Source organism: Oceanobacillus sp. AG, from assembly GCF_009746545.1.
Taxonomy (GTDB): domain Bacteria; phylum Bacillota; class Bacilli; order Bacillales; family Amphibacillaceae; genus Oceanobacillus; species Oceanobacillus indicireducens.
On record NZ_WOWT01000002.1, the window covers coordinates 1 to 57671 of the forward strand.

Genomic DNA, 57671 nt, shown 5'->3' on the forward strand with positions numbered 1-57671 from the left:
ACTCTCTTGTGGTACGGGGGTGTCCTCTCTTTGGCCCCACTTGTTGCGGGACAAATGCTCTGACCCCCCTGTCCCGGAACTATTAACAGAATTTTTTTAAAAAAGTCTATCTTAAATACAGAAAATATGGTAAAATCGCTCTATGCATTATTACTTTAACGCGTTAATACACATAGGGGGAAAAGTAGATGAGAAAGCTAGTTTTGTTATTGTTTACAATTGGAATCTTGCTTCTTGCAGCTTGTGGTTCCGATGATACGAAGTCATCAGAAGGCAATGAGAATGAAAATACGGATGGGGAAGTATACAAAATTGGCGCAACGCAAATTGCTGAGCACCCATCACTTGATGCTGCATATGAAGGGTTCCAGCAAGCACTCGAGGATGCTGGGCTGAATGTAGAATATGACTTCAAAACTGCGCAAAACGATCAGAATAACGTAAAGCCGATTTCCGACGGTTTTGTTGCGGATGAAGTGGATCTTATCTTTGCAAACTCTACACCAAGTGCACTTGGCGCATTACAAGCAACGAGTGAGATTCCGATCCTTTTTACATCGGTGACAGATGCTGTTGAGGCAAAGCTTGTTGAGTCGATGGAAGAGCCTGGAGGTAATGTAACGGGGGTAGTAGACTTACACCCGGAAGGAATCCAATCAACAGTGCAGTTTATTGCCGATTATTTTCCAGGTGCAGGGATTGGGATGATTTATAATGCCGGGGAGCAAAACTCTGTAACTCAAGTGAACACAGTGAAAGAAGTGGCGGAAGGAACCGATCTTACGGTTGTTGAACGTACTGTGGCTAATACATCGGAAGTGCAACAAGCCGCAGTTACGTTAGTGGAAGATGTAGATGTGTTTTATATTATTACAGATAACACGGTAGTTTCAGCATTCGATAGTGTTGTGAGTGTTGCTAATGAACATAGCATCCCGCTCATTGTCGGAGAACCAGACTCCCTTGCTAAAGGCGGCTTCGCAACATACGGAATAGATTATCATACGATAGGTTACCGCACAGGTGAAATGGCTGTTGATATTTTAACTAATGACAAATCACCAAGTGAAATCCCGGTAGAATATCCTGCAGAAATGCAACTGTTCATAAATAAGGAAGCAGCTGAAGCACAAAACGTCGAATGGCATTCCGACTGGGATGAAGATGCACAATTTATCACGAATTAACGTTCTGTAATATCCCCACCTCTAAACATGAGGGAAGCTCAAGATGGGAAGGTGTGGGATATACAGTCCGTAAATCCCTGATTCTGTTCAACTAACAATCAGTGGGGTGGAAAGGAAACCCCTACTGAATGAAGTTTCACTTTACCACGGATTAACGTTCTGTAATATCCCCACCTCTAAACATGAGGGAAGCTCAAGATGGGAAGGTGTGGGATATACAGTCCGTAAATCCCTGATTCTGTTCAACTAACATTCAGTGGGGTGGAAAGGAAACCCCTACTGAATGAAGTTTCACTTTACCACGGATTAACGTTCTGTAATATCCCCACCTCTAAACATGAGAGAAGCTCAAGATGGGAAGGCGTGGGATATACAGTCCGTAAATCCCTGATTCTGTTCAACTAACAATCAGTGGGGAGGGAAGGAATTCTTCATTGAATGAAGTTTCACTTTATGGAGTAAAAACAGGGGATAAGTCGCTAACATTGGCGGCTTATCTTCTTACTATATCGAAAGAAGTCAGCAGGGGGAGTACAAATTATGTTTATTTCAATGTTTGGCGCAGTAGAATCAGGGATTATTTATGCAATAATGGCACTTGGTGTCTATTTGACATTCCGAGTTCTTGATTTCCCTGATCTAACCGTTGATGGAAGCTTTGTCACAGGTGCTGCTGTGGCTGCACTAGCCATCATTAATGGAGTTCCACCAATTATCGCTACGATTCTTGCTGGTATTGCAGGTTTTGTTGCGGGCACACTAACAGGATTACTGCATACAAAAGGAAAAGTGAATGCTCTTTTAGCAGGAATTCTCATGATGACAGCTTTATATTCGATCAACCTTCGTATTCTCGGTCAACCGACCTTATCCCTCCATATGGAATCAACTATTTTCGACCAATTGGGACGTGTATGGGGGACTTCGATTGATAACAGCCTAAATGGTATGTTAGGTATCTTCGGGATTGACCGGCCGCCAAGTACATGGGCAATTTTAATTGTTATGCTCCTTGTGACGGTTGTTATTAAACTAGTTACCGACTATTTTCTGAAGACAGAGGTCGGACTCGCAATCCGGGCGATTGGAGATAATAAGCGGATGATTCGTAGTTTGTCTGCGAACACGGATAACTTGACGATTCTCGGAGTTGCCTTATCCAATGGGCTAGTCGCACTTTCTGGAGGGTTAATTGCCCAGCTTGGTGGATTCGCTGATGTTGGAATGGGAATCGGAATGATTGTTATCGGTCTTGCCTCTGTCATTATTGGAGAAGCGCTTTTCGGCACGAAGACAATTGCCAGAGCAACCCTCGCAGTTATCGGAGGAGCGGTCATTTACCGAATAATTGTGACACTTGCATTACGATTTGATTTTCTCGAAACAGGCGACATGAAGCTCATTACGGCGATTATCGTTATTATTGCGCTTATTTCACCGAAGATTCTCCAGGCCCAGCGCGAGAAGAAGCGCCGAATTGAAAAGCGACGGGCTTTAGAGCAAGATATCAAGGAGGTTGGTTAAGAAATGCTTGATGTGAAAAAAATTTCCGTCGTCTTTAATGAAGGGACAGTTGATGAAAAGAAGGCATTAAACAATATTAACATAAGCTTGGAAAAAGGGGATTTCGTCACTGTTATCGGCAGTAATGGAGCGGGGAAGTCCACACTCATGAACGTTATTGCCGGCCAACTTTTACCTGATGTTGGAGATGTGCTCATTAACGGAAAACAGGTCGTCCACCTTTCAGAGTACAGACGCTCCCGTTTTATCGGCCGGGTTTTCCAGGATCCGATGGCAGGGACGGCACCATCCATGACGATTGAGGAAAATTTAGCGATGGCCTATTCAAGAAATAAGAAACGAAAATTAACCTTTGGTGTTACGAAACATCGCAAGAAAATGTTCAAAGAATACTTGCAGACATTGAATCTTGGTTTGGAAGATCGTCTGACAGCAAAAGTTGGGTTGCTGTCAGGTGGAGAACGGCAGGCGCTATCTCTGCTCATGACAACTTTTACCGACCCAGATATTCTCTTGCTGGATGAGCATACGGCAGCCCTTGACCCATCCCGGGCGGAGTTAATTACGGATCTTACGAAAAAAGTCGTGGCGGATGCGGGGCTTACAACATTGATGGTGACCCATAACATGCAACAAGCCCTTGACCTCGGAAACCGGCTAGTCATGATGGATAAAGGACAAATTATTTTTGAAGCAAATGGGATTGAAAAGCAGAGATTGACTGTAGAAGATCTCTTGCACGAATTCCAGCGGATTCGCAAGGTACAATTCGAGGATGACCGTGTCGTTTTAGGGTAAACAAGTTGTCAAGTAATCTTCATTTATCCCTATTCCAGTATGATTGTTACCATGCTAAAATGAGGTATAAGATTTTATTTATACCGTGGGAGTGGAACAAATGATGAAAAAGATGGCAATGATTATCCTTCTACTAGCGGGTCTTATCTTGGCTGCTTGCAACGCGGAAGAAGAGGGATCGGGAACCGAAGAAGCATCACGTGATATTGAACAATTAGTCCATGAATACAGTACTGGTACGTTTAAGGATGTCTCTGCATCAATCACCTCTAAGGAGTTGATTGTGACAAATGAGAATAATGAAGAAGAAATCTATGACCTTCCTGAAGATAAATTCTTCCTATCGATCGCACCATTTGAAGAAGTAACCCATCCTTGCTTCGATCATAGCTTAACCGGGTGCCAGGGCGAGATGGTAAAAGAAGCATTTGCAGTGGAAATTACGGATAGCGAGGGCAACATCGTCGTCAATGAAACAATGGAAACGATGGACAATGGATTTATTGATCTTTGGTTGCCGCGTAACGATGAATTTGAAGTGAAAATATCGTATGAAGGTAAAACAGCAGAAGAAGTTCTATCCACTTATGAAGGTGATGGAACGTGTGTTACAACGATGCAATTGCTTTGAATCCCTCACGACTGAAATCACGAGTGTCCTTGTTTATAAAAAAGACCTGCCAATCAAGAAGAATGGCAGGTCTTTTAATAACTTTTTAGATAACGCCCTGAGCTATCATTGCATCGGCAACTTTCTTAAATCCGGCAATGTTTGCACCTTGGATTAAGTTCGTGGCATTATCAAATTGTTCGGTTGCATCTACACAATTTTCATAAATGTTCATCATAATATCTTGGAGGCGTTCATCAACTTCTTCAAATGTCCATTTGAGACGCATACTGTTTTGTGCCATTTCCAACTGGGAAACAGCCACTCCACCAGCATTTGTTGCTTTGGCCGGTCCGAACGTTACACCGTTTTCGAGCAATACATTTGTTGCTTTTTGCGTGCATGGCATGTTTGCCCCTTCCGCAACTGCGATGACACCGTTTTTGACAAGTTCAAGCGCATCTTCTTCATCTAGTTCGTTCTGAGTTGCACAAGGTAAGGCAACGTCACAAGGGACACTCCAAATACCTTTACAGTTCTCATGGAATGTTGTATCTGGATCGAATTTCAGGTAATCGCTAACTCTGCCTTTATCAACTTGCTTAATCCTTTTAAGTACTTCAACGACAATACCATTTTTATTATAAATGTAGCCGGAAGTATCACTGCAAGCGACAATTTTCGCTCCAAGCTGGCTCGCTTTTTCCATCGCATAAATCGATACATTACCGGAACCGGAAACGACGACGGAACTTCCGCTAATGTTACGGCCGATGTCTCTCAGCATTTCTTTCAAGAAATAAATCGTTCCATAACCGGTTGCTTCGGTTCTTCCGAGACTGCCACCATAAACGGGAGCTTTTCCAGTAATTACTCCAGCCTCATAAGCACCGCGTATTCGTTTATATTGGCCGAACATATAACCAATTTCCTTTGCTCCGACTCCAAGGTCGCCGGCAGGAACGTCAATGTCAGGTCCGATATATCTGGCGAGCTCGGTCATATAGCTTTGACAAAAGCGCATGATTTCATTATCCGACTTTCCTTTTGGATCGAAGTCAGCCCCGCCTTTAGCCCCGCCGATTGGTTGGCCGGTTAGTGAGTTTTTAAATGTTTGTTCAAATCCTAAAAATTTTACGATACTCAAGTTAACGCTTGGGTCAAAGCGGATACCACCTTTGAAAGGCCCGATAGCACTATTGAATTGTACTCGATACCCACGGTTTACTTGGGTTTTTCCGTTGTCATCCACCCATGTGACGCGAAAAGAAATAACGCGTTCGGGTTCAACGATTTGTTCGAGGATACCCAATTCCATGTAATGAGGTTCTTTTTCTAATAGAGGGAGAATCGATTGGAGGAAGACAGCAACAGCTTGGTGGAACTCAGGTTGATTCGGATCTCGTTTCACAACCGAACGATAAATTTCATCGAGATATGTGGATACTTTTTTATTCTCAGTATCTAGTTGGTTACTGATTGTGTTCATATATTTGCCAATCCTCCTTATGTCTGTACGTATAACTATATTTCAATTTTACCTTTTTATATCTATCTAAACAATATAAATAATAGATATAATCAATGCCGATATGAGATAATAAGCATAGGAGGGCTGAAATACATGGAACTAAGACAGATTAAATACTTTATTGAAGTAGCGAAAAGAGAACATGTAACCGATGCCGCAAATAACCTGCATGTTGCCCAGTCTGCGGTTAGCCGGCAGATTGCGAAGCTTGAAGAAGAACTTGGGGTTAGTTTATTTATCCGTGAAGGGAGAAATGTCCGGCTCACTCCAATTGGAGAAATTTTCTTAAAGCATATGGAGCAGGCGATCCATGTGATTGAAGATGCGGAACAGGTCATTCATGAATACACCGACCCCGAGAAGGGAACGATCCATATTGGCTTCGTCAGTACGTTGGCATTGTATATTTTGCCGACATTGATCTCTGCCTTTCGCAGGAATTACCCGGAAGTTAAATTTAAATTAATTCAAGGTAATTATTATGAATTAAAAAACTATGTATTGAAAGGGAAGACGAATATGGCATTACTTGCGCCGGTGCCAGTGGATGAAGCTCGCTTACAGGGGAAGGTGCTGTCAACGGAAAAAGTCGTCGCCTTATTACCCCTGAATCATCCAAAAGCAAATCAACGTGCATTACAGCTCACGGATCTGCGTGAGGAATCTTTTATCATGTTCCCGGAAGGCTTTATCTTAAGACGTATTCTCGTCCAGGCTTGTGAACGAGTTGGTTTTACACCTAAGGTTACGTCTGAAGGGGATGATATTGATGCACTCAAGGGGCTCGTCTCGGCAGGTTTAGGCATTTCTCTTGTTCCGGAAAGCACCCTCGTCGACAATCAACCACGGGCAACGGTCCGAATTCCATTAATTGATCCAGTCGTTACCCGCACGGTTGGGATGATCATTCCCGCCGACCGAGAATTACTACCGACGGAGAAAATCTTTTATGAATTTGTCGTTGATTTCTTCAGCCGTTTAGAACAGTTTAAGCAATAATGGTTACATTATTTAATTCAGTGATTCCATATTAAGCAATTCCCCGGTTTCAGCATCAATCGCGAGTTCGGAATCGACTTTTTCCGCAGAGTTTATACTGCTCGCTTTCTTAATCATAAACATAGACGGGGGTAAGTTCAATCGCTCTATATAGCTTCGATTCGTTTCGCAACGCCTGGGACTGCGATTACTCGTCCCACCGAAGAGCGTTTGTATTAGCACATCCTCTGCTTCGTAGCAACGTACAAACTGTGCCTCCCACGACGGGGCGTACTTAATCGAATTTCCCCTAGTTCTGAGTTGACTTTCACGACAAGGGTATAAGTGCGACTAAGCCTTATAAAGATCGCTCGGCAATTCTTCTTTATGGATTGGAGGAGGGTGAAGTTTGATAGTTGTTGGGCGCAGAGCGGACGTGGTTAGCCCTGGATACTTAAGTTAAGAAATCCCTTCAGCCGAAAATGGTGAAGGGATTTGTTTTTAATGAAAATAGTTTAGTAATCCTTGTGCAATCGATTCTGCAACTGTCTGCTGGTAATCGGCAGTTTGAATAACGGATAAATCATACGGATTTGTGATGAATCCTAGCTCAAGTAAAATGGCTGGTGCATCCGTATTGCGCAACACTTTATAACCTGTTTGTCCCAGTCCTCGATTCGTTAAGGGGACAGTAGAACTAAGATTTGAATGAACATGCTTCCCTAACTGATACCCCGCATCACTATAATAGAACGTATTAATTCCTTGTACGGAGACGATAGGGAACGAATTGTAGTGGATACTGATGAAAGCATCCGTGTCATAGGCATTGCTCAAATTTGCTCGCTCATCCAATGATAAATAATAATCCGATGTCCGTGTTTCGATTACGGTTGCCCCGTAATTCCGCAGCACTTGCGCAATTGTATTAGTCGTTTGGTGGACGAGGTCTTTCTCGTGTATCCCGCTAAGACCAATTGCACCAGGGTCTTTTCCGCCATGCCCGGCGTCCAACACAATGTTAAAACCGGAAAGGGAGCTGTTTGCTGAAGATTGAACTTGTTCCGTACTGGCACTTGCAACCTGTGTAGTTCCTATTTCTGTTGCAGTCTCACTTGTGCTTGCCATGTTTGATTGCGAACTTGTTAGCCAAGCAGCAATCCATCCTGTATCTCCGTTAGACAGCTTAATATTTACCCAATCCCCGGAAACGGAGATTGTATGAAAAGTTTCCCCTTGTACTGCCCCGGCAATGACTGCATGATCCAGACTTGGACCAGAGCGAATGTTCACACTCGGTGCTGTAACGGTAATCTGGCCGGCGGTTGTTGACTCAGACGCTTTTGTTGTAGCGGCTTGATCAGAACTTGCTGTGGTGACTGCAGAGTCTGTAGGAATTAAATGATGTTTCGCGACCCAGGCGGTGCTTCCGCCATAATACGTCTGCACCCAGCCATATTGCTCCCCAAAGGCGGTGAGCTTATCCCCTTTATTTAGCAACCCGATAATCCTTGCATCACCTGCATGATCTTCGCGAACGTGGAGTATGTTAGCCCCGACTTCATAGGTTTGTCCACTTGCTGCTTCCATTTTTTCCACATGAATAAAGAAAGTAAGTAATACTATTACGATAAAGCTAATCTTGAGGTTCTTCATAAATGCCTCCTTCTACTTTTGGAAAAAATTAGATTAATAGTTTTATAATAATATGAATGAATATAGTAAACAAGGGAATAAGAGAAATAAATCAAGAATGATAATAAAGGACTATTCAGAAAAGATAGGAAAAAGGTCTGGAAAAGCTAATTAACTAAATGAACGTAACTGCCGATTACTTCATTCAGCGTCAGTGTCTAGGTTTTTACATAAAAAAGGAGCGCATCCATTTAGCGGATGCGCTCTGTGCATGCTTATTAATCCCATACTTCGCTTGCGATAATTAAACTAACACATACTCCTATACCCAAGGCTATAACATACATTAACATAATTATTACCCCCTACAAGTGAATACTATTATACTAGTATTATAGTATATTTCTAGATTAAATGGAAAAAGTACTTCATGCTTTTAACCATTTCCAAATTTCTCCGGGAGTTGCATTCTTCCCATACATAAGAATTCCGACTTTGAAGATCTTACCAGCAAGTCGAATAAATACAAGGACACTGACGATGATAATTACAAGTGAAATACTAATCTCAAGCCACGGCCAAACATCGAGCATCGTGAGTCGGAGCAGTAGTACACCTGGTGCCGTGAATGGAATATAGGTACCGATTTGTGCCATTAAACCAGAAGGATCCCCAACGACCGGACCGATGAAAATAAATGGCAAGAACGGAAGCATCATGACGATCCCTTGGAAATTTCCTGAAGTTGTTACATCTTCAATCGTAGCCCCAATTCCGACAAAGATTGCTGCGAACATTAAGTAGTTTAAGACGGCAAGGAGTACGAATAGAAGAGTCTCTGGGACGAACAGATACTCAAATAGCGGAACATCGGTTAGAAACAGGATCATTGGCACTAAAAATACAAGCAATACAGCGGCCTGCACAAGTCCAAGGACGAAATAACCGATAATTTTCCCTTGCATCAATTCCTCAGGAGTGACGGAAGAGAGAATGATTTCAGCAATTTTATCTTTTTTCTCCTGGGATGCACTTTGGAACATTGCCATCCCGGTGAAAAGGATCGAAATGAAAATAATTCCTCCAAAGGCTGCTGGGACGATTCCCGCTAGGAAGTCTTCACCGGATGCCTCGTCTTCAAGAGCTTTGTCGTTCGTCATTTCTTCTGCATCCATTTCGACAAACTGAATCCCGCGAGAGACAGCAAGCGATTGCTCTTCCGTTAACCCGAGCGCTTTCATCTGATGGGCGAGGATTGGCCCTTGGAAAATTGCTAGTTGACTTGAAAAGAATGGATCGACATCTTCCGCGATATATACTGGAACGACACCATCATTTAAAGCAGCTTCATTTAATAAAATATAGGCGGTATCCTCCGCACCATCTAACTCAGCAGCAACGTCGCCAATTTCCACATTCGCTTCCTCTATAGACCATTCCAGTCCACTTTCAGAAGCATATTGTGTAAGTTCATCTATGATACCAATCTCATCATTAATAAAAACAGTCATCTCATCTTCATGAGAGTCATCGTCAGAACTGCCTCCAATCCAGCTGCCAATCAAGCCGAAACCGACGATTAATAGGGGAGTAAGGAATAACCCGATTAGAAAGGTTTTATTTTTCATATTTCGCTTGATTTCCCATTTCGCAACTTTCATTGCATTACGCATGGATTTCACCTTCTTCCGACATTAAGCGTTTATCTGTAGCGATATCAATAAAGATTTCATGGAGAGATACTCGGTCAATCGCCAGCTCCTGAATCGTAACATCGTCTGGCAGTTGTTTCAGCCAACGGTTTGGATTAACATCCTTCGTTAAGTAAAGAATGGCTACATCGCCGTCCTGTTCGATATTTTCAACTTCAGGAATCGTCTCGAGTGTACCTCTTTCATTGCTTCCACGAATGGTACATTTGAAATTCGCATATTCTTGTTTTACATCATAGAGTGACCCATAAATGATCTTTTCTCCACGCTGAATCATAAATAAACGGTCGCACATTTCTTCGACCAGGTTCATTTGATGAGAAGAAAGTAAAATAGCAGTGCCATTATCCCGGAGACTTCGAATTTCATCTTTGAAAATTTCCTGACTCACTGGATCAAGGCCGGAGAAAGGTTCATCGAGGATTAATAACTCCGGTTCATGGATGACTGCGCCGATAAATTGTACCTTCTGTCCCATTCCTTTTGATAATTCTTCCATTTTGACATTTTCTTTTCCTTCCAAGTCAAACTTTTTCAAGTAATCAAGAATACGTTTCTTTGCCTTGTCCAAGGGGTAACTTTTTAAATCAGCAAGGTAAAGCAAGATGTCCATCACTTTCACATTTTTGTACAAGCCCCGTTCTTCGGGAAGGTAGCCAATTTTATTTTGTGGTATTCCTTTTCCTTGGTGGTTATGGAATGTTACAGTTCCTTCATCGGGATACATGATTCCCATAATATTACGGATGGTTGTTGATTTCCCTGCTCCGTTCGGCCCAAGGATGGCCATTATTTCACCCTTATTTACTTCGAAGGATATGTTTTTTAAAACTTGTTTGTCTTTAAAGGATTTATTAAGTCCTTTTACTTCCAACATCGTTTCCATACAGGTATAGACTCCTTTCCAATATAAAATATGTATGCTTCGCCGTAGTAGGTTATACGGATGGAATAGATAAAAGTTTCATAGTGGCACACTTTTTAAAAAATTCTTCTTAGCAAAGTAACTTACTTGCTTTCATTCAGCGTAAGTATCTGGCTCGTTCACTAATTATGGCGTTCTAACCGCCGTTCAGTTGCCCAGTGGACGGATGCTTTCCGCGGGCACAGCCGAAGCCTCCTCGGGCTACCGCCCTGCGGGGTCTCCGGACTCGTGCTATTCCCGCAGGAGTCACCGTCCACTGGGCAACTGAACTGGTAGAGAGTGTTATTGTTGATGGAAAATATCCCACCATAATAAGCGTTCTATTTAAGAAATAATAAATAGTGCTCCAAATTTGGCCTTTCCTCGGAGCAGCCCAGACACCTCGAGACTCCTGCGGGAGGCCGGCTAAGTACGGTCACGTCCTGTGACCAATGCCGGCATTAGAACCTCCTGTTCGTCGATAGGCCTAGGTGAGACCCCGCAGCGCGCAAAGCGTGCGAGGAGGCTCACCAGCCGCCCGCGGAAAGCGAGAGGTGTCTGGACTGCGAACCTCCAGAAGAAAGTTGCACTTACACTGAAAGAAAGCAATCTACCATGCGGGCGCTTGATAAGGATGATTTGCTTTCTCATTTACAGATGCGCAAGTTAAGATATTTCCATTCTCGAAGTAATCCGGTATAATTTAGTATTAAGCATTTAGGAGAGGATGTCTGATCAAATGGGAGAGGCAAGAGCATACTCGAGACCAAAAGAGGATAAAATTTGGACAAAGGATTTTATATTTATTTGGTTAGCTAACTTTTTTATTTTTCTTGGTTTCCAAATGACGCTGCCAACACTCCCGCTCTATGTAAAGGAGCTTGGTGGCAGTGACCAGATGGTTGGTATCATTGTTGGGATCTTTACTTTTTCGGCATTATTATTAAGACCATTCGCTGGCCATGCATTGGAAACAAAAGGGCGTGGCTTCGTATATATTATTGGGTTAGCTATTTTTGTAATAACAATGGGGATTTATGGGTTCCTTGCAAGTATTTTTCTACTCGGATTAGTACGGGTGATTCAGGGTGCAGGCTGGGGATTTTCTACGACTGCAGGAGGAACAATTGCAACAGACTTGATTCCACCTAAGAGAAGAGGAGAGGGGATGGGGTATTTCGGATTATCTGGAAATATTGCCCTTGCCATGGGGCCGTCCCTCGGTTTATCCCTTGTTGGCATCATTTCGTTTCGGGATATCTTTTTCATCTGCGCAACACTTGGACTTACTGCATTACTTTTATCCCTTGGCATACGTTATAAAAAGGTAGAAGCACCGGAGACACAATCAAAACCTGCTCGTTTTGATGTGCTTGAGAAGACTGCGTTACAGCCTTCGATCCTTATGTTTTTCATTACGGCGACATTTGGCGGGATCGCTACCTTCTTACCACTTCATGCACTAGAGCGGAATGTAGAAGGGATTACAATGTATTTTCTTGTTTACGCGATTTTCCTTATGTTTTCCCGGCTCTTTGCAGGACAGATTTATGATAAGAAAGGGCATCTCTATGTCTTCATTCCAGGTGCTCTTTTCATCTTTTCTGCCATGCTTTTACTCGCTTGGTTACCAAGTAAGACGATTTTGTTGACTGCAGCAGCGTTGTATGGATTTGGTTTTGGAACAGTACAACCGGCGCTTCAGGCCTGGGCGGTAGATAGGGCGGAAGCGAACCGGAAAGGGATGGCGAACGCAACATTCTTTTCCTTCTTTGACTTAGGGATTGGAGTTGCTGCGATTTTCTTCGGGATGCTCGCATCGAATATTAATTACGCATCGATTTATATTGCATCATCGATCTCCATTCTTTGCTCCATCATCATTTATATTTATTTTTATCTAAAAGGAAAACGGCAGCGGAGCGTAATATGATTTCTTTTCACTTTTATCCTTGCTTCCTTTAAAATGGAACTAAGGCAATAACATAAAGGCAGGTAGTAGGATCTTGAAACCATTAAAGGATGTTAATATCAGCAGATTATTCCCATCGGTCATCTACCGTCGGGGAGTCGATTATTATAACAAGGGCAGAGTCAGTGAACCGCTCTATGACAGGAATCATGGTGTGTGGACAACAACCGTCACCGGTACGGAAGATTATTTTGTGGAAATCGATGTAAAAGGCATCAATAAAGGAATGATTGAAACGTATTGTGATTGCCCAGCGTTCGACACATATGGCTCCTGTAAGCATATTGTAGCAACTTTGCTAATGATACAAGCGAAGGACGGGTCCGGGGAACAGGCAGTTTCCTATGATTATAAAATTACAGACCGGTTCATTGAGCAGATTAGCGAGCTGCAGCAATTAGACCAGAAAAATCCGAGCCTTGTCATGGACCAGACGCCGGTACAGGTAGAGTATCATTTGCATGTTAGTTATAGTGGCAATTTACTCATTGAATTGAAATTCGGAGAGAATCGCACTTATGTGGTAAAAGAACTGGTTGAACTAATCGATGCAGTCCTTTCTGGTAAAGAATACTTTTTTACGAAGAACTTCACATTCAGGCCAGAGGAAAATTATCTTCTGCAGTTGGATGAGGAAGTATTCCGGATGTTACATGCGATCTGGAAGAATGAAAATATTTACCACTCCACGTTCTATTCGATGACAAATTCAGCCGACAACCGGTATATGACAATTCCGCCTCTTGCCGCGCGTGATTTGCTCATGAAGCTTGCAAACCGGAAGACAACGGTTACAGTTGCGGACCGGACGTATGAGGATGTAACGATTGCTGAAGAGGGATTCCCTTTTCAATTTATGCTTGAAAAAAGTAACGAAGCGGACATTTTGCTGCGGCTTAAAGAAGGCAGCGGTATGTCTGTTTTGAAGGAATATAATATGCTGTTGAATAATGGGGTCTTTTATTTCATTACTCCAGAACAAACCGAGATTGTTGCCAACTTGTTTAAATTTAACATTAATCATCATGCCCTTGCGATTTCAAAGCAGCAGGCAGACCGTTTCTTTTCCGAAGTCATTCCGTCTTTAAAAACGGTAGGTGATGTCACGGTTGCAGAGAATATTATTGAAGAAGTCATTCAGGTGCCACTTCAAGCGAAACTTTACCTTGAATTGCAGGATGAGGTAGTGAAAGGAAAGTTGGAATATCAATACGGAAAGCATCTCGTTAACCCATTTAATGGACGCGGGCAAAATGATGTGATCATTATCCGTGAAGTGGAGAAAGAACGGGAAATTATGGAGCTGATTGAGCATGCGAATTTCCGGTATAACGGGAAGGAACTCTATCTGGAAACAATAGAAGAAGAGGAGCTTTATGAATTTCTTTATAAAATCCTCCCACTGTTGGCGGACAAAGTGGAATTGTTTCTGACGTCTGATTTGAAGTATATGATTGTAGAGCATGAACCGACAGCTACAACAAACGTGAATCTCGATTCGGCTTCCAATCTGCTTGAAATCAGCTTTGATATTGACGGAGTGGATGAATCGGAAGTGGATTCAATTTTACAGGCAGTTATTGAAAAGAAACGGTTTTACCGTTTAAGTAGCGGGGCAATCCTCTCGCTTGAAAATGATGCTTTTTCCTCTATAAATGAGTTTTTCGATCAGCTGGATATAAAAAAACAGGATGTGACCAGCGGAAACGTGCAAATGCCGCTCTACCGGAGTACGCAAATTGATGAACTGATCGATACGAAAAAAAGCCATGACCCGGAATTCCGCTCACTCATTCATCATTTGCGTTCACCAGAAGAACATGTCGATAAATTGCCGGAAAATCTGGACGCCGATTTAAGGAATTATCAGCTGACAGGCTATCAATGGTTCAAGTCACTCAGTCGTTATCACTTAGGTGGGATTTTGGCAGATGATATGGGGCTTGGGAAAACATTGCAGACAATCGCTTATCTTGCATCTGAACCGAGTGACAAGCTGCATCTAGTCGTCGCTCCATCATCGGTTGTTTATAATTGGAAGAATGAATTCGATAAATTCACACCACATTTAAAGGTTGAAATATTAACCGGGTCACCGGCAGAGAGACTTGAAAAAATCGAGAATAAGCAGGATGTCGATGTTTGGATCACTTCTTATTCAACAGTACGTCAGGATATCGAACAATATAGCCAACTCGACTTTCAAACATTGATCCTGGATGAAGCCCAATATATTAAAAACTATGCAACGAAGACGTCCCAGGCAATCCGTCAGATCAATGCTTCTCGCCGCTTTGCTTTAAGTGGGACACCGATTGAGAACTCGATTGAAGAATTATGGGCCATTTTTCAAGTCGTTTTGCCAGGCTTAATGCCGAATATACGAAGTTTCAAGCAGCTTTCGAATGAGAGAATTGCAAGTATCACAAGACCGTTTATTTTACGCCGTTTAAAGCAGGATGTATTGAAGGAATTACCGGATAAAATTGAATCTGTTAGTCTTTCTGAGTTGACCAAGGAACAAAAGGAATTGTACGTCGGTTATTTGCAGCAAGTACAGCAAGACGCTTCTGAGTCACTTCAAGATAGTGGCTTTAATAAGAACCGGATGAAGATTCTCGCAGGACTGACAAGATTGCGGCAGCTATGCTGTCACCCCTCTTTATTTATTGAGAATTATCAAGGGGAGTCGGGCAAGCTAATGCAATTAATGGAAACGGTGAAGACAGCTCTTGAAAACGACAAACGAATGCTGATATTCTCCCAATTCACGAGTATGCATGAATTGATTATTAAGGAACTGAATAAAGAAGGAATCGATTTCTTTTACCTGAGCGGAGATACGGCTTCCGAGGAACGTCAGCATATGAGCGAACGCTTTAACGGCGGGGAGAAGAGTGTCTTCCTTATTTCGCTAAAGGCAGGGGGAACCGGGTTGAACCTGACCGGTGCCGATACGGTTATCTTATATGACCTCTGGTGGAATCCGGCCGTAGAAGATCAGGCAACCGGCAGAGCCCACCGCTTTGGACAGAAAAATATCGTTCAAGTCATCCGTCTCATTGCAGAAGGAACGATTGAAGAAAAGATCTACGAATTGCAACAGAAAAAACGTGAACTCATCAACCAAGTCATTCAGCCAGGCGAACAAATGCTAAGCAGCCTGAGCGAAGATGATATTCGGGAATTATTGAGTTTGTAAATGAAAAGAAGTCCTCCATATGACCCTTTATTAGGGGCAATATGGAGGTTTTTTGTTTGCATTAATGATTCAGCGTAAATAACTTGCGTGGTCTCCCTTTTTTATAGGGTCGTTCTTCACCAGCTACCCTTATGACATCCCCTGTTAGTAACTTATTTACCGTCCGTTCAGCACTCCGTTTCGTTACTTGATAAAACAATGCCACATCATTTGTTGAGAATGGTTCATTATTTCGGTTGGTAATAAAATCAATAAAATTATACGAAAGCTCATTATTCAAGCGAGCATCGTGGATCAATGCTTGATATAGACTTGATGTGTCAATCTCCTTTTCGACGCCAATCGGTCCAATCATTTCTTGTCTTTCATTTGTGATATAACAAATACTATGATCACTTCGTAGACAGCTTTCATGCGCTATTTCGGCATTTTTCGCGGCTTCGAGTGCACTGAGTCCCAGTCCGAATCCAAGATAAACAGGAAGCTTACTGCTTTTCATTTCTTGTAATAAAGGAAATGAACGGTAATGTTCTTTCAAATGCTTATGTAGCTTCTCACTACCGTATATAATAAATCGTCTTTCCTTCGTCTCTGTGAAGGTTGAATCTGTCCGATTGGTAAACCGTGCTACGATCTTCCTGATTTGCTTTAAAATATCTAAACGATGTCCGACGATTTCTGTGTTTTCATCAATTCCTTGGATTGAAATATAGCCAGTCACCATCTGTGTGTTTTCCGATTCACTTAATTTGGCAAGTGAAATGGCTTTCTCTAGCGCTTGTTTCAGCCGGAGATCAGGTAAGTGAATGGTGCTTGCTGGGATATTTTTTTGTTGAAGAGCTGCAGTGATTTCTGCTGTACTTGCAAGAACATGATCGATATTCCCTTTTTGCCAAAGCGTAGTGTAATAGGTGAGCAGGCTGTCTATATCTGGTCTCTCCCACGAGTCATGCAGGTATGAGTGAATCTGTCCGTCTTCCAAGTCTAGCTCACTTTTTACATCTCTTAGGTAGGCTTCATCAAACAAATCGAAAGCAATTCGTTTAACCGGACCTTCCGCTTGTAATCGGTAGAGGGCCGCGCTTATCCTATACGGGTCTAATTCAATCGCTACGGTTGGCAGGCGTTTCCTTTCAATTTGATTTCGGGCATATAGATAAGAGAGATATTCTGTAAATAAGTAAACATCACAATTATAAACGGTATCAAGGAGAGAGGTTGTCTCATTCACATTGGAATAAACGAAAGGCAACAATTCAATCTCGGCATCTTCTGGTAAAATTGCATAAACTCGGTCAATTGTTTCCTGTATTCCGAACACAGCTATCTTTACTTTCATCTCATTAACCTCCAATCATGAGAAACATCAAAATATTTACACACTATCATATTGAATTTTCGTAATATTGTCAAGAAGTGAATTGAAAACGGATACATTTTTGTTGAACTTTTTACTTAAAACAGGTAGAGTATTAGAAAGGAATAGTACGAACCTAATTCGTGATTTGTATGGTAATTATCGTTAAATTCCTATAGAAAATTGCTAACTTGCCGATAGTTTACAAGAATTATATTGACAAAATAGAGACTTTTGTTAGAATTTTACGTATAACGAAAGGGGGATATAAGGTGAAAAAGAGTAAATTATCTATTTTCTCCGTTCTTTTGATAGCGCTTGCTTTATTCTTGGCAGCTTGTGGCGGAGGAGATGACGAAGGAGATGCAACTGGGGATACTGGCGGCGACAACGCCAGTAATGAAGGCACTGAGGATGTAGAAACGGGAGAAGATACGCCCGATTTTCTAAGTATGCTTACGGGTGGAACGGGCGGTACTTATTACCCGCTTGGCGGAGAAATGGCGCAAATTATCACGAGTGAGACAGGGATTCAAACAGATTCTCCGTCTTCCAATGCTTCTGCGGATAATGTTATTGCCCTTAAAGAAGGCGAGGCAGAGCTTGCTTTTGTACAAACAGACGTCGTAGCTTTCGCGGTAGAAGGAATTAATGCGTTTGAAGGTGAACCGGTTGACAATGTATTGGCAATAGGATCCCTTTATCCGGAAACGGTACAAATTGTAACAACAGCAGATTCAGGTATCGAATCAGTGGAAGACCTTGCGGGTAAAAAGGTATCTGTAGGTGCACCAGGATCAGGTACTTATATCAACGCTGAACAGATATTCGAAGCTTACGATATGACAATGGATGATGTCGATGCCCAGCATTTGGATTTCGACGAATCAACTGGCGGTATTCAAGACGGTAATATCGATGCAGCATTCATCACTGCAGGTACACCTACTGGGGCAGTTGAAGGCTTAGGTGCTACAACAGAAGTTTCCGTCGTACCGATTGAGCAAGACAAGATTGATGCCATTATTGAAAAATATCCATACTATGCAGAGGACACGATTCCCGCGGGGACATACAGTAGTGTAGATGAAGAGATCAAGACTGTAGCAGTTCTTGCAATGCTTGCGGTGACAGACTCCTTATCAGAAGATGTTGTCTATGACATTACGAAAGCAATCTATGATAATGCGGACACGATTACACACTCTAAAGGGGAATTTATTACACCAGAAACAGGTGTTGAAGGAATCGGAATCGATTTCCACCCAGGTGCGGAGCGTTACTTCAAAGAAGCAGGAGTGCTTGATGAATAATTAACTGAATTTCGTGGCCGGCAATCAAGACGGTAGATTAGTTTTGAACGCCGGCCGTTTTATCACGTATTAACGGTCTGTAATACCCCCACCTCTAAGCATGAGGGTAACCCTACATGTGAAGGTGGGGGTATACAGTCCGTAAAACCCTGATTCTGTTCAACTAACATTCAGTGGGGGGGGAGAAGAAACCCCCACTGAATGAAGTTTCACTTTATTGACGAAAAAACTGGTGGTTACATAGAATGAAATTTAAAAAAATGATTATTGCCTTTATAATCCTACTACTTATCGTCCTCATTTTATTTATCCCTTCGCGCACGGCGCTTGTTTTTTATCAAGAGAATACGAAGGAGATTGCGGCTTTTCTGCCGATGAATAAAGGGGATCAATTCGATATAATATTTACTCATTCGATCCACCTGACAGATGTTGAGGAGAAATATATCATAACAGCTGATTTAAATATTGAACAATATGAAATGATTTTTGAATCTTTTGGAATTGGTATGCCTTCCAATGCAGAAGAAGGTCAGACATTCGAAGCGAAGGATGGGAAGTATCATATTGGTAATATGAATATCCGTTTTGAATCAATGAATATACGCAATGGTAAAACCGTGTCCGAACATCGGCTCCGCTGGCAATATGCGGGTGACGATGAAGAGCAGATGGTTTGGTTCAATGATTACTTTGAACCTGGTGCTCGGTATACGGTGAAAATAGATAAACTTCCGTTATGGAAATACTTGAAAGGAGTGAAGATTGATGAGTGACAAAAAAGATAAAAAGTTGGATATGGAAGAAATACAACTCTCAGAAGAAGAACAGCAGAAGTTGATGGAGAAATATGATGCGGAATCAAACCAGAGAAAATTAGGTGGAATTCTCGGTTGGGTAGTTTTCCTTACACTCATTGCTTTTTCTCTATTCCACCTTTACACTGGAGCATTTGGGGCTAAGACAGCATATATCCAGCGAACGATTCACTTAGGCTTTGCTTTATCACTCATATTCTTATTATTCCCGGCAAAGAGGGGATTAAAAAAGTCAAGTGTTCCATGGTATGACTGGATATTCGTAATCTTGTCTATTGTCGTCTGTGCCTACTGGCCATTATTCTATGAAACTTTGGTAATGAAGGTCGGTAGTATTGATAACACGCAAATGATTATTGGTGGAATAGCGGTTCTGCTCGTTTTAGAGGCAGCGAGGCGAGCGGTTGGTTTGCCAATCGTTATTATTGCAGCTCTGTTTCTTGCTTATGCGTATTTTGGTCAGTCTATGCCTGGGATGCTCGCACACCGCGGTTTGACATTAAACCAGTTGATAAATACGATGTTCTTTACGACAGAAGGAATTTTAGGTACACCGATTCAGGTGTCATCTACTTATATTTTCTTATTCCTATTATTTGGGGCATTTTTAGTTCAGACAGGTGTCGGACTTTACTTTAATGACTTGGCACTAGCGATTGCAGGACGTCGTGTAGGAGGACCTGCGAAGGTAGCGATATTCTCAAGTGCCTTAAACGGTACGATTTCTGGAAGTTCAGTTGCGAATACAGTAACAACCGGATCATATACGATTCCGATGATGAAGCGGCTCGGATATAAACCGAACTTCGCTGGAGCGGTTGAAGCGGCCGCATCAACCGGTGGACAAATTATGCCGCCGATTATGGGGGCCGCAGCGTTCCTTATGATTGAATTTGCGGGCGTTCCGTATTGGGATATTGCTAAAGCGGCGGTTATCCCCGCATTACTTTATTTCACTGGTATTTGGGTGATGACTCACCTGGAAGCGAAACGGCTCGGTCTTGTAGGACTTCAAAAAGAAGACTTGCCGAATAAAATGGATGTTTTGAAGAAACTTTATTTGCTCTTACCGATTCTCGCAATCGTTTACTTCTTATTTGCTGGTTTTAGTATTGAGCGGACAGCTATTTATGGTATTCTCTCTGCAATTCTTGTGAGTATGTTCAGTAAAGAAACGAATATGTTCCTTGATGAGAATGGTAAATTTACACTAGGTAAGCTCTTGACTGCATTAACAGACGGTGCGCGGACAGCTCTCGGTGTTGCGGCTGCAACAGCTTGTGCGGGAATTATCGTTGGAGTAGTAACACGAACAGGGTTAGGCTTGAAGTTAGGTAACGGTTTAGTCGGTCTTGCTTCAAGTATTGCTACAAATGAAATAATGTTGATTTTGCTGACGTTGGCCTTTACGATGATCACTTCGATTATTATTGGGATGGGGTCACCGACAACGGCGAACTACATTATTACATCAACGATTGCTCTACCGGCAATTATGTCATTAAGTGACCAGTATGAGCTGGCGATTCCAGTTCTTGCCGCCCATATGTTTGTGTTCTTCTTTGGAATCGTGGCGGATATTACCCCGCCAGTAGCGCTGGCAGCTTTTGCGGCTACTGGGATATCGGGCGGGGAACCGATACGTACGGGAGTGAATGCGACGAAGCTTGCAATTGCAGCCTTTATCATCCCGTATATGTTTATCTTTGAACCACAGCTCTTGATGATCGATGTCACCTTTCTAGGCTTGACATGGATTATTATTACGGCTCTTACCGGTATGATTGCAATTGGAGCAGGCCTAATCGGGTATTGGTACCGGAAGCTGGCCTGGTTTGAGCGGATCATTGCCTTTGTTGCGGGTATCTTGCTCATGTACCCAGAAGGAAACTCTGACCTGATTGGAGCAATTATTTTCGCAGTTATGCTTGTGATTCAGTTCATGGGTAAAAATAAAACTAACAGCAATGAGGAAAAGCAAGCGGCAAATGCGTGAATGAAAGTTTATAAGAGAAGGGAGGCCCTGATATCCAGGAGCCTCTCTTTTGCTTATTATTATCAATTCGGTATCATGAAGGATAGACTAAATATTGATATAAAGGCTGGTTGGATATGAAAAGGCAATATGACTTTACGGAAGGAAATATTTTAAAGCAATTATTCTATTTCTCCTGGCCGATTCTGCTTACGAACTTACTGCAGACATCCTATCAATTTATCGATAGTTTATGGGTTGGTAACTTACTCGGCGCAACTTCGCTTGGAGCAATTGGAATATCTAGTACGATTCTATTCACTGTTCTCGCGTTTATTATCGGACTAAATAATGCGGCGCTCACAATTCTTTCCCAGCAAAAGGGGAAGCAGAATGATGATGGCTTGAAGCGCTATTTGAACGCATTTGTTGTGCTTTTGACCTCACTCGCTGTCCTCCTCGGTATCATTGGTTTCTTCTTCGCTGAACAATTATTGAATCTATTAGGCACGCCGGAAACGATGTTACATGATGCAAAGGCGTATCTCCAAATTAATTTCATGGGGATTTTATTTTTATTTGGGTACAACTTCATCAGTACGGTCATGCGTGCACTTGGTGATAGTAAGACGCCACTTCGGTTTGTAACAGTCGCCGTACTTGCAAACGTTGCCCTTGATCCGTTATTCATTTCAGTGTTTGGCTGGGGAATTCAAGGGGCTGGCTATGCAACGGTTGTGTCTCAGGGACTTGCATTTCTATATGGATTCTTTCATATGAGACGTGAGCGCTTGGCACCGTTTACCGTTCCAACCGTTCCTGCTTTAAAAGATATTCGGTTGATCTTTCACCTTGGTATTCCATCTGGTCTGCAGATGGCGGTTATTTCAGCTGGTTCCGCTGCAATCATGAGTGTCGTTACGTCATTTGGTGGACCGGTTGTTGCCGGGTTTACAAGTGCGCAACGTCTCGATAGTATTATCATGCTTCCTGCACAAGCATTAAGTACAGCTATAACGAGCATGGCAGGACAAAACATAGGGGTCAGAAACTGGAAGCGGGTAGACAAAATTGCAAAATATGGTGTGTTATTTAACTTTGCGATTATGGTTACGATTGGCATATTCATTATTTTATTTGGTGAATATGGAATCAAATTGTTTACACGCGATGAGGCCTCGGTTGATTTCGGTGCCAGGTATCTATCGATTATTGCACTCTGTTATCCATTTTTAGGAATTAATTTTATTTTAAATGGAGTTGTACGGGCAGCGGGAGCGATGTATCAAGTGCTCATCTTAAATTTATTATCCTTTTGGGTGTTGCGTTATCCGCTTACTTGGCTCTTCTCTAAGTGGTTCGGTGAAACAGGGATTGCGATGGGGATGGGTGTAAGCTTTATGATCAGCAGTATCTTTGCATTTTTATATTATCGTTATGGAAGATTCCGAGAAAAAGACTTATTCGAATCGAAAGATAATTAGTATAATGATAGAATAGAATTAGTTGCAGAATAAGGAGGAATTTACATTGGTAAAAGCAATTTATACAGAAAATGCACCAGCAGCAATCGGGCCATATTCACAAGCGATCCAAGCAGGAGAATTCCTATATATTTCCGGACAGATTCCAGTCGATCCGGAGACAGGGGAGATCGCAGAAGGTATTGAGAAACAGACAGAACAAGTAATGGAAAATCTAAAGGCAATCTTGAGAGAAGCGGAGACCGATTTTTCCCAAGCGGTTAAATTTACGATTTATTTAAGCTCTATGGAACACTTTGGCTCGGTGAATGAAGTTTATGGTTCATACTTAATCGAGCCTTATCCGGCACGAGCTACAATTGAAGTGAGTCGGTTACCGAAAGATGTTCTAGTGGAAATTGATTGCATTGTGCATATCGGGTAATCAAGGAGGCTTTCTATTCTTGACCCAACTTATACCTCATTCGCTGTTCGTCCGGAATATGGAGTGTTCAAGGAACTGAATAAACAAGATTCCTTGGAAATTTTGCAGGGAAGCTTATAAAGTGAAACTCTGGGGTATCTTTACCTCCCCCACTGAATGTTAGTTGAACAGAATCAGGGATTTACGGACTTTTTATCCCCAGCCTTCGCATATTGGGTTCCCTCATGTTTAGAGTAAGGGATATTACAGACCGTTAATACGTGATAAGCGCCGGCTTTTTTCGACAAAAGGGACCAAATTATTTCCTGGGAAATGACGAACAAAGTCGAAAGCTCCTTGCAGGTTAAAAACGCGATTCGTTTCGCAACACCTGGAACTGCAACCCATCTAAGGGCGTTTGCACTAGCATATCCTGTGCGGCGTAGCAACGAAAAAAGAAGAACTTGCTCATTCATATTGAGCAAGTTCTTCTTTTATGGCAACTCTTATTTTATCAAGACATTCTTCCGGTGTTTTCCCGAAGACTCGCTTGTTATTGACTAATGCATACGGGCGGACGGCACATAATCCGCAGAAGTTCAAGCATTCATTCATGATGACTGCAACTTCCGGAAATTCGGATTCTAAAATACCTTCAACATCAACTAACGTAATGGTATTTCCATCGCAAATTTCTACGACAACAATTCCCATTTCCATCACACTTTCTCTGTAGGCTAAGATTGTACGCCTATGTTGTCCTATTATTGTTGCTAGTATAATCGGAAGCTTGACTAAATGCAATAATTCTGCATGGAAAGGCCGGAACTAAGCGTTAAGCTTTTGTTCCGGCCTATTTGTTCATTCGTCTATTTATTGTTTAAGCATGGAAAACAGTTTCGAATCTTTTTCTTCGTATTCGGATGTGTACCATGTGTAAAGCATGATGACACCACTTAGAATAAGTAGTCCGCTTGTAATATAGAAGACGGCAGAGAAACCGAATGATGCTGCAATCAGACCACCAAGTGCAGGTCCGATGACGTTACCTAAAAACCGAAGACTTGTATTGTAACCAAGCACTTCCCCTTGCATCGATAATGGAGCGGCTTGACGGATATAAGCGATTCTAAGTGGCACAATTCCACCGAGAGCGACACCAAGCAGGAATCTTAGAATAACAAGTTGCCATACACTTGAGACTAAGGCGCCTGGTAAATAGACAAGCCCTGCAGCGAATAAGAGAACCGTTAGTACTTTTACATAACCAACCTTATCACCGAGCTTACCTAATCTGCGCGAAAACAGAAGATTCCCGAGTCCGGCTGCCGAGAATGCCATCCCGGCGAAAAAGGCGATGTTCACAGGTCCATGAATTTCCTCTACGAATAAAGAGAGGATTGGCTGGATACTGAAATGCGCCACTTGTATGAGTAACGATAACAACATAACAACAAGCAGAACCGGTCTACTGATAATATGCTTCAGCACTTCTTTACTAGTATATGTTTTATAATCTCGTTCATCTTTTGAAACTTTAATTTGCACTTCTTTAACGAAGAATACGAGAATAGCAGAGATGAAGATTGTAACGGATACCCATTTGAATGTATTCGTAAATCCAAACGCATCTGCTAAAGCCCCGCCGAGCATTGGTCCCATTAATGCACCGGTGACACTACCTGTCTGTAGGGTTCCAAGTACTTTACCAGCTGTTTCTTTTGGTGTTTGAACAGCTATAAGTGCCTGGGACATTGGAATGAAGCCTGTCACAATTCCCATAATTAATCGCAATAAAAAAAGCTGCCAAACTGTTGTGGCAAACCCCATCAATAGTACAGATAGTCCAATCCCGACGGCGGACATGATCAAAATCTTTTTTCTTCCGTAACGGTCGCCAATTTTACCCCAGATTGGTGAAAAGATAAATGCAGTAATGAACGTAACTGCAAATGTCAGTCCTGACCACGTTTGCACATACGCATCAGAGAAATTACCCATTGAAGCGATGTACAATGAAATAAATGGAACTACCATTGTCATACTTCCGCTAACAAAAAAGTTAGCAAACCACATGATTGCCAAATTCCGATTTGTTATTCGATGATAACTAATTTGTAATGCCCTTCCTTCCAACGAAATGTTTCGTTACTCTAAATATAACGTATCCCGAAGTAAAAATAAAGGGATTAGCTCATACAGTGAAACTTCATTTAGAGGATCTCTCCTTTGAATGTTACATGAACTAATCGGGCCATTGCTGGTTGTTAAATCTCCTTATTTAGCTATCCATATTCCTGGAATTTTTTGATGGAGTAATCTTATATCCAGTTCTACTTAAAGATCCAAAATAGGAGGGCGGCTATTTTATAGTGTTCATTTTTCCAGAGAAAAGGTATAATAAGTGCAAGTTCCCTTTCAGTAAATAGGGAGCAAGGGAAGAAGACAGTTAACTTCTCTACTAAAGGAGTGCTTACAATGCGAAAACTAACAAAATCGATATTATCCCTTCTATTAATAGCAGTATTATTGGTCAGTCTTGCTACACCTGCAGGGGCCGTATCTGAGAGCATCCTCATTTATGGGGAGAAACTTTCAGAGTCCCAGCGTCAGGAAGTTCGGGCTGCATTAAAGCTTGGTGAGAATGCTGCAGTGGAAGAACATGATGTGACCGGACAAGATTATGCGAATTACATTAACGGGAACCCAAATGCGAATATGTATTCTTCTGCACTGATTACGATGGAGAATGGCGGAGAAGGGCTCGTCGTTAATATCTTGACACCAGGAAACATTACAAAGGTAACAAGTGAAATGTACGAGAACGCACTGCTTACTGCCGGTGCTGAAAATGTGACGGTCGATGTCGTCTCGCCAGTTGCGGTAACCGGACACTCGGCACTAACTGGTATTTATAAAGCGTATGATGTGGAAGGGGTAGAGCTCGATAAGGAGCGGATGGAGCTTGCGAATGATGAGCTCGTTGTAGCGACAGATCTTGCCGAAAATGAAGACGTCTCAGAAGAAGATGTCGCTCATCTTTTAACGGAAATTAAGCAAATGATCGCTGAACAGAACCCGGTAACGCGGGAAGAAGTAGAAGAAATTGTGTCGGAACAATTAAGTAGACTGGAAATTAATTTAAGTGATGAAGACAGACAAATGTTGATCAACCTAGTGGACCGGATGCGCGAATTGGATATTGATTTCGGTAGTGTGCGTGATCAATTAAAGGATATCGCAAAAAGTGTTGCTGAACGGGCTGAAGAGCTAGGCCTTGATGAAGGATTCTGGAAAAAAGTTGCCAACTTCTTCTCCGAGATGTTCGGAGCATTGAGCAATTTCTTTAAAGGATTATTTAACTAAAAGACAAAGGCGCAAGTGCTCTTACAGAGTGGACGTGGCTAGTACTCTCATAGTTAGTTATCTGCAGCATTTCCATTTTGTGGTTCCACGTGTAAGTACAAAGGCAGGGGTGTTTTATACTCCCTGTCTTTTCTTTGTAACATTGTAATATACGTTTATGCTTACACCTGCTAATATTTCAATAACATTACACCTAGACGATTATGTAGAAAAACTGTAACTCCTGTCACGGACTCTTAATTCTCTTGTAACTGTATTCCTCTTTTTCCTGTGGTACTATAGTGACTGTCAGAAATTAAGGAGGAATTGATTTGAAGAAAATAGTAGCGGCTTTAATGACGGGATTAGTCTTGTCAAGTGCAGCTGTAACTACTGCTTCAGCAGAACAGCACGAAGTTCAATCAGGAGAAAACCTATGGGATATCGCAAATGAGTACAATACAACGGTTGACAAACTTGTCCAAGTCAATGATTTAAAAACGACAGTGATTCAACCAAAGCAAACTTTATATATAAATAACACTTACGTCGTACAACAAGGAGATACCTTACTCAGTATCGCAAAAGAACATCAAGTTTCCCTCGAGGAACTAAAAGAGTGGAATGACTTGGATTCAGAACTGATTGTCATTGGTCAGAAATTAGAAATCCAAGGTGTAGCTGCCGATCAAACGGTGAGTGAGGCTCCTGAAGCAAAAGCAGAACAACCGGCTGCGGAGAAAGAAGAAGCAAAAGCAACACAACCGGCACCAGAACAACAAACAAGCAACAATACAGAAGATTCATCTAATAAAACAAAAGAACAAAAGCCCGAGGGGAAAACAATTTCCGTAACATCAACTGCATATACAGCAAGTTGTGATGGCTGTTCAGGAGTTACTTACACTGGCATTGACTTGAATAAGGATCCGAACGCTAAAGTAATCGCAGTAGACCCGAATGTGATTCCCTTAGGTACGAAAGTTCATGTAGAAGGTTATGGTTATGCAATTGCAGCTGATACCGGCGGAGCAATTAAAGGAAATAAAATCGACGTTCACGTCCCATCGAAAGACGAAGCAAATAACTGGGGTGTGCGTACTGTTAACGTAACAATTGTAGAGTAATAGATTTGGAATACTAACACATAGATAAAAAGGAAAGCATCTATTTAAATGGATTGCTTTCCTTTTGTGCTTAACTTATATATTTCCTTTGGTGAATGCGATTAGAGTGACAGGAAGTTTATCACGCATTAACGGTCTGTAATACCCCCAATGAATGAAGTTCCACTTTTTGGAGGAAAAAATCGGGGTAGCTTTTAACTTTTGCTCGTGTCTATGTTAAACTTATAGAGAGAAAAGTAAGCGCATACATCATTGTGTTAGGGAGGGTTTATTCATATGTCTAGTAAAGCGTTGGAGCAGTTTCTGCGTGATAATATTGCAGATTTAAAGAACAGGGGTTTATATAATGAAATTGATACGGTGGAAGGAGCAAATGGACCGGAGATACAAATCGGCGGCCGAAAGCTGATCAATCTTTCCTCAAACAACTATCTGGGACTTGCAACGAACGATACGCTTAAAGTGGTGTCGAAAGAGGCAATTGACACCCATGGAGTAGGAGCAGGGGCAGTCCGAACGATCAATGGCACACTTGATTTACATCAGAAGTTAGAAGAAAAAATAGCAGCATTTAAAGGAACAGAAGCGGCAATTTCCTATCAATCTGGTTTTAATTGTAATATGGCTGCCATTTCGGCTGTCATGAACAAGGATGACGCTATTTTATCCGACGCATTAAACCATGCCTCGATCATTGATGGCTGCCGGCTTTCCCGAGCGAAAATCATTCGCTATAATCATTCGGATATGAATGACTTACGAAAGCAAGCAAAGGAAGCGGTTGAGTCTGGTAAATTTAATAAAATTATGGTCATAACGGACGGCGTTTTTTCAATGGATGGGGACATTGCAAAACTTCCTGAAATCGTGGAGATTGCGGAAGAACTAGACCTCATCACATATGTCGATGATGCTCACGGGTCTGGTGTACTCGGAAACGGTGCCGGAACAGTAAAACATTTCGGTCTCCAGGATAAAGTTGACCTGCAGATGGGGACGTTATCAAAAGCGATTGGCGTTGTCGGAGGTTATGTAGCAGGGAAACAAAACCTGATTGATTGGTTGAAGGTCGCTTCTCGTCCGTTTTTATTCTCGACAGCAGTTACCCCGGCAGATGCAGCAGCGAGTACAAAGGCAATCGAACTATTAATGGAAAGCAATGAATTAGTTGAGAAGCTTTGGGAAAATGGCGCTTATTTGAAAGCGGAATTGAAAAAGTTAGGCTTTGATATTGGGAATAGTGAAACACCAATCACCCCAGTCATTATCGGTGAGGAGAAAGTGACACAGGAATTCAGCAAACGTTTGTTTGAATCTGGCGTCTATGCAAAATCGATTGTTTTCCCGACGGTTCCACGGGGTACTGGACGTGTCCGCAATATGCCAACAGCAGCACATACGAAGGAAATGCTTGATGAGGCGATTGAAGTTTATAAAAGAATTGGTAAAGAGATGGGCATGATTGAATAAGAAGAATATAGATATAGAAAAAGAGTGAAAGGAATTTTGCCATGAAAAAAATTCTCGTAACAGGCGCATGCGGCCAAATCGGTTCGGAATTGGTGATTAAACTACGAGAGCTTTATGGAGAAAATAATGTGGTTGCGACAGATATTAAGAAACCGCAAGATGGGTCAGAAGATTCCTTATTTGAAATAGTAGATGTCATGGATGAGAAGCATCTCTATGAAACTGCGAAAAAGCATCAAGTGGATACGGTGCTGCACTTAGCTGCAATATTATCGTTTAAAGCAGAGGAAACGCCAAGGCTTGCTTGGAGATTAAACATGGGCGGTTTGGTAAACGCCTTAGAAGTTGCTCGTGAGCTTAATCTTAAGTTTTTCACACCAAGTTCCATCGGTGCCTTTGGTCCGAAAACACCAAAGGAAAACACCCCACAGGAAACATTGCAACGGCCTACCACGATGTATGGGATTAATAAAGTGGCGGGAGAGCTACTCGCGGACTATTATTTCGAGCGTTATGGTGTTGATACGAGAAGTGTTCGTTACCCTGGACTCATTTCTTCCAAAACATTGCCAGGAGGAGGCACGACCGATTATGCTGTCGAGATATTCTATGAAGCACTGAAAAATAAAAAATATAAGTGCTATATTGCTGAGGGGACGTATATGGATATGATGTATCTTCCTGATGCGCTTCAGGCGGTGATTGATTTAATGGAAGCAGACCCGGATAAACTCATTCACCGAAACGCATTTAATATTACAGCATTCTCCGCCGCCCCAGAAGATTTCGCAAAGGTGATAGAGCAGCATATCCCGGATTTCCAGATGACTTATGAAGTCGACCCGGTCCGGCAAAGGATTGCGGATAGCTGGCCGAACCGCCTTGACGCAACAGCGGCTAGAGAAGAGTGGGGGTTTAAATATAATTATGATTTGGAAAAAATGGCGAAGGAAATGCTTGAGCTGTTAAGTAATAAATTAGGGTTAAACTATGTATCTTGAGATTAAGCGAATCAGAAAAAAGACATGAAGAAATATGTGTGTATTTCGTTCATGTCTTTTTCTTGTTGAGGTGCTTTTGTAATTGAACAGCTGCAGATGCTGTTTCTTTGGTTGATTGGTAGTGCTCTAGCGCCCAGCATCCGAGCACAAATCGCTATTTCAGTATGATGCAATACGAAAAACGTCCCTCCATAAAAAGAGGAACGTTCATCTTATGCATACATTTTATCGATTTCTTTCTGCAATGCTTGCTCACGCACATAATCATCGTAGCTCATCTGTTTATCGACGATTCCGCTTGGTGTAATTTCAATCAGGCGGTTCGCGATACTACTCACAAATTGATGGTCATGAGATGTAAACAGCATGGAGCCTTTAAATTTGATCAATCCATTGTTTAGGGATGTAATCGATTCTAAATCCAGGTGGTTTGTCGGCTCATCCAAGAGAAGCACGTTCGCATTGGAAAGCATCATTTTCGAAAGCATGCAGCGAACTTTTTCTCCACCGGAAAGGACCTTCGCCTTCTTCAACGCCTGTTCTCCGGAGAACAGCATTCTCCCTAGGAAGCCGCGAAGGAATGTTTCTGTTTGGTCCTCTGGTGAGTATTGCCGGAGCCAGTCAACAAGATTCAATTCTACTCCCTCGAAGTACTCTGAGTTGTCTTTTGGGAAATAGGACTGGGAAGTCGTCACGCCCCATTTAAATGTCCCAGCATCTGGTTCCATTTCACCCATTAAAATTTTAAACAATGTCGTTTTCGCAATATCATCACGGCCGACGAGTGCAATCTTATCATCCTTATTCATGATGAAGCTTACATTATCAAGCACGACCGTATCGCCAATTTTCTTCGTTAACCCTTCTACGCGCAGTACATCATTCCCGATTTCCCGCTCCGGTGTGAAAGCAACATATGGATATTTTCTCGAAGAAGGCTGGATATCATCAAGCGTAATATTATCAAGCATCTTTTTCCGGGAAGTCGCCTGCCTTGACTTCGAGGCGTTCGCACTAAAGCGAGCGATAAAGGCTTGGAGCTCTTTAATCTTTTCTTCCTTTTTCTTATTGGCGTCGGCTGCCATTTGTGCCGCTAATTGACTCGATTCATACCAGAAGTCATAGTTTCCGACCGTAATCTGAATCTTACCGAAGTCTACGTCAGCAATATGAGTACAAACCTTGTTCAAGAAATGACGATCGTGGGAGACGACAATGACGGTATTCTCAAAGTTGATCAGGAATTCTTCTAACCACTGAATCGCTTGGATATCAAGACCGTTCGTCGGTTCGTCGAGTAAGAGAATATCAGGATTCCCGAATAAGCTTTGGGCAAGCAGGACTTTAACCTTCTCATCATCAGCAAGCTCGGACATCAACTTATCATGAAGCTTTTCACCAATACCTAATCCTTTCAAAAGAATTGCAGCATCAGACTCTGCTTCCCAGCCGTTCATTTCCGCGAATTCGCCCTCAAGTTCAGCAGCCCGGATTCCATCAGCCTCAGAAAAATTTTCTTTCATATAAATTGAATCCTTTTCCTGCTTTACTTCGTATAATTTACTATGACCCATTAAAACGACTTCAAGCACTGGATATTCTTCGTAAGCGAAGTGATCCTGTTTTAATACAGCAAGCCGCTGGCCAGGGGTAAGGGACACTCCTCCAGTCTGAGGCTCAATCTCGCCGGATAAAATTTTAAGAAAAGTGGACTTACCTGCACCATTTGCACCAATTACTCCATAACAGTTACCTGGAGTAAATTTCAAATTAACATCTTCAAACAGCTTTTTATCGCCGAAACGTAAGCTGACATTTGTAACTGTAATCATATAAATCCTCCATTATAAAAAAATCCAGGCTGTTTAAAACGAACAACCTGCCCGATTCGTATTAATCGTAACTATCCACAGTAAGCTTACGTTATTTGAGGGGATTCGTCAATGAAAAATCGCTTGTCTTACGCATTTTAACAGGGATTGAACAAGTACCCGAAAAAAATAATAAAATGGTTAAAAAAAGAACTTGGCGAAAAATGATTTTTGTGTAATAGTAGATTGTAGCTCGCCTCTTTATATGGACTGAAGAAAGGGGGAATGATAATGAAAGAAAGAGAGATTTATTTTCTATTTACAGATACGGGAACCAGTTTAGCAAAAGTGATCAACTTCTTTACAAGGCGGGATTTGAATCATGTCTCCATATCCTTTACGAAGGATTTTACAACAGTATATAGTTTTGGTAGGAAACGGCCTAAAAATCCATTTATTGGTGGGTTTGTCCAAGAGGATATAACGAGTGACTTCATGGCAAACGCGAACTGTGCCGTTTATTCACAAACGGTCAGTGAAGAAGAATACCGAACGATGGTGAGGAAAATACAAGAGATAGAGATGAGGCAGCATGAATATCGTTATAATTTCATCGGATTGTTCGGTGTTCTGTTCCGAGTTAAAATAAAACGGCGTTCTGCCTTATTCTGTTCCCAATTTGTGGCGACTGTAGTCCAAGATTCAGCGAAATTCAATTTTGAAAAGCCGACCTACTTTATAACACCGTATGATATCCGGAAATCATTGGAAAACAAACTAATCTACTACGGGAAACTAAAATATTACAGAGAAAGCTTACAACCGCTTCCGGCACCCCAGCTAGTCCTGGATGAACGCACCATACCAAAGCAATCATTTTTATTTCATATATCTAATAAATTTAAACGTTTAGTCATTAAATAGGAGGAACCGTCGCTGCAGAGCGAGAGGCTCCTTTTTTTATGGATTATCGTTAAGAATCACTTGTTTTGGTGGAACAGGTGCGGAAGGAGGGTGAAGTGTGCTGAGTGAAAGGAAGAAAGTATATAATAAGGAAGATTTGGAGTCCCAGCTCTTTAGGAGTTGGGACTTTTTTTGATGTGAACAATAAGCTGTTAGACCGTTCTCTATAAAGGACAAAGGTTTTTCATTAAATACTCACCGCCAAGATAGTTCCTTGTACTCATAATTCGAATAATTTCGATGGCCTTCAAAAGAATTGTATAGTTTTTGTTTAGAAAGCATATCTATACTTAGGTTTGGTAAAAAATGAAGGGAAAGGGGTACGAGGAATGTCTAGGGAAATGGGCAGTAGAATCAGTATATTGTTCGCAGTAATGTTACTGTTTCAAACCTTGCTAAGCAGTTTTGCTTATCCGGGCCAGATTTTTGCAACAGGTTATAATGACTCTGTCTTTACCGGTATTGTGGCCGAAGAGACAGGCGAACAACAGGATTCCTGGCATGGAACAGTTGAATTGGTCGACGTACAAATTAATTGGTCCATCGAACATCTAGAGATTGAACCAGGAAACACGGACTCGCTTCAACTTTCTGATGATCTGTCAATAGATGAGAATCAAACAGGAAGACTTCTTACGAAAGAGGGAGTGGATATTGGGGAATATGCAGCTACAACAAACAATACCGTAGTGGTAACCTTCGAGGAAGCAACGGAAGAATATCCATACGCTAAGGGAGAATTTGTTGTGGAGGCGACGAAGCTACATGTGGAAAGTGAAGATGTTAGCTCAGAAGAAGTTGCTGAAGAGGAAGATGAATCTACAACAAATCCTGAAGAGGAGGTTAATGTGGTAGAAGAAACTCTTGAAGAAGACGAGGAAGCTTCAGAGGAAGTGGGAAACGAAGAAACATCTGAAGAGGATTCCACTGAGCAAGATATAGCAAATGTGGAAGATGAAGAACTTACTGATGAAAAAGATTCAGAAGATAAATCAGCAGAAAAGAAAGAGGAGAAGGAAAGAACAGCTGGTACGTTTGCTGAATTGGAGAATATTTTTACCTTTAAAAGCTTTACATTTGATGGTAATGAGATAGAAGACGGTTCTATCATTGATATAGATGACGGTACTGTAGTCCAAATAGAATTTCATTGGGAAACAGACAACCATGCTAAAAGCGGTGACACCGTATCGATGCAGCTTCCGGACATATTTAAACAGGTTAATATAACAAATCAACCAATAATAACTGACGGTGTAAATGTTGGAGAGTATAGTATTATTGATGGCGAACTTAGATTTGTCTTTAATGAAAATATTGAAGATAGTGCTGTTCAAAACGGCTTTGTAGGTTTAAATTTACAATTTAATTTAGAAAAATTCCAAGAAAATACAATACAAGAGATCCATTTTAATGATAAAAGTGATAAAACACTTACGGTCATTGCAAAACCAAAAGGGGATATTAGTGCTATCACAAAAGAAGGTCATCCTGATCGAGATTTGAATGCAAGAGAAATAACTTGGACAATCGATATTATGAATGACCATGAGGAACCAATAACAAATGCAACTTTAGAGGATGTTATTCCAGATGGCTTAGGTGTACCAAGAGATTTTGTTATCAATGAATTATCTGTTGGATTGAATGGAGATAAGCGCGTTGGTGATGAATTTAATGCAAATCCGCAAGTGGATGGCAATAAATTTAATATTGAATTTGAAAATATAGCACCATACCAAGGTTATAGAATTCAATATACAACAACGATAGAAGATTATACGATTGATAGTTTTACAAATGACGCATTGTTTTCTTATGAAGGTTCGGAATTACATGCGGAGGCAACTGTAGGTGGACTTGAGCGAAGCAATCCAATAGAAAAAAGTGGAGTGTATAATGATAAAACTGGACAAATAGACTGGACGATTATAGTTAATGAATCTGGTGGTGAGATTGATGAGGCAATTGTAAGGGATGAACTACCAGATGAATTGAGTTTAGTAGAAGGATCTATAAAAGTTCATAAGTTTAATAGCAATTGGAATTGGATAGAAGAAAGAAGTGCTGAGAAGTTCCCAATCAATTTAGGTCAAGTAGGATCTGATGAAATTTATCAAATTACATTTAGCACAAATATCGACTGGTCAAAAATTAATGATGGGGATTATCAACTTGACAATGAATTTACGAATCACACTGAATTATACGATGGAGAAATGAAAATAGGGGAAGATGATGCGAAGGTAGAGTATTCGAGACAGTCACTCCTTGAAAAATCAGGAAACTCCAATGTAGATTATGACAATAAAACACTTACTTGGACGATTGATGTTAATAAAGCGAAACATCCAGTAAATAATGTTGTTGTAACCGATTTGATTCCAGCGGGATTGAACATTTCTGAAGATGATATTCTTATAAAAGATGAAGAAGGAAATGAAATTACGGCTGAAAGTATAACAATTTCAGATGCAGATGATGGAAAACAGAAAGTTAGAATAGACTTAGGAAATATTGGTGACAAACATATTAAAATTACCTATACAACTGAAATTGAAAACTTTAAGATCGATAACTTTGACAATGCCGCTTTTATGGAAGGTGATGGCATCGGTGAAGGTACACCTGGTGATAATCATGAAATAACGCCCCCAGCAAATAGCTTTGCCAAAAAATTTGGTGGGATAGATTATAATGAGAAAACTATTGATTGGAATCTTACAGTTAATCCAATAAGAGAAGATATAGCTGAATTAAAAATAGTTGACACCTTTCCTAACAAAGGGTTGATACTGTTACCGGAAACACTAAAAGTAACCATTGGAAATCAAACTCTTAAAGAAGGTATAGATTATAATTTATCGCCAAATACAGAGGGGGAAGAGACTGGCTATCACAAGGGATTTATACTTGAATTTTCTGGAGATAGCTTACCGTTAAATGCTCAGGTTAATATAACGTATAAAACGTCATATGATCCACAATTAGAAGTTGAAGGTCATAATCCAGATCCGCATATAGGTGAAGAAAACCAAGCGAGAATTTATAAAAACCAAGCTACATTCATCGGAAAAACTGTAAATAATAATGATTTTACAGTAGAGAGAGATGCACAAACAACAGTGAGAGAAGATTCTTGGAACAGTGGTAAAAAAGAAGGCCAACGTGTCCGCAAAGACAGTAAAGGAAACCTGGTTGATGGCTGGCAAAGTGGTTCAGAAAGAAAAATTGCTTGGCAGCTATATACGAACTACCAAAAGCAAAACCTTGGACCGGGTGTTGTCATTACAGATACATTGGCTTATGAAGGAACGATTGATCCAAACAGTATCAAAGTATCAGTCTATGAGGTAGCTGCTAATGGTGGAACAAACATTACAGGACCTGTGATAGATGACTATACAGTTACCGTTGAAGGTGATGAGTTCACTTTAACATTTAATGATAATTTTGAAGTAAAAGAAAGATATGTCATCGAATTTACAACAACAGTTCCAAATATTTCGCAACCAAAATACACAAACAACGCAAAAGTTAAAGTTGGCGGGGATGAATATCTTTACTCAGGAACGGTTAATTATGACAAACATAATCGATTCCTGGAAAAAGGAACGATTGGACTGGACGGTAATCAAGTTTTCACCGGAGAGGAAATTGACTGGCAAGTTACTGTGAATGAAGGTCTATCAACTATCTTGCAGGATGTTGTCATTACAGATACGATAAGTCCCGGATTAGTTTACGTTGAAGACAGTCTGAAAATCACTAAATTGGGTGAACCCACTTTAGTGAAAGGCGAAGATTACTCTCTTGAAGTAACCGTAAATGAGAATGACGAGACCATATTAGAAATCAAATTATTAGATGATCTAGAAGAGACCTTAGTGTTAAACTACACAACTGTTGTAACAGAAACAGATGGTGAAGTTAACAATACTGCTAGTTTTAAAGGAACTGGCATCGATGAAAAAACGGTTGAATCTGAACGTATAAGTGCAAGAGAATTTTCTTGGGTAGGCGGAGAATTTAACCCAAAAAGAGGAGCAATTGTGGTTACAAAGGTAGACTCTGAGGAAGAAGAAGTAATTGCAAATAATGAAGCTACCTTTATCCTTGAGTTTGACTTAAATGGTGAAAGAGTCCAATTTGGAGATGAATTCACTACAGAAAATGGTGTTCTGGAAATAGGTAACTTGCCTCTTAGAACCTATTATCTTATAGAGGTGGAGTCACCAAATGGATATGTTTTATCAAATGAAGAAATAGAAATGAACGTGGATGAACCATATGGTAACAACAAAAAAGTTTTTGAAGTAGATTTTGAGAATACAAAGGAAAAAACAGATATAACTGGAACTAAGGTATGGAAGGACGGAGAATCCGTTAGACCAGATTCTATCCAGCTTCAATTATATAGAGGTGGGGAAGCCTATGGTGAACCTGTTACCTTAGAAGATGGAGAAACAGAATATACTTGGACTGATTTAGATGTAACAGATATTGATGGAAAGGTATATGATTACACGGTTGATGAAGTTCAGGTTCCAGACAATTTTAAGAAGACAATATCAGGAGATGGCTTAACTGTTACAAACGAATATCAGGTTGAACAAGTAACTGTCTCTGTGAATAAGGAATGGGTAGATGCAAATGACCAAGACGGCTTGCGTCCTGATTTTATCAAAGTGAAACTGCTTGCAAATAATGAGGAAACAGATCTTGAATTAACTCTAAATGCAGAAAACAGCTGGGAAGGTGCATTCACTGAATTACCAGCAACAGACCGTGCAGGGAATGAAATCACCTACACAATCGAGGAAGTAGCTGTTAAGGGTTATGAAAGTGAAGTAGAAGTTAATGAAGAAAATCCATTTGATTTCAAGCTTACAAATACCCATGTACCGGAATTAATTAATGTAGAAGGCACAAAAAAATGGGATGACGCCAATAACCGAGATGGTAATCGCCCAGAAACTATTACGGTAAATCTTTTAGCAGATGGTAAGCAACTTGATTCTGTTGAAGTAACAGAAGAAGACAATTGGAAGTACAGTTTTACAGATTTGCCAAAATATAAAGCTGGAAAAGAAATTACCTACACCGTTACAGAGAGTACGGTAGAAGATTACTCTCAAGAAATTGACGGCTATAATATTACGAACAGCTACACACCAGAAGAAACAGTAGTCACTGTGACGAAGCATTGGGATGATGCGAATAACCAGGATGGTAATCGTCCAGAAAGCATTCAAGCACAATTAACGGCAGATGGCGAATCATTTGGTGAACCAATCGAGTTAACGCAAGAAAATAATTGGACTCACACATGGTCAGAGCTACCATTAAATAGTGATGGAAAACCAATCAAGTATTCCGTAAAAGAAATATCAGAACTAGAGGAATATGATATGGCAGTGAATGATGAGGATCACGGTAACATTATCATCACAAACAGCTACACACCTGAGGTAACTAAAGTTTCTGGAGCAAAAACATGGAATGATGGTGACGACCAAGATCGTAAACGTCCAGATTCCATCACTGTAAATTTACTAGCAAATGGTGAGCAAGTTGATTCTGCTGAGGTAACTGCAGAAGACAAGTGGAAATACAGCTTCACAGACTTACCGAAATATAATGCCGGTGAAGAAATTGTATATACCGTTACTGAAAACTCAGTAGACAAATATACAACAGAAATTGATGGTTATAATATTAAAAACCATTACACACCTGGACAGACAAGTGTCACGGTTACTAAAAATTGGCAAGATAAAGATAATCAAGATGGCAAACGCCCTGATGCTATCGAAGTACAGTTAACAGCAAATGGTGATACGATCGGTGACCCTGTTGAATTATCAGAAGAGAATAACTGGACTTACACATGGACAGAACTCGATGAAAAAGCAGCAGGAGAAGTAATTGATTATTCTATAATAGAATTAACCAATTTACCAGGGTATGAGATAGAAGTTAATGATGAAGATAGTGGGAACATCATTATTACAAATAGCCATACACCGGAAAAGATCAATATCGGTGGGACTAAAACGTGGGATGACGCCGATAACCAAGATGGAATTCGTCCAGACTCGATTACTGTGAATCTATACGGCAACGATCAATTAATTAAAACAGCTATCGTGATGGAGGCAGACGATTGGAAGTATCAATTTACAGATTTACCGAAATTCGAAAATGGTAATGAAATTGTCTACACGATCACTGAAGATGCGGTGGAAGGCTATGACACGATAATTAATGGTTTTAACATTACAAACAGCCATACAGCAGAACTAACCGAAGTAACCGGCACGAAAACGTGGGATGATGCTGACAACCAAGACGGCGTTCGCCCAGACTCAATCACGGTCAATCTTTTAGCAAATGGCAATCAATTTGATTCTGTAGAAGTAACAGCAGAAGATAACTGGAGCTATAGCTTTATAGATCTACCGAAATACGATAACGGCGAAGAAATTGCTTACACGGTTACAGAAAATACGGTCACGGATTACACGCAAGAAATCAATGGTTATGATATTACAAACCATTACACACCAGGCGAGACCGCAGTAACTGTAACAAAGCATTGGGATGATGCTGGTAACCAAGATGGCAAGCGACTTGATGCTATCGAAGTTCAGCTAACTGCCAATGGTAAGCCGGTTGGTGACCCTGTTGAATTATCAGAAGAGAATAACTGGACGCATACTTGGACTAAGCTTGACGAGAAAGCTGCAGGCGAAACGATTGTCTACTCTGTAGAAGAATTAACAGAAGTACCGGAGTATGATACAGAAATCAATGATGAAAATCATGGTAACATCATCATTACAAACAGCTACACACCAGAAACCATTACTATTTCCGGTGAGAAGACGTGGCTCGATGGTGACAACCAAGCGAATGACCGACCGGAAGAGATTACAGTTGATCTCTTGGCAAACGGTGAAGTTGTTGCGAGCATGAATGCGACGGAGGCAGAAGACTGGAGCTATCAATTTACAGACTTGCCGAAGTACAGTGCTGGTAAAGAGATTATCTACACGATTGAAGAAGTCCCGGTAGAAGGATATGAAACAATCATTGATGGTTATAACATAACGAACCTCCGTGTCGGTACGATTGATGTAGAAGGTGTGAAAACATGGGTTGGTGACAGCGAAGAAGTGCGGCCGGAATCCATCACAGTCCATCTTTTACAGAATAATGTCGTCATCGATACGAAAGAAGTAACGGTAACAGACGACTGGAAATACAGCTTCACCGATCTTCCAGCGTTTGACGAAGAGGGTGCGACATATGTTTACACCATTGAAGAAGAAGCGGTGAAAGATTACGAAACAACAGTCAACGGCTATGATATTACGAACACGTATACCGTAGAAGTTGAGGAAGGTGCAGAAGATCCAAAGGACGGGGAGGACAAAGATAAAACTCCGGGTACACCGGTTGGTAAAGAAGATAAAGAAACATCAGCAGGTGTAGAAAGAACAGATTCAGATTCTGGAAAAGGCAGCAAACTTCCAAGAACAGCGACAAATATCTTTAATCTGTTGGCTATCGGAATTGCTCTAATTGTTCTGGCAGCCGCCATTACAATCTATCGACGAAGAAAATCTGCATAAACAAACAGAAAGACTCTAACCGTCTAAACGACAGTTAGAGTCCTTTTTTCGGTGGGACATTGGGGTCAGAGCATTTGTCCCAGGAAGCGGGACAAATACTCTGACCCCAATGTCCCGCTTTAATCAAAAATATTAGATGCAGATTTGTTTCTTAAAATATTAATAATTTGCTTCCCATCGCTCGCATGTTTTTCCGAATATTGGATGGGAAAGAGGGAATAAAACATGAAGTAGATTGTAAAATAACCGAATTGGTAGAAAAAGGAGGTCTCTGGCAGTGTGTTGCTCATAATTAAAATATTGATTAGCAGCAGGGAAAATAAATTAAGCAACACACCCCCAGCATATACAAGAATATGTGAAGCTTTTGAATTCACTTTTAGCGACTCATAGTGACAAAATGAATCAAGGAAATAAAAGCGATTCACTTTTACAGCGCCGATTCTAAATAATTGCTTTCCCCGACCCAGAACTATTTCCGAACGCCCACCGAATAAACGGGCCATCAAATAATGCCCTAGTTGATGAATGAATGTCACTAATGGAAGGTTTACGAAAAAAGCCCAGAAGGCCGTTACAAAGTCTCCCCACTCAAACACAGTATCAACTCCATAATTACTCATTCCACATAAAAAAATAATAAAACATTAGATGGGAATAGAAGTTGAATAGAGGGGGGAGGGACATGGGGTCGGAGTATTTGTCCCACTCCCATTTAATATGGTTCGGCGTCGCGGCCTTTTCGGATTGCTTCATCTACTGCTTTGTCTGCGTCTTTTGCACCGAGTGGATGCATTTCTTCTGCAGTCTCCATCCCGGTGGAAGGCTTCTGTTTACTTGATAGTTCCAGACCTTCGCGTAATCTTCGGCCATACTCTTCATCTGCTGACTCCGCAAGCGCAATCATTTTATCTTGAATTACCTTCGCACAGGTAGAAAGGTCGTTCACGAGATTATGAATAAGCTCATCTTTCTCCCATTGCTCGAACTTACGATACGTTTCCCCAGCTTGTTTCGTGTTATCGTCCCGGTCAATGGATTCTCGAACAATATTACCTTCCACAAAAGGAGTGTACTCTTTCCCGGTTTGTTCGGCTTCTTCTAGCCCGCCCAAGCTGGAAGGTTCATAGTTCACATGCAAATTCTGTTTAGGCCCTTTATCGTTATCGTAGCGCATAAGGCCGCCCTCCTGGTTAGTTGCGACCCGTCTTTTCGCTGCGTTAATCGGCAGTTGTAAATAGTTTGCGCCAACACGGTATCGTTGTGTATCAGAGTAGGAGAAGGTGCGGCCTTGGAGCATCTTGTCTTCAGAAAAGTCTAAGCCATCCACAAGTACTCCCGTCCCAAATGCTGCTTGCTCCACTTCGGTAAAATAATTCTCCGGGTTACGGTTAAGCACCATTTTTCCAACTGGAAGCCACGGGAACTGATCATCCGGCCAGAGCTTCGTATCGTCGAGCGGGTCAAAATCAAGTTCCGGATGTGGTCCATCCTCCATGATTTGGACGAATAATTCCCACTCGGGATAATCGCCTTTTTCAATCGCTTCATATAAATCCTGTGTTGCATGGTTAAAGTTTTTCCCTTGGATTTCCTGAGCTTCTTTCATTGTGAGATTCTTGATTCCTTGTTTCGGCTCCCAGTGGTATTTCACGAGAACTGCTTTACCTTCAGCATTTATCCATTTATATGTGTTCACTCCGGAACCTTGCATCATGCGGTAATTGGCTGGAATTCCCCAAGGCGAATAAATAAAAGTCACCATATGGAAAGATTCCGGCGAGTTCGCACAGAAATCAAAGAAACGCTCACTGTCCTGCACGTTGGTCACAGGGTCTGGGCGGAATGCGTGGATCATATCAGGGAACTTCATCGCATCTCGGATGAAAAATATTTTGATATGGTTTCCGACTAAGTCCCAGTTCCCGTCTTCTGTGTAAAATTTCACGGCAAATCCTCTTGGGTCACGCACAGTTTCTGGAGAATGGTTCCCATGTACAACAGTGGAAAAGCGGACAAATACAGGAGTTCGCTTCCCCTTGCCGTGGAAAACTTTCGCTCGCGTGTATTTAGAAACCGGTTCATCACCGACCGTTCCATACGTTTCAAAATAACCGTGAGCCCCAGCACCTCGAGCATGGACAATCCGCTCTGGGATTTTTTCGCGGTCAAAATGGCTGATTTTCTCAATAAAATCATAGTTTTCAAGCATTGCCGGTCCGCGATTTCCAACGGTTCGGATATTCTGGTTATTCGTAACCGGATGCCCTTGCCGTGTCGTTAATGTGTTCTCATCTTCCTTATGCGTTTCGTAATCATCTTTGGGTAGCTCTTTACTCATTGTTCGTCCCTCATTTCCTAAAGTTATCAATGAATAGCCTACCCAGATAAGAAGATTTCATGCAAAACGGGACATGGGGTCAGAGCTTTTGTCCCAAATATCTGGGACATTTGCTCTGACCCCATGTCCCGCTCAAAAGGAGGGACAACTGCTCTGACCCCGTGTCCCGATCAGGGGAACATTTTCCAGCTTTCGATGCCGAATGTTTCGTATGGGACGCTGATGCGGAAGGCGAGGTTGTTTTCTTTCAGGTCGATGGTTTCGACGGCTAGTTCGAAGTTACTGCGAATATCCATGTCGGAAATGGCAATATAAATCTCTTCTTCATTTGGATTGACAGTAACCCAATCTGGCATTGGTAAGTATCTAGCCAAGTATTGCATAATTCTCCGATTCGGTAATTCCAGCAATCCAAGTGAAATAGATTCTTGTTTTAAAATAATATCCCCATTTTGGGCGACTTCCGGTTCAAAATGCATAGATAGGGGGACCGTCGTTGAAAACACTGGCAGTTCTCCAATCAGATGCACATCTTCTTCCAATTCAATCCGGTACTTATGCCGTGTATTTTCAGTTAGATGTTCAATATAAGCGTTAATTAGATTATTTAAATTTTGCTTTGATGTCCTTACAATGAATTGGGAGCTTTCCTGCTTGATCTCCGCTGATTCACTAGGTAATTCCACATCTTCCGCCGGCCAAAAGATCAAACTGACAAGCAGCAGGAGGCCGGCAATATTCAATGCTAAAATCAAGAAAAAACCTGTTTTCCAATTGATCTTCTGTCGGTGCTTATCGGTTCTCGCCATGCTGTCAACCTTCTTCTCTAGAAATATAGTCTAACACACGCTCTGCCATCAAATAATATCCCGTATAATTCGGATGGAAATTATCATCGGCAAATATAGGGTCTTCATTCCCTGCAAATAAATCGATAATCGGAATGAAAGTAATATTATCTATTTCGTTCGCCAAGCTGCTTCCTGTCTCATTCCATGTATTTACAATCTGATTTAATTCCTCGATATCTTGGAAATACTTTTCAAAAGGATTATAGATCCCAAGCAAGTAAATATCGGCATTTGAATTAATATCAGAGAGCCTTTCAAGAACCTCTTCAAGCCGCTCTTCATAATCGCTATGTTCATCAATAAAGTCATCCATTTCGAGGTTCGTAATATTCTCTTTTGCCACTTGCATGATGTCATTGGCGCCAATCGTGACGAGAACAATATCTGCCTCTTCCAGTGCTTCAATGATTTCGGGTTGCCCCAAGCGGATTAAAAGCTGATCCGTCCGATTTCCTGGGATTCCAAAGTTTTCAAATGTTGCAATCTCGTCCTCTTGATTGATGGAACGCTCTAAAATGCCGACATAGCCGCCACTATTTGTTGCATCACCAACTCCACGGGTCAACGAGTCACCAATCGCAACAATTTTCACTTCCCGTTGGAAAATCCGGCCAATCGTCTCTCGGACAACATGGGTTAATCGTTCGGAAAAGCTGTTTTCCTCTTCTTCAGTTTCTTCCTTATCTTCCAGTTCATCTTGTTCGGGTTCGATTTCTTCCTTCAATTCTTCTGCATTTTCCTCAGGGATCAACGGTTGGGTTAATGCTGGGGGCTGACCATCGATATAATAAAGTATTCCTATTGTTAAAAGAATGATTGCAAAAAGAATAAATAATATTTTTTTCATCGTATCACACCTATAATCTGTCTACTACCAGTATAAAACGTGGATTTAATTTGTCTAGTATGCTCTATCTACCCAATTATTCTACGCACAAAAAGTTGAAGTTAAACGAGGAGACAGGAACAAAAAAGAAACGAACGCACCTTGCATTCGTTTCTTTAATAAAAAAATTGTTATATTTCGATTGCTTCTTTTGCTGCTTTACTGCCACGGATACGGTCTAATTCATCCGCAATGGACTTGCTTTCGATCACGTGAATGCCTGCTGCTTGTGCATATTCTGCTGCTGCATCATCGATGTTATTTTCAATCCAAAGAATTTTACTTTCTTTATTTATAAGTTGCTCGATTGTTTCTTTCGGAAGTTCTTCTGCATTTACTACAAGAGCATCAAGTGTTTCGGAAGTGCCATTCAATTGTTTTGGCTCCTCAACCGCTACAACTTCAAAACCGTAGTTACGCAACTTCTTCTCGGTTGCTTCATCAACACCAGTAACTGCAATTGTTTTCTTTCTCAACCCATTGGAGCGATCGAAAGGCGAATGGAGCAACCAGTTAGCTGCGTCATCCGCAGTCGGTGTGAATTGTGGTGCTTCACCAGTTGCTTTTGCAATAGCTTGGTCAAGGTCTTTCAAGATATCTTTCGTTGACTCAAGACCAATTGATAGCCGGACAAGCTCTTCAGGCGTACCACTCTTTTGTAAGTCCTCTGCACTTAGTTGTTGGTGTGTCGTTGAAGCGGGATGAATAATAAGGGATTTCGAATCTCCAACGTTTGCCACATGGGACCAGAGGGTAATGTTATCGATCAACTTACGTCCTGCTTCCCGGCCACCTTTAATACCAAATGTAATTATAGATCCTGCGCCTCGGTTTAAATACTTTTTCCCCAATTCATAGGATGGGTGCTCCTCAAGCCCTGGATAGTTGACCCATTCAACAGCTGGGTGGTTCTTTAGGTACTTAACGACCTCTTTCGTATTTTCCAAATGACGATCAATACGTACTTGTAAAGACTCTAGCCCTTGAATGAAAGTGAATGCGCTCTTTGGACTTAGTGATGCACCAATATCACGTAGAAGTTGAACACGTAATTTTGTTGCATATGCAGCCGGTCCTACATCTGCGTATTTTAAACCTTTATAGCTATCGTCCGGTGTTGTGAACTCAGGGAAACGCGGGTTATCCCAGTTGAAGCGTCCACCGTCAATAACGACACCGCCGATAGTTGAACCATGACCGCCAATCCATTTCGTTGCCGAGTGGATCACAATATCTGCGCCCCAGCTAATTGGTTTTGTGATGAATGGGGTTGCAAATGTATTATCGATAATGAGTGGAAGCCCATTTTCATGCGCGATTTCAGCAACTGCTTCAATATCAAATACGTTCAAGCTTGGGTTCGTAATCGTTTCCCCGAATATTGCTTTCGTTTTATCCGTGATTGCTGCACGGAAATTCTCCGGGTTTGTTCCGTCTACTAGCTTAAATGTGATTCCGTATTTCGGTAAGGTGTTTAGGAACAGGTTATACGTTCCACCGTAAAGATTGCTGTCCGCAATGATTTCATCACCGGTTCCAGCGATGTTTAGAATAGCGAGCGTAATAGCAGCCATTCCGGAAGATGTTGCCACTGCTCCTACACCATCTTCAAGATCCGCAATCCGTTGTTCAAAAGCTCCGACGGTCGGGTTGGTGATTCTTGTATAAATGTTTCCTGCTTCTGTGAGCCCGAAAAGATTTTGTGCATGCTCCGTATCCCGGAAAACATAGGAAGTTGTTTCATAAATCGGAACCGCTCTTGCCCGTGATGTTGGATCTGCTTCCTCTTGACCAGAGTGAAGAGCTTGTGTTTCTAAATTGAAAATGTTGAATTCTGACATTGATAATTCCTCCTTGGTTTTGAAAAATATGTAGCTTGGAATGTTTTGGAGAGAGGGGAATAATTAAAACGCCCCCCTTCCTTAAGAAGAGGGGCGTATAGTTTACTATACATATCCTCCTCTTATCTTCCAGATCCGGGTAGATCTGTAGGATTTAGCACCATTAAAAGTAAAATTGCTTACTTCAAGGTTGCCGGGCTTCATCGGGCCTAATCCCTCCGCCGCTCTTGATAAGAAGATTTCTTGCTTCAGATTTGCTAGAAGCGCGTTAATTGCGCTACTTAAAAATCTTTTATAAATTTACAGATGATTATAACGTTTAATCCAGACTAATGTCAACCCCTTTAGTTGGTTTTTTAAAAAAGATTGATACCGGGACATGGGGTCAGAGCGTTTGTCCCGCTGGTCTGGGACATGGGGGTCAGAGCAATTGTCCCGCAGGCGCTGGAACATTGGGGTCAGTGTATCTGTCCCACTGGGACAAGTGCTCTGACCCCATTCTTATGTATTTGCCTGTCTTTTCGCTGGGTGATGATATACCGAGCTTAAATAGAGAATTAATGCAAACCAGATAAATAAAAAGGCGATAAATTTTTCTATTGAAAAAGCTTCATGATAGACGAATACTCCTAGGAAGAGCATGATCGTCGGTGTAATGAATTGTAAAATCCCTACCATAGATAGCGGAATTGCTTTTGCTCCATTAGCAAATAATAAAAGTGGAATTGCTGTGGCGATCCCTGCGCCAATAAGTAAAAGATTTGTCCCGGATATAGCAGAGGACAGAGTGAAAGCTTGACGTGGTAGCAGGAAAAGGTAGCCCGCTGCAATTGGTGTAACTAGCATCGTTTCAATCGTTAGGCCATGGGTGGAGCTAATGTTGATTTTCTTTTTTAGAAGCCCATAGATTGCAAAGCTTGTTGCAAGGGCGAGTGAGACCCAGGGAAAGACACCGCTTGATACGCTCAGATAAAGGACACTTATGGCACACAGAAGAAAGGCAAATCCTTGTCGCATCGTTACTTGTTCCCTTAAAACGACAATACCTAAGAAAATGCTCATTAATGGATTAATATAATAGCCTAGGCTTGCTTGGAGGACGTAACCATTCGCGACTGCCCAAATGAATAAGAACCAATTCGTCGAGATAAGAATTGAAGCAGCTGCAATAGCTAGTAGGTCCTTTGGATTTCGTAATAAATTTCGGCACGTATGGAGAAACGAACGGAATTGTTTGATTGTAAGCAGTAAAGCAATCATGAAAATGAATGACCAGACAATTCGATGGGCGAGCGTTTCCATTGGATTCACATGATCGAGAAGTTTCCAGTACATTGTTAAGAAACCCCAAAGCAAATATGCACTAAACGTATATAACGTACCTAACTTCATTTCCCTCGATTCCATCGTCACCAATCCCCCATCCTAACCCCTCTGTAAGTATAAAAACAATATTAAGACTAATTACGCAAAAACGCAAGAATCGGGACAGGGGGTCAGTGCATTTGTCCCGCTGGTAGGTGGGACATTGGGGTCAGTGTAACTGTCCCATTGGGACAAACGCTCTGACCCCAAGTGTCCCCCAAGTGTCCCAACTCCCTTGGAAAACGCTTTCATAATAGTGTTTTTTCTTGTATGCTAGTTATAGAGATATTGCTTCATTTTGAAATGAGAAGTAAAGGGGAGGAAGCATATGACAAAGAAATATCAAAGGTTTGAAACTGCAGTGATTCATGAGGGTTATGATGAGAAGGAAATGCTCGGAAGTCTGTCCATTCCACTATTTCAAACATCCACTTATGTTTTTGACACGGCAGAACAAGGCGAAAGACGATTTAGCGGGGAAGAGGAGGGATTTGTTTATTCGCGTTTAGGAAATCCGACCGTTCGTGTGCTTGAGGAGCGGATTGCCCGGCTTGAAAATGGAGAGAAAGGTCTTGCTTTTGCTTCAGGTATGGCGGCTGTCTCGGCGGTTTTATTATCCTTAACGAAGTCAAATGATCATGTTTTATGCTCTGCTGGGCTTTACGGCTGCACGTACGGATTATTAACACTGATGAAGGAAAAATACAATATCACGTCAGACTTCTCCCTGCTTGACTCAGAAGATGCAATCCACGCTAAAATAAAACCAGAAACCGCATTGATTTATGTTAAAACACCGATCAATCCTACAATGAAGCTTATTGATTTGGAACTTGTAACAAAAGTTGCGAAAGAATATAGTATTCCAGTCGTCGTGGACAATACGTTCTCTACACCTTATTTACAGTGCCCGCTTGATTTAGGTTGTGACGTCGTTCTTCATAGTGCTACGAAATATATTGGAGGCCATGGTGATGTCATTGCTGGTCTTGTCGTCGGTAAAGCAGATTTTATTGATGATTTGGCAATCACCGCGCGTAAGGACATTGGCGGAATTATGTCACCATTTGATGCGTGGTTACTGCTCCGCGGCTTGAAAACATTGCCCATTCGAATGGGCCGTCACTGTGAAAATGCAGCCAATATTTTTGAAAAGTTAAAAGGGCATCCAAAAGTTGCTTCGATTTATTTTCCAGGCGATACGGAATCAAGCGACGGAAAAATTGCAGCAAAGCAGATGAATAAGAGTGGCGGAATGATTTCTTTTGAAATAAAAGGAAGTAAACAAGATGCCCAGTACTTTATGAACCGCTTGAATTTTATTAAAATTGCAGTGAGTCTCGGGGATGCGGAGACATTGATTGAACATCCAGCAACAATGACACATGCAGTCGTGCCGGAAGCGTCTCGTTTAAAGATGGGCATTACCGATCAATTGATCCGGCTCTCGATCGGGCTTGAAGCTTGGGAAGATATTTGGGATGACTTGGAACAAGCGCTAGAGCATGTTTAAAGTGATACACATTCTGTGGGGTATTACAGACTGTTAATACGTATAAATGGAAAGAAACATCTTATTCCGATTTGGGGTAGGATGTTTTTTGTGTTCAACTTGTCTTCGTAGGGTATATTAATTGAGGTAAATGCTTTGCCCCACTTTCTAACAGAAATCGGGACAAATACTCTGACCCCGATGTCCCACCACCAAACTGGGACAAATGCTCTGACCCCGATGTCCCGCCACACCGGGACAAAAGCTCTGACCCCGATGTCCCACCACACCGGGACAAATACTCTGACCCCGATGTCCCACCGAACTGGGACAAAAGCTCTGACCCCGATGTCCCACCACACCGGGACAAATACTCTGACCCCGATGTCCCACCACACCGGGACAAATACTCTGACCCCAATGTCCCGCTCGAAGTGGTGGGGGAGTTGTGCTATATTATAGTATATTAGTTGATTTGATTGATGAAGAGGGCTGGTTGGATGAGTTTAGTTGCAATTTTGTTGAACATTACAATATTAGTTAATATCATTCTCGGGTTGTCGATTATCTTTCTGGAGCGGAAAAACGCTTCGTCCACCTGGGCTTGGCTTATGGTCCTTTTATTTATCCCAGTTGCTGGATTTATTCTTTATTTAATCTTTGGAAAGCCAATCAGTAATGGACGGATTTTTGTCTGGGACACGAAGAGTAAACTCGGATTAAAGGCGGCGGTTCAGTCTCAGCTTCGTGATATTGAAAATGATGAACTCGAATATAGCGACGCAGATATGAAAAAATATGCGAGCCTGGTTTATTTAAATTTACGAACAGATTCTTCCCTTTTATCTCAGAACAACGCGGTTGATATACTTCTCGACGGAGAGGAGAAGTTTGAACGCTTGATGCAAGACATGCGGCGGGCGAAAGAACATATCCATTTAATTTATTATATTGTTCGCAATGACGAGCTCGGCATGAAACTAGCCGATGTCATGATCAAGAAGGCCAATGAAGGTGTCACCGTCCGTTTCCTTTATGATGCAATGGGCTCACGCCGTTTAAGTAAAAAATATGTGAAGCGACTTCGCGATGCCGGTGTTCAAGTCGAAGCTTTTTTCCCAGCAAAACTCGTCAATTTTAAAATAAATTACCGTAACCACCGAAAACTCGCAATCATTGATGGGAAAATCGGCTATATCGGGGGATTCAATATCGGTGATGAGTATCTTGGTAAAGATAAAAAATTTGGTTACTGGCGCGATACCCATCTGCGTGTAAAGGGTTCTGCCGTCGAAGGGATGCAGACGCGGTTTATCCTTGACTGGAACCAAGCAGCTAAAAGTAATATCCATTATGAAGACCACTATTATCAATCGGAAAAAGCAGGAGACGCCGGCATGCAAATCGTCTCGAGCGGTCCGGATCAGGATTTAGAACAGATAAAGAATGCGTATATAAAGATGATACTCGAGGCAAAGGAATATATTTATATTCAGACGCCTTACTTCATTCCGGATGAAAGCTTGCGGGATGCGCTAAGACTTGCAGCATTATCTGGAGTGGATGTAAAGGTCATGATCCCGAATAAACCGGATCATCCATTTGTCTACTGGGCAACCTTATCCTACAGTGGGGACTTGCTCGAAGCGGGCGGAGAAATTTATATTTACCAGAACGGTTTCATGCATGCGAAGACACTAATCGTCGACGGAAAAATATCAACGGTTGGAACGGCGAATATTGATGTACGCAGTTTCCGCCTGAATTTTGAAGTGAGTGCCTTGATCTATGATAAGGAAATTACCGAAGAGCTCGTCGAAGCATTCCATGACGACATTCGCCGCTCCACACAAATGACGAAGAAACTGTATGAGAAACGCTCGCTTGGAATCAAATTGAAAGAATCGATATCACGCTTATTATCACCAGTTCTATAAGAGAACATCAAGGAGGACACCATGAAAGCAAAACCTTGTTCCAACTCATTAGCAATTAAAACAACCCACGTTCACCCGCCGGATACAAACGTCCATAATACATTATTCGGTGGAAGGCTTTTAGCGCATATTGACGACTTAGCGGCAATTTCGGCTGTAAAGCATTGCCGAAATCCTGTCGTTACGGCGTCGATTGACTCGGTTGACTTCTTAACCCCTGTACGGGCAGGGGACGCGATTTTAATCGAATCATTCGTTACGTGGACACGGAATACATCGATGGAAGTTTTTGTCCGGGTCATTACGGAGAATCTCGTAACGGAGGAAAAGGAAGTATGTAACACCGCTTTTCTTACCTTTGTAGCGATTGATGAATACGGCAGACCAACCCCGGTCCCGCCAGTTTACCCGGAGACCGATTATGAGAAGACGCTGCACGAATCCGCACCCGAACGTGCCGAACAACGCAGAGAACGCCGGAATAAATCGAAAACTTTCGCTCGAAAAATTGGCTCCGAATATATTTGGGACAGAAACAAGTAGAAGAGAGGACCCAGCAGCTCTTAATCATTTTCTATTTGGAGCGGCTACACAACAACCTCATAGCAAAAATGAGGTGTTCCTATGTCAAAAAACAAACACATATGCAACAACTTAAAGGAGGCATGGTTTTACAACCATCGCCTCCTTTTAAAAACGTTGCAAAACACGGGGTTAGGAAAATGAATTAAATTAGAAAAAAGCCCGCAAAAAGCGAGAGATATCGGGATTACAGACCCCCAGATGAAAGCTGTACTTACGCCAAATGAAAGTAATCCACTCTTTCAGGCTGCGAAATTGGGTGAATGTAAAATAGGGCTTAGGGAAGTAAATTCGCTAAGCCCTTAAAATGTGCCCAAGGTAATGAAATCAGGCGCACATCTGTCTATTTATTTTACCTTGTCCTCTTTCTCCGTCTCTACCTCTTCTTTCGTAACATGCTCCTCCGCCCAAGCCTGAATTTCGCGGATGACCGGCTCGAGCGCACGGCCTTTTTCAGAAAGCGAATATTCAATCCGGACAGGGAACTCAGAATATATTTTCCGCTCGACAATACCTTCTTTTTCGAGCATCTTCAAGCGATCGGAGAGCAATCTGCCACTAATAGGTAAATTAGCTTCCATCTCTGAGAAACGTTTTGTCCCTTTCAGTAACTCAAATAAGATTAAGCCTACCCAGCGGGTACTTAATAACCCCATCGCCTTTTCAAAACGTGGACATAAGATTTCCTCCATATTGATCACCTCACTAATCCAATGTCAAGCCTTAAGAAAAGGGATTACAGTAATTACAAAAAGTAACTTAATATTAAGTTTACCATAAAATAGCTTCGTTCGCAATAAGGGATAGGGCAGGTCCAATGATTTTGTCTACAAAAAAGTTGGTGAATTCTTCAATTTATGAAATAATAGAATGTATACAATTTGAACCAATTGGAGGTCATAAAATGGCAAGTATCGAATTGCAAGAAAAATATGCTGAACTCGCTTTAAAAACTGGCGTCAACTTACAGAAGGGGCAGGCACTCATGATCAATGCTCCACTCGAGGGTGCAGATTTTACAAAGATTGTGGCAAGGAGGGCATACGAAATCGGGGCGAAAGATGTCCATATCAACTGGGTGGATGATGAGTTAACGCTCTTGAAATACCAGTATGCACCGGACGAGGTCATTGCTTCATTCCCGGAATGGCGCGTTAAATTGCATGATGAATTTGCAGAAGATGGGGCAGCCATACTTCATATCCGTTCGACAAACCCGGATTTATTAAAAGATATTGATCCATCTCGTGTAGCCGCAGCAAATAAAGCAGCAGCTGAAGCAATGGTTAATTTCCGCAAATATACGATGAATGACAAGATTCCTTGGTCAATTATATCCATTCCATCTAAAGACTGGGCCCAAAAGATTTTCCCTGATAAATCTCCAGAGGATGCGGTAGAAAGTTTATGGGAAGCCATCTTGAAAATCGTCCGTGTTGACCAAGCCGATCCGCTTGCCGCATGGGATAAGCATAATGCAACATTGAAAAAGGCTCGTGAAGTTCTAAATAACAAGAATTATAAAAAGTTAATCTTAAAAGCACCAGGTACAGAGCTCGATCTCGAATTACCAGAAGGGCATATTTGGAAGGGCGGTTCGGCGGTTGCGGAAACCGGTGTTACGTTCAATCCGAACATCCCGACAGAAGAAGTCTTCTCCTTGCCGCATAAATATGGTGTAAACGGTACGGTTTCAAGCACGAAACCATTGAACTACGGCGGAAGCTTAATCGACAACTTCCAGCTGACTTTCAAAGATGGTAAAGTAGTCGATTTCAAAGCGGAAGAGGGAGAAGAGGTACTCAAGCACTTACTCAATTCCGATGAAGGAGCTCGTCGTCTCGGTGAAATTGCGCTCGTCCCAGATGAATCCCCGGTATCTCAATCTGGACTCATTTTCTATAACACGCTTTTTGACGAAAACGCCTCTTGCCACATTGCGTTGGGTAAAGCTTATCCGACCAACTTAAAAGGCGGCTCTGAAATGAGTGATGAGGAATTGGACAAACACGGTGTTAATGATAGCCTCATCCACGTCGACTTCATGATCGGTTCCGACAAGCTTGATATCGACGGCATCAAACAAGACGGCACAACCGAACCTGTCTTCCGTAAAGGTACATGGGCACTGAATGTAAAAGGGGAATAAAAAAGTGGGACATTGGGGTCAGAGCCCTTGTCCCACTACATCATGCCATTTTTCACTAACACAGCTTTAATTTTCAAATACGTATAGCTTTCAGGTAAGGCTTCTTTCAGCGGTTTTAACCGTTCTTCCTCAATTCCTTCTTTTGCCTTCAGTACTTCCGCTTCTTCTTCCTCATTAAAAAAGATATTCCAAGCAAGGGTAAATCCATCTTTATATGCTTTAAATAAATGATTCTCAATCGTTTGATCCTTAAATCCGCGAATTGCAGCTATTTCTTTAATTGTTTTGCCGGATTGGAAAAGATTGTAGCTAACGAGATGACTTGGCCCTTCGTCATCTGTATCCTTTTTCCGGACAACCGGTGTGTCGGCAGAAATAAGCACTTTTACTTCCACATCTGGATTACGTGCACGCCAGTCTTGTAGAAGGGTAAGGAAGCTTTCCCCGTATTGTTCAAACTTAACCTCACCAATTCCCTTGATTTGCAGCATCTCTTCTTTCGTTTGCGGGAAATATCGGCTTAGTTCTTTTAATGTAGCGTCGGAAAAGAGAATATACGGCGGCAGATTCTTCTCATCGGCTATTTCCTTCCGGAGTGCTCGCAGTTCGGTGAACAATCCAACATGGAAATCGGAATCTCCTGTCGTTGGAATTGGCGCAGTATACATTTCTACCGGTCGTTCACCCTTCAAGACGTCGACAGAATTCTGATTCAAGCGGATCGTTGGATAACGTCCTTCTTCAATTGCCAGCAGATTTTCCGCAATTAAAAAGTGAATCATTTCAGTAATTTCCTTTTCGGTATACCGAGAAAGCAGCCCGTATGTTGTGAGGCGTGTTAGATCAAATTGAACAATCTTTTTATCCCTTGACCCTTTCAGTACCTTGGCCGTCATACTGACACCGAACCGTTCATTCATTCGCTTGACACACGAAAGAATCATTTGCGCTTCTTCCGTAATATCAGTTTTCTCCTGAAGTTCCGTACAATTGCTGCAACGCTCGCAGGTTGCATATGCAATGGTATCATCAAAATATTCCAGGATGAAGTTCGCGAGACACCCGTGGGTATGACAGTAATTAATCATTGCTTGAAGCTTGCGATATTCATTTTGTTTCGCATCTTCTTCCATCATCGATTGTTCAATTAAAAACTTCTGAACTTGCACATCCTGTGGTGAAAATAAAAGAATACAGTCACTCGCTTCTCCATCACGGCCAGCTCTTCCGGCTTCCTGGTAATAGGATTCAATATTCATCGGCATCGCATAGTGAATTACAAAACGAACGTTTGATTTATCGATTCCCATGCCAAATGCGTTCGTCGCAATTATAACCGTCACTTCATCATGGAGGAAAGCGGATTGAGCCTCTTGCCGCTCGAGTTCCGTAAGCCCGGCATGATATTTCGCAACAGAAAATCCACGCTGACTTAGCTGCGTTTGCAGATTGTCCGCCTGTTTCCGGGTTGCCGTGTAAATAATTCCTGGCTCATTTTTATGTTCGGTAAGGAAGCTGCGAATATACGTCTGCTTATCTTTCCCTTTAACCACATGAAAGGAGAGGTTTTCCCTAGCAAAGCCGGTGTTTACGGTCTGCTCGTTCTGAATGCTTAGTAGGGACTGAATATCTTCAACAACCTCCTCTGTCGCCGTTGCAGTAAGCGCGACAAAGACAGGAATATTGCCAAACTCCTTTAGGCGCGGGACAATCGAGCGGTAACTCGGTCTGAAATCATGCCCCCATTGGGAAATACAATGCGCTTCATCAAAGGCGACGAGCGAAATATGAATCTCTTGCATCAGTTCGGTGAAACGATAGGACTCAAAACGTTCTGGAGCGACATAGACAAACTTATATCTGCCTGCCGCAATTTCCCGCATCCGCATATCCTGTTCAGCGGCAGACAGGGAGCTGTTGATATAGGTTGCAGCAATTCCAAGGGATGCAAGTCCATCCACCTGATCTTTCATCAGTGAAATTAAAGGGGAGATAATGATTGCAGTACCTTCCATGGATAATCCGGGGATTTGATAGATTAGGGATTTACCTCCACCTGTAGGCATGACAGCAAGTGTATTTTTTCGTTCGAGTATATGGGAGATTGCTTCTTCTTGCCCAGGGCGGAATGCTTCATAACCGAAGTAGGTTTGCAGTATGTTTTTTTCTTTGACGAGCATGTCCAACACTCCTTCCTATGAAAATAATCGTATCATATTTTTACATAAAAAGAAGAGTAAAATTGCAAGTTTACTCTTCTTCCTCGATTTTCTCTAGTTGTTTGCGTAATTCGGCAATTTCTCCTTCGAGGCGTACGAGTTGGCCTTCTGCTGAGGATACTCTGCCTTTTACATATTCCAATTTATCCATATCACCTTGAATCCGGACGTAATCCGACTTCAGTTCATCCAATTTACCCAAAAGCTGCTCTTTATTCATCTTCTAAAAAGTCCCCTTTCCCAAAGCCTTTGTATCTATTGTAATATGATTTCGGATAGATTCCTAGGGAAAAAGCTAAACCATAATTAGAGGGCTAGCCCCGCTCCGGGAATATACTGCGCGATTGATGAGCCTCCCCGCAGGCAAGCCTGCTGTAGGGTCTCATCAATGCCTCTCACCCTGTTGGAGTCTCCGTATATTCCCAGAGCTAATTAAGTGGGAAGTGGATTGTTCGATTTTCATTCTAATTTAGTCTGGAATGCAGACTTCCAGGAGAAAGTACAAGTGCGGAGTATTTCCTGGAATTAGACGCACTGATCAAAACAACGCGTCTTCTCTATTTTTCTTAGAATCCACATATGTTTCGTAAAAATGAATAATGATCGTTCGGATGACGGCATAGAAGGGGACGGCGAATAGGATGCCGAGAAAGCCGGCGATACTTCCTGCTGCAAGGATGACTGTAATAATTGTAAGTGGATGGAGATGCAACACTTGCCCCATTACATTTGGTGAAATCAGTGTACTTTCAATCTGTTGGGCAACAATCATAATGATCGATACCCAAACAATGTTCCATGGATCTTGAAATGCCCCAACAATAATCGCCGGCGTTACAGCTAGAAAGGGTCCAAGATAAGGAATCACATTTGTTAACATTCCAAATAAAGCAAGTGCTAGTGCATAGTCCAAACCGATAATCGAATACCCGATCAAGAGAAGCACTCCGACAAAAAAGCTTACAATCAACTGTCCCTGGATGAATGCCGTTAAGACTTGATTGATTTTTAGCAATAAACTTCGGAGATTATAAGCCTTCTTCGGCTTGAAAAATTTCATAATAAACGGCAATAATTTTTCCCCATCCTTTAGCATAAAGAAAAGGAAAAATGGGATCAGCACGATCCCTGCTACAATACTGAGAACTTGACCGATCAATCCACCGACGAAGGAAAATAAATGATTGATAATATCGTCAATGCGAGAAGGAATCTTGTCGGCGAAATCATCAACTGCCTGCAGTACCTGAT

Annotated in this window: 40 protein-coding genes and 1 riboswitch (1 of these 41 running past the window's edge); of the genes, 22 read left to right on the forward strand and 18 right to left on the reverse strand. The window is 41.7% G+C overall.

Features of this window, described 5'->3' with window-relative positions; all coding sequences use genetic code 11:
* Positions 1-188: 188 nt before the first annotated feature.
* From GN217_RS00070 to GN217_RS00085, 4 genes are all read left to right on the forward strand, one after another.
* Positions 189-1187, forward strand: coding sequence for an ABC transporter substrate-binding protein (locus tag GN217_RS00070; RefSeq protein WP_156854088.1), 999 nt, complete (start codon positions 189-191; stop codon positions 1185-1187).
* 540 nt (positions 1188-1727) lie between these two features.
* Positions 1728-2711, forward strand: a complete 984-nt coding sequence (locus tag GN217_RS00075; RefSeq protein WP_156854090.1) for an ABC transporter permease — start codon at positions 1728-1730, stop codon at positions 2709-2711.
* Between the two features lie 3 nt (positions 2712-2714).
* Entirely contained in the window at positions 2715-3509 is a 795-nt protein-coding gene (locus tag GN217_RS00080) for an ABC transporter ATP-binding protein (RefSeq protein WP_156854092.1), read from the forward strand.
* 103 nt (positions 3510-3612) lie between these two features.
* Positions 3613-4140 (forward strand): CueP family metal-binding protein, encoded by a 528-nt coding sequence (locus GN217_RS00085; protein ID WP_156854515.1) that lies wholly within the window; start codon positions 3613-3615, stop codon positions 4138-4140.
* Between the two features lie 85 nt (positions 4141-4225).
* Here the strand turns inward: GN217_RS00085 and gdhA are convergent, their stop codons facing one another.
* Positions 4226-5608, reverse strand: coding sequence for an NADP-specific glutamate dehydrogenase (gene gdhA / locus GN217_RS00090; protein WP_156854094.1), 1383 nt, complete (start codon positions 5606-5608; stop codon positions 4226-4228).
* 135 nt (positions 5609-5743) lie between these two features.
* Here gdhA and gltC point away from each other — a divergent pair, with 135 nt between their 5' ends.
* Positions 5744-6649, forward strand: a complete 906-nt coding sequence (gene gltC / locus GN217_RS00095) for a glutamate biosynthesis transcriptional regulator GltC (protein WP_156854096.1) — start codon at positions 5744-5746, stop codon at positions 6647-6649.
* Between the two features lie 480 nt (positions 6650-7129).
* Here the strand turns inward: gltC and GN217_RS00105 are convergent, their stop codons facing one another.
* The 3 genes from GN217_RS00105 to GN217_RS00115 form a co-directional block, all read right to left on the reverse strand.
* A complete protein-coding gene (locus tag GN217_RS00105) occupies positions 7130-8284 on the reverse strand; it encodes an N-acetylmuramoyl-L-alanine amidase family protein (protein ID WP_156854100.1) in 1155 nt (384 codons plus the stop codon).
* Between the two features lie 407 nt (positions 8285-8691).
* The gene (locus GN217_RS00110; RefSeq protein WP_232334276.1) at positions 8692-9924 is read right to left on the reverse strand and encodes an ABC transporter permease; all 1233 of its coding nucleotides are present in this window, start codon (positions 9922-9924) and stop codon (positions 8692-8694) included.
* Positions 9925-9928: 4 nt separating this feature from the next.
* A complete protein-coding gene (locus tag GN217_RS00115; protein WP_156854104.1) occupies positions 9929-10861 on the reverse strand; it encodes an ABC transporter ATP-binding protein in 933 nt (310 codons plus the stop codon).
* A 745-nt stretch (positions 10862-11606) separates the two neighbouring features.
* On the opposite strand from GN217_RS00115, the gene GN217_RS00120 reads away from it, so the two are divergent.
* Both GN217_RS00120 and GN217_RS00125 read left to right on the forward strand, forming a co-directional pair.
* Positions 11607-12812: an MFS transporter gene (locus GN217_RS00120; protein ID WP_156854106.1), complete on the forward strand. Its 1206-nt coding sequence runs from the start codon at positions 11607-11609 to the stop codon at positions 12810-12812.
* A gap of 73 nt (positions 12813-12885) precedes the next feature.
* Positions 12886-16053, forward strand: a complete 3168-nt coding sequence (locus GN217_RS00125; RefSeq protein ID WP_156854107.1) for a DEAD/DEAH box helicase — start codon at positions 12886-12888, stop codon at positions 16051-16053.
* Between the two features lie 61 nt (positions 16054-16114).
* On the opposite strand, the gene GN217_RS00130 is transcribed toward GN217_RS00125, so the two are convergent.
* Entirely contained in the window at positions 16115-17392 is a 1278-nt protein-coding gene (locus GN217_RS00130) for a hypothetical protein (protein ID WP_156854109.1), read from the reverse strand.
* A gap of 290 nt (positions 17393-17682) precedes the next feature.
* On the opposite strand from GN217_RS00130, the gene GN217_RS00135 reads away from it, so the two are divergent.
* The 5 genes from GN217_RS00135 to GN217_RS00155 all read left to right on the forward strand — a co-directional run bounded on the left by GN217_RS00135 (position 17683) and on the right by GN217_RS00155 (position 23424).
* A complete protein-coding gene (locus tag GN217_RS00135) occupies positions 17683-18723 on the forward strand; it encodes a TAXI family TRAP transporter solute-binding subunit (RefSeq protein WP_156854111.1) in 1041 nt (346 codons plus the stop codon).
* A gap of 245 nt (positions 18724-18968) precedes the next feature.
* Positions 18969-19499, forward strand: a complete 531-nt coding sequence (locus GN217_RS00140) for a DUF1850 domain-containing protein (RefSeq protein WP_156854113.1) — start codon at positions 18969-18971, stop codon at positions 19497-19499.
* Positions 19492-21537, forward strand: coding sequence for a TRAP transporter permease (locus GN217_RS00145; protein ID WP_156854115.1), 2046 nt, complete (start codon positions 19492-19494; stop codon positions 21535-21537). The genes GN217_RS00140 and GN217_RS00145 overlap by 8 nt, the downstream gene beginning before the upstream one ends.
* A 116-nt stretch (positions 21538-21653) precedes the next feature.
* Entirely contained in the window at positions 21654-23000 is a 1347-nt protein-coding gene (locus GN217_RS00150) for an MATE family efflux transporter (protein WP_156854117.1), read from the forward strand.
* Positions 23001-23046: 46 nt separating this feature from the next.
* Positions 23047-23424, forward strand: a complete 378-nt coding sequence (locus tag GN217_RS00155; RefSeq protein WP_156854119.1) for a RidA family protein — start codon at positions 23047-23049, stop codon at positions 23422-23424.
* A gap of 447 nt (positions 23425-23871) precedes the next feature.
* Here the strand turns inward: GN217_RS00155 and GN217_RS00160 are convergent, their stop codons facing one another.
* Together GN217_RS00160 and GN217_RS00165 are read right to left on the reverse strand one after the other, a co-directional pair.
* On the reverse strand, positions 23872-24117 hold the full coding sequence (locus GN217_RS00160; protein ID WP_156854121.1) for a YuzB family protein: 246 nt from the start codon (positions 24115-24117) through the stop codon (positions 23872-23874).
* A gap of 159 nt (positions 24118-24276) precedes the next feature.
* Entirely contained in the window at positions 24277-25479 is a 1203-nt protein-coding gene (locus tag GN217_RS00165; RefSeq protein ID WP_156854517.1) for an MFS transporter, read from the reverse strand.
* Between the two features lie 402 nt (positions 25480-25881).
* On the opposite strand from GN217_RS00165, the gene GN217_RS00170 reads away from it, so the two are divergent.
* The 4 genes from GN217_RS00170 (at position 25882) to GN217_RS00185 (ending at position 30346) form a co-directional block, all read left to right on the forward strand.
* Positions 25882-26769: a DUF1002 domain-containing protein gene (locus GN217_RS00170; RefSeq protein ID WP_156854123.1), complete on the forward strand. Its 888-nt coding sequence runs from the start codon at positions 25882-25884 to the stop codon at positions 26767-26769.
* 311 nt (positions 26770-27080) lie between these two features.
* Positions 27081-27875 carry a 3D domain-containing protein gene (locus GN217_RS00175; protein WP_156854125.1) on the forward strand — a complete coding sequence of 265 codons (795 nt, stop codon included), beginning with the start codon at positions 27081-27083 and terminating at the stop codon, positions 27873-27875.
* A 276-nt stretch (positions 27876-28151) separates the two neighbouring features.
* Positions 28152-29345 (forward strand): glycine C-acetyltransferase, encoded by a 1194-nt coding sequence (locus tag GN217_RS00180; RefSeq protein WP_156854127.1) that lies wholly within the window; start codon positions 28152-28154, stop codon positions 29343-29345.
* Positions 29346-29386: 41 nt separating this feature from the next.
* Positions 29387-30346: an L-threonine 3-dehydrogenase gene (locus GN217_RS00185; protein ID WP_156854129.1), complete on the forward strand. Its 960-nt coding sequence runs from the start codon at positions 29387-29389 to the stop codon at positions 30344-30346.
* A 212-nt stretch (positions 30347-30558) separates the two neighbouring features.
* On the opposite strand, the gene GN217_RS00190 is transcribed toward GN217_RS00185, so the two are convergent.
* The gene (locus GN217_RS00190; protein WP_156854131.1) at positions 30559-32178 is read right to left on the reverse strand and encodes an ABC-F family ATP-binding cassette domain-containing protein; all 1620 of its coding nucleotides are present in this window, start codon (positions 32176-32178) and stop codon (positions 30559-30561) included.
* A 270-nt stretch (positions 32179-32448) separates the two neighbouring features.
* On the opposite strand from GN217_RS00190, the gene GN217_RS00195 reads away from it, so the two are divergent.
* Positions 32449-33081, forward strand: a complete 633-nt coding sequence (locus GN217_RS00195; RefSeq protein WP_156854133.1) for a hypothetical protein — start codon at positions 32449-32451, stop codon at positions 33079-33081.
* Between the two features lie 368 nt (positions 33082-33449).
* Complete coding sequence (locus tag GN217_RS00200) at positions 33450-40757, forward strand: Cna B-type domain-containing protein (RefSeq protein WP_156854135.1); 7308 nt, start codon at positions 33450-33452, stop codon at positions 40755-40757.
* 119 nt (positions 40758-40876) lie between these two features.
* Here GN217_RS00200 and GN217_RS00205 read toward each other — a convergent pair whose 3' ends face one another.
* The 6 genes from GN217_RS00205 to rarD form a co-directional block, all read right to left on the reverse strand.
* Positions 40877-41380 (reverse strand): hypothetical protein, encoded by a 504-nt coding sequence (locus tag GN217_RS00205; protein ID WP_156854137.1) that lies wholly within the window; start codon positions 41378-41380, stop codon positions 40877-40879.
* A gap of 92 nt (positions 41381-41472) precedes the next feature.
* On the reverse strand, positions 41473-43098 hold the full coding sequence (locus GN217_RS00210; RefSeq protein ID WP_156854139.1) for a catalase: 1626 nt from the start codon (positions 43096-43098) through the stop codon (positions 41473-41475).
* A 170-nt stretch (positions 43099-43268) separates the two neighbouring features.
* Positions 43269-43907, reverse strand: a complete 639-nt coding sequence (locus tag GN217_RS00215) for a YpmS family protein (protein ID WP_156854141.1) — start codon at positions 43905-43907, stop codon at positions 43269-43271.
* 4 nt (positions 43908-43911) lie between these two features.
* A complete protein-coding gene (locus GN217_RS00220) occupies positions 43912-44796 on the reverse strand; it encodes a GDSL-type esterase/lipase family protein (RefSeq protein ID WP_156854143.1) in 885 nt (294 codons plus the stop codon).
* Positions 44797-44966: 170 nt separating this feature from the next.
* Positions 44967-46676: an O-acetylhomoserine aminocarboxypropyltransferase/cysteine synthase family protein gene (locus GN217_RS00225; protein ID WP_156854145.1), complete on the reverse strand. Its 1710-nt coding sequence runs from the start codon at positions 46674-46676 to the stop codon at positions 44967-44969.
* Between the two features lie 119 nt (positions 46677-46795).
* Positions 46796-46913, reverse strand: a riboswitch (SAM riboswitch).
* Between the two features lie 264 nt (positions 46914-47177).
* Positions 47178-48083 carry an EamA family transporter RarD gene (rarD, locus tag GN217_RS00230; protein ID WP_156854147.1) on the reverse strand — a complete coding sequence of 302 codons (906 nt, stop codon included), beginning with the start codon at positions 48081-48083 and terminating at the stop codon, positions 47178-47180.
* 286 nt (positions 48084-48369) lie between these two features.
* On the opposite strand from rarD, the gene megL reads away from it, so the two are divergent.
* From megL to GN217_RS00245, 3 genes are all read left to right on the forward strand, one after another.
* The gene (megL, locus tag GN217_RS00235; RefSeq protein WP_156854149.1) at positions 48370-49554 is read left to right on the forward strand and encodes a methionine gamma-lyase; all 1185 of its coding nucleotides are present in this window, start codon (positions 48370-48372) and stop codon (positions 49552-49554) included.
* A 479-nt stretch (positions 49555-50033) separates the two neighbouring features.
* Positions 50034-51470 (forward strand): cardiolipin synthase, encoded by a 1437-nt coding sequence (cls, locus tag GN217_RS00240; RefSeq protein ID WP_156854151.1) that lies wholly within the window; start codon positions 50034-50036, stop codon positions 51468-51470.
* 21 nt (positions 51471-51491) lie between these two features.
* On the forward strand, positions 51492-52013 hold the full coding sequence (locus tag GN217_RS00245) for an acyl-CoA thioesterase (RefSeq protein WP_156854153.1): 522 nt from the start codon (positions 51492-51494) through the stop codon (positions 52011-52013).
* Positions 52014-52399: 386 nt separating this feature from the next.
* Here the strand turns inward: GN217_RS00245 and GN217_RS00250 are convergent, their stop codons facing one another.
* Positions 52400-52744, reverse strand: a complete 345-nt coding sequence (locus tag GN217_RS00250) for a winged helix-turn-helix transcriptional regulator (protein ID WP_156854155.1) — start codon at positions 52742-52744, stop codon at positions 52400-52402.
* 212 nt (positions 52745-52956) lie between these two features.
* Here GN217_RS00250 and GN217_RS00255 point away from each other — a divergent pair, with 212 nt between their 5' ends.
* The gene (locus tag GN217_RS00255; RefSeq protein ID WP_156854157.1) at positions 52957-54201 is read left to right on the forward strand and encodes an aminopeptidase; all 1245 of its coding nucleotides are present in this window, start codon (positions 52957-52959) and stop codon (positions 54199-54201) included.
* 35 nt (positions 54202-54236) lie between these two features.
* Here the strand turns inward: GN217_RS00255 and recQ are convergent, their stop codons facing one another.
* The 3 genes from recQ to GN217_RS00270 form a co-directional block, all read right to left on the reverse strand.
* A complete protein-coding gene (recQ, locus tag GN217_RS00260; protein WP_156854159.1) occupies positions 54237-56381 on the reverse strand; it encodes a DNA helicase RecQ in 2145 nt (714 codons plus the stop codon).
* Between the two features lie 70 nt (positions 56382-56451).
* Positions 56452-56640 (reverse strand): SE1832 family protein, encoded by a 189-nt coding sequence (locus GN217_RS00265; RefSeq protein ID WP_156854161.1) that lies wholly within the window; start codon positions 56638-56640, stop codon positions 56452-56454.
* Positions 56641-56958: 318 nt separating this feature from the next.
* On the reverse strand, positions 56959-57671 hold the 3' portion of the coding sequence (locus GN217_RS00270; protein WP_370459677.1) for an AI-2E family transporter. 391 nt of this gene lie beyond the right edge of the window; 713 of the gene's 1104 nt are visible here — the last part of the coding sequence; its start codon lies off the right edge, out of view; the stop codon is at positions 56959-56961.

Bases quoted from the DNA above. Each gene is read 5' to 3' on its own strand.
- GN217_RS00070 (WP_156854088.1), top strand. From the start codon at position 189: ATGAGAAAGCTAGTTTTGTTATTGTTTACAATTGGAATCTTGCTTCTT.
- GN217_RS00075 (WP_156854090.1), top strand. From the start codon at position 1,728: ATGTTTATTTCAATGTTTGGCGCAGTAGAATCAGGGATTATTTATGCA.
- GN217_RS00080 (WP_156854092.1), top strand. From the start codon at position 2,715: ATGCTTGATGTGAAAAAAATTTCCGTCGTCTTTAATGAAGGGACAGTT.
- GN217_RS00085 (WP_156854515.1), top strand. From the start codon at position 3,613: ATGAAAAAGATGGCAATGATTATCCTTCTACTAGCGGGTCTTATCTTG.
- gdhA (WP_156854094.1), bottom strand. From the start codon at position 5,608: ATGAACACAATCAGTAACCAACTAGATACTGAGAATAAAAAAGTATCC.
- gltC (WP_156854096.1), top strand. From the start codon at position 5,744: ATGGAACTAAGACAGATTAAATACTTTATTGAAGTAGCGAAAAGAGAA.
- GN217_RS00105 (WP_156854100.1), bottom strand. From the start codon at position 8,284: ATGAAGAACCTCAAGATTAGCTTTATCGTAATAGTATTACTTACTTTC.
- GN217_RS00110 (WP_232334276.1), bottom strand. From the start codon at position 9,924: ATGAAAGTTGCGAAATGGGAAATCAAGCGAAATATGAAAAATAAAACC.
- GN217_RS00115 (WP_156854104.1), bottom strand. From the start codon at position 10,861: ATGGAAACGATGTTGGAAGTAAAAGGACTTAATAAATCCTTTAAAGAC.
- GN217_RS00120 (WP_156854106.1), top strand. From the start codon at position 11,607: ATGTCTGATCAAATGGGAGAGGCAAGAGCATACTCGAGACCAAAAGAG.
- GN217_RS00130 (WP_156854109.1), bottom strand. From the start codon at position 17,392: ATGAAAGTAAAGATAGCTGTGTTCGGAATACAGGAAACAATTGACCGA.
- GN217_RS00140 (WP_156854113.1), top strand. From the start codon at position 18,969: ATGAAATTTAAAAAAATGATTATTGCCTTTATAATCCTACTACTTATC.
- GN217_RS00145 (WP_156854115.1), top strand. From the start codon at position 19,492: ATGAGTGACAAAAAAGATAAAAAGTTGGATATGGAAGAAATACAACTC.
- GN217_RS00150 (WP_156854117.1), top strand. From the start codon at position 21,654: ATGAAAAGGCAATATGACTTTACGGAAGGAAATATTTTAAAGCAATTA.
- GN217_RS00160 (WP_156854121.1), bottom strand. From the start codon at position 24,117: ATGGGAATTGTTGTCGTAGAAATTTGCGATGGAAATACCATTACGTTA.
- GN217_RS00165 (WP_156854517.1), bottom strand. From the start codon at position 25,479: ATGTGGTTTGCTAACTTTTTTGTTAGCGGAAGTATGACAATGGTAGTT.
- GN217_RS00170 (WP_156854123.1), top strand. From the start codon at position 25,882: ATGCGAAAACTAACAAAATCGATATTATCCCTTCTATTAATAGCAGTA.
- GN217_RS00180 (WP_156854127.1), top strand. From the start codon at position 28,152: ATGTCTAGTAAAGCGTTGGAGCAGTTTCTGCGTGATAATATTGCAGAT.
- GN217_RS00185 (WP_156854129.1), top strand. From the start codon at position 29,387: ATGAAAAAAATTCTCGTAACAGGCGCATGCGGCCAAATCGGTTCGGAA.
- GN217_RS00190 (WP_156854131.1), bottom strand. From the start codon at position 32,178: ATGATTACAGTTACAAATGTCAGCTTACGTTTCGGCGATAAAAAGCTG.
- GN217_RS00195 (WP_156854133.1), top strand. From the start codon at position 32,449: ATGAAAGAAAGAGAGATTTATTTTCTATTTACAGATACGGGAACCAGT.
- GN217_RS00200 (WP_156854135.1), top strand. From the start codon at position 33,450: ATGTCTAGGGAAATGGGCAGTAGAATCAGTATATTGTTCGCAGTAATG.
- GN217_RS00205 (WP_156854137.1), bottom strand. From the start codon at position 41,380: ATGAGTAATTATGGAGTTGATACTGTGTTTGAGTGGGGAGACTTTGTA.
- GN217_RS00210 (WP_156854139.1), bottom strand. From the start codon at position 43,098: ATGAGTAAAGAGCTACCCAAAGATGATTACGAAACGCATAAGGAAGAT.
- GN217_RS00215 (WP_156854141.1), bottom strand. From the start codon at position 43,907: ATGGCGAGAACCGATAAGCACCGACAGAAGATCAATTGGAAAACAGGT.
- GN217_RS00220 (WP_156854143.1), bottom strand. From the start codon at position 44,796: ATGAAAAAAATATTATTTATTCTTTTTGCAATCATTCTTTTAACAATA.
- GN217_RS00225 (WP_156854145.1), bottom strand. From the start codon at position 46,676: ATGTCAGAATTCAACATTTTCAATTTAGAAACACAAGCTCTTCACTCT.
- rarD (WP_156854147.1), bottom strand. From the start codon at position 48,083: ATGGAATCGAGGGAAATGAAGTTAGGTACGTTATATACGTTTAGTGCA.
- megL (WP_156854149.1), top strand. From the start codon at position 48,370: ATGACAAAGAAATATCAAAGGTTTGAAACTGCAGTGATTCATGAGGGT.
- cls (WP_156854151.1), top strand. From the start codon at position 50,034: ATGAGTTTAGTTGCAATTTTGTTGAACATTACAATATTAGTTAATATC.
- GN217_RS00245 (WP_156854153.1), top strand. From the start codon at position 51,492: ATGAAAGCAAAACCTTGTTCCAACTCATTAGCAATTAAAACAACCCAC.
- GN217_RS00250 (WP_156854155.1), bottom strand. From the start codon at position 52,744: ATGGAGGAAATCTTATGTCCACGTTTTGAAAAGGCGATGGGGTTATTA.
- GN217_RS00255 (WP_156854157.1), top strand. From the start codon at position 52,957: ATGGCAAGTATCGAATTGCAAGAAAAATATGCTGAACTCGCTTTAAAA.
- recQ (WP_156854159.1), bottom strand. From the start codon at position 56,381: ATGCTCGTCAAAGAAAAAAACATACTGCAAACCTACTTCGGTTATGAA.
- GN217_RS00265 (WP_156854161.1), bottom strand. From the start codon at position 56,640: ATGAATAAAGAGCAGCTTTTGGGTAAATTGGATGAACTGAAGTCGGAT.